Below are 57671 nucleotides of genomic sequence, written 5' to 3'. Positions count from 1 at the left end.
TGATATATTAAAGCCATGAGAATGTAGTTCAAAGGGGCTTTGAAAATGATGAGGTATCTATCTGAAAGCGAAGCTGCTAAGAGTCGCAGCACAACAGATATAGCAAAAACACTTCCTGCATCTGTGCAGGGATATTGTTATTATGCGGAAAATACTAAGGGAAAATCCATTGGTGGTATCTATATTGAGGTGTGCCAAATTAGACGTTTTTATGATGTGATTGCAGAATCACTAGCAAAATCAAGGGATGAGCTGGTGGAAGATGATCTAAATTCTGTTTCAGATGAAATGATTGAAGAGTATTTATCAATTCCATTTCAGCCCAAATTTGAAGGTGCAAAGCAACGAACAGTAAGTGAGGCGGAGCGGAGCCGTCGCATCAATGCCTTATATAATTACTGTGAGTATCTTATATTAGAAGGAATTCTTTCTCGCAATTTGATTACTAAGCCTGAATCAAAAAGAAAGAAGGGCAGAGTAATCAAGAACTCATCAGAAGTAAAGTTTACAGGTACCGCAAAAGTAAAAACCACAGTGGATGGAAAATATAGCCTCATCAAAGAAAAATATGGTAACAAGCCAAATGAATATCATTATTGTATTAGAGATGAGAAATCAGGACTTTTCTTTTTAGATGATAAAGGTGAAAAGCTTGTTATAAAGTCATATTCTGATGCCAGAAATTATGTAAAGAAACTATATTAAGACGGAGAATAATTGGACTTATAAGCTTGTTGATGAAGCAGAATCCATGAGTGAACTTATTCGTAAAAAGAAAATGTATGGATTAAAGTAAATTTTATTTAAATACATATCAAATCGCAGGAACAACCTCTATCAATGAGGTTGTTTTTTATGGATAAGACCGAAAATTATACGATACTCGGTTGAATTACGGTTATAGTCCTGGAGTTATACCGAGGATTTTTACGCTTGATGATGGTGTTATGACGACACAGGATTAACAATATTCTTTGGTACACTAACTCTATCTGTAAATAAATGCTATATGTAGAGCTATTAAAAGTATAGGTTGCATTGCTGTTATAAAAAGTTATAAAAAGGTATTATGCTGTACGATTTTTCGTACTTATAACATGATATTTTATATTCAGGATATAAAAGTAACCATTTGCAGAGAGGGGCGGGTTTATGAAACAAAGATTGATTGTTAATATCACATTTTCTTTATTAATCTCTATTTTTTCGCTTGCTTATTTTATTAAGCCAACACCTGTATTTGCTGAGTCTCTTAATATTGATGGTGTAGAGTATCAGTTTGATGAGGATACTGACTATGTGCTGAAAAATGCCCAGTCAAATAAAGCTATAAATGGTAAGACTAAATTTGGTATATTATCACTTGATGGCGATATCAAAAAGATAAATGATGTAAACAAAGTTCAAGCCTTTGAAGTAAATAGTGGCATTGTAGAAATTAAGTACAACATTGATACTGCTACAGATAAAATCTCAGAGGACAATACAAAAAAGGTCTCTACGGCTACACTTGATGAAAAAGTAAAGAAAGGTGCTATTATTGTTCAAACATCATTAGATGGAGAAAACTGGTTTATAGATAAACAGCTTACAGATGTATTGGGCGAAGAGAGCGAATTTGAAGAGAAAGTATATGAGTCAAATTATGTGCAACAAGCAAATGGATGTTTTTATAGAGTTTTAGTAGCGTATAAAACAAAAACATTAGTTGAGAAGAATAGTTTTTTGGTGTTTGATACATCAGATTACAATGTAACAAGATGGGCAGAAGTCTATAAATTTTATTTGATTGATAAGGATTTAGGTAATGTTGAATCTGTAGACACAACGCCACGTACTATATTCCAAGATAAAGAATATCGATTTAAAGTAGAAAATGATTCAGGTTATAGTGTGATAGTTGATATTCCTGATGATGATCCTCATAGAGGCTGGAATCTTGGAGATTTTACTATAAATGGATACACCGATGCTATTAAAGATGAAGACGATGTGCCGATGTTTTTAAAAAATGTTGGTGATCAAGTAACATTATGGTTCACATTGGATTCAGGAATTAAAGATATAAATAAGTTGAATGGTAATGAGGACTTATCCATCAATGATGTCAAAGATGGTTGGGATGACCAGTTTGATATAAAACATACAGCATTTAGAAAAGGAACTTTAATTATCCAACAAACTGATGCTGAGGGGAAAGCAAAAGACCCAGTTGTTTTCACCAATTATCTTGAAGCCAATGTTCGTACTGGCGCTGATACAAAAGTTAAATTGTTTGAAGAAGGCGACTATGTAGTTGCATTAGATTATGAAATAAAGGATTCATCGGGGATACTTGATGACATCTCAAGTTATTCGCTATTTTTTGAATTCAAGATTAGAAATGGCAATTGTAACATATTCCCATTTGATTTGGCGACAAATAATCAACTTGTAGATCATTCTATCTCTATGGAAGGGTTCAGATTAGACTATGCAAATTCGAAGTATTTAACAGTTTCAGTTGAACATAAAGCAATTAATTTCAATGGCACATCTTATTCTGAGGACACTAAAGGAAATAAGCCAGCAAAAGATGGCTCAGAATATAAAGATGAAGGTATTTATATTATTAGTGTAGAGCATGATTATGATAGTAACCGTAAAACAGATAAGACAATTTATGTTGGAGATTCTCCAATTATAAAAGCGTTATCGAAGAATAATCTTTCTGTTAATGATGTAAATAATCTACTAGCCCAGGGATATAAACTAAAAGATGATGGTAGTCTTGTATCGAAGTCTGGCGAGGCGGTAACTGAAGATGAGAATATAGAAGATGCAAACGATACAACTGAGGTAGTAGATAATTCTAGCAGTACTGAGATAGCCAAAAATGTAACAGAAAAAAGTGAGCCAGATAAAAGTGATGGAAGTAGTGGGTCAAGCGTTAATTCCACAAAACAGGAATCATCGCCTATAGGATATATTGGTATCGCTGTAGTAATAGTTGTTGGAGGCTTCTGGGTCTTAAAGAATAGGAAAAAGAAGCTAGTTCAAAATATAAATGAAACAAATGAAGGAACTAGAAACGAGGAACGAGGAAATGTTGATGTAAGCGAAGAGGAGGAGAAGTAATGGTAAAAAAGATAATTGCAATAACTTTATCATTGGCTTTAACTCTTTGTGGCTGTGGTCAAAGCGCATCAGTTAGTAACACGACAGAGAGTAGTGAAGATACACAAACAAAAGTAGAAGAAAGTGTAGCACAGGACGAAAGTGCCACTACAGAAGATGATGAATTAGGCGATATTGATTTATCCAATACATCAATGCAAGATGAAGAATTAATTCAGTATGTGGAGGATACAGTTTATTCTGATCTAGAGTCAACGCTTGATTCCGAAGACTATATTATTGAAAATGTTTCAGCTGTTTATGTTTCTAAAGAGTACTTGGAAGAATTAGAATATAATTCCAAATCTAATATTTTCTTTGGGTATTCTTTGGAAGAAGTCGAAAAGCAATTTGATGATGAACAGTACGTTTTTACAACAAATGATGAAGGAAAAACAGTAGTAGCAAAATTTGAGGATTATGATGATACTTATGACCAGATTATTAGAAATGTAGCTATAGGTGGAGGCGTAATTCTTGTATGTGTTACTGTTACCGTTGTATCAGCGGGGCTAGGTGCGCCAGCAGTTAGTATGATTTTTGCAACAGCTGCATCTACTGGAACAGAATTTGCTATTTCGGGAGCTGTGATTAGCGGTGCAGTATCGGCTGCAGTTACAGGATATGAAACTAAGGATTTAGAATCTACTGTAAAAGCAAGTGCTTTGGCTGCTAGCGAAGGTTTTAAGTGGGGTGCTATTTCCGGAGTTGTATTAGGTGGTGTTTCTGCAACAATAGATTTGGCAGCTGCTAATCTGTCGCCTAAAACAATCCCAACACCAAGAGAGTCTGAAGAATATGTTTTAAAGATTAAGGGCGGAAGAGAACAGGTTTCTTATATAGGTGGAAAAGAAGTTCCATTTAACACACCAGGTGCAACAAGGCCAGATGTGGTTGTACAGAATCCGAATGGTACTATAGAAGCTATAGAGGTAAAAAACTACAATTTGGCAAGTGCCAAAAGTAGACAAACTTTGTACAGTGAACTGGAAAGACAAATAACAGCTCGTGTACAAAATCTTCCAGCTGATTCAACTCAACGAATTATTCTTGATACAAGAAATAGAGAGTATACTACTGAGATAATTGAAACAGTTACTAGAAATATACATCTTAGATTAGATAGTGTTTATCCTAATATACCAATTGAAATTCTTTAGTGGAGGTTTTTCATGGAATTATTTACAGAGGATAGAAAAAGATACGTAGATGTAGGTGGAAGCTGGATTTTACATTCTGTTTATTCGACTGCACAGGTTCGATTAGGTGGAATGAAAAGAAAAATTCCTCTAGCAATGGATTTTCTTCAAACAGGGAAATGTGAACCTAATAATGCAATAGAGACTGCACGACAAATTAATCTGCTAAGAGATGAATTTTCAAAGATTAAACCAGAAAAGGCTGTATATGATTGTGATAATCCTAAAGTAAAAGCTCCGTGGGATGGAAATCTAAGCTATGTAACTACATCGTGTGCAAATTTATACACAACTGCTGATGGAAAGGATTTACTATTTGAATTAGTATCAATTCTTACCTACGCAGATATTATGAAGAAAGCAGTAGATATGTCGGAATGAATTCCCATCCAGGAGTCCTAGGCAGATAACTTGATATCATACAAACAACCTCTATCCCATGATGAATGGATGGAGGTTGTTTTTTTCTTACGGTTATAGTCGCGGAGTTATACCGAGGATTTTATGGTTATAGGAAACATTAAATAATGTAAGTCTCATTTTACCCCCCCCCCCGAATAATGAACATAAAAAAATATATCAAAAATACTATTGACAAAATGTTTTTAGCGTGGTAAATTATACTTACAAGATGAACATACAAAAACATATCATTTTTGTATGGAGATATAACTTTAAAATGAACGGCTATGAATGGCTATTTTTTTTACAAGTCAATAATGAACATAAAAAAATATATCATCGAAAGGGACAGGAAACATAAATGGAAAGAATATCAGGAATTGCACAGACAATAGGAGGACAAATAACAAGTAGAATCCAAGCAGATCAAAGAAAAAATGAACTTGTTAAAGGTAAAATAAAAGTTTTAGCTCCGAAAGCTATATCTGGTGGACAGATTAACAATGATGATTTATACGAATTGGAGTATAAAACTGAGCCTGACGAGAAGAAAACTACACAACAGGGGGATATTGTTTTAAAGCTTTCTACTCCATATGATGCAGTATATATAGATGAGAAGAACGCGGGACTATTAGTAACATCTTTTTGTGCAATTGTTAGATGTAATCAGAAACAAGTAAATCCAAAGTTTTTAACTGCATTTTTTAACTCAGAAAGCTATAGAAACCAAGTACTTAAGGAGGTAAGTGGTGCGACAGTACCAATGTTAACCATTGGTAAAATAAATGAAGTAGAGCTAAATATGTATGACCCAAAAGAGCAAGAGCAGATTGCAGAATATTATGAATGTATAGTTGAAAAGGAAGCTTTATATAAAAAGACTATTAGTCTTGAAAAGGAGAAATTGGATACTGTTTTTGGATATCATTAAATATTGGTTGGAGGATGTACTAATGGAAAAGAATAATGAGACATTAAGTGAAAAAATAATAAGCATTTGTAAGGAGAATGGGTATACATTACCTGCTTTCTTAGAACAAATATTATATGTCATGAATATTTTTAGTGATGTAAATCTTGAACATAATAGATTTTTTAAATATTTTGTTGGTCTCACAGCAATTAAACATGATGAGATTTTAACTTCTAAACTTTTTGATACAGAGGTAATAAGCAGGATTGAAAAACAATGTGGTTGTATTGAGGGATTATTAAGTAATATAAATGCTCCATATAGATCCCAAGAGGAAGGATGGATGCATACATTTGCAAATATTCTTGAAACAATCGCTACTCAGCCCTTGGACAAGGAAGGTGCTAAGAATTTAGCCTATCAATTGATGAAAACTGTATGTGATGGTTCACATGCAAAATCTATGGTTACGAATACTATTATTGCAGAGTTAGAGAGTGCAGTTGCGGATATTAAGGATGGAGAAGAAGTTTGCGATGGAACTGTAGGATTAGGTTATTCACTTGGAGTGTGTGCAGATAATAAGAAGTGTCAACTTACAATTAACGATATTGATGATAGAAATGTTAGAGATGCTGCACTTTATTTAAATCTTATAGGGGATTATGAACTTGACGCGAAGGTAGGAGATTTTACTATTCGTAAGTCAGAAAAGAAATTTGACAAAGTTGTAATGAATATACCTTTTGGTACAAAAGTCAAAGAACTCAATGGGCATCAAGTAGATATTTTAATTAAATACATGAACACTGATTATTGCAAGGACGGTGATGTTCTGTTTACAGCAGCAGGACTTGATGCGCTAAAAGATAAAGGAAGACTTGTGCTTGTTGTACCACAGAGCTTTTTATTCAAGCAAGGTCTAAATGCAGTATGTCGTGAACGTTTACGTAGTCTTAATCTACTTAGAGCTGTTATTGATCTTCCTGCAGGATTGGATAATACCAGAGTGAAAACATCAATGTTAGTCTTCGAAAAAGGAAATGATGACGTAATCTACGTGGATGCATCAAAGCTCATAAATAGAGGTCGTAGATCAGAAGCTAGCATTACATTAGAAAATAAAAGGCTTCTTACAGATATTATAAACGAAAAGAAGGAGGTAGAAGGAATTTCGCATAAGGTTTCTATAGGCGAAATTAAGGAAATAGGAGATTGGTCATATTCTCGCTATTTTAAGGAAGAGACTGAGGTGATTTATCGTTCTATTGAGGATATAAATAAGGATATAAATGAATGTATGGAACAGATATCAGCCATTGATAATAAAATTGGAAAAATGCAGCTATTCAACTAGAAATGTTACAAAGGAACGAAAGGATTAGAAGTATACAAGATGAAGAGATATTTTATAACAGATGCTAAATATTTTGAAGATGAAAATGATTGGGTGGGAGGAGAACATGCTACGGTAAGATTTATTGATGATTCAGGAAAGGAAAGATGGATTACTTTGTCCTATATTTGTGGTTTTGCAGAATTCTCTTTATCAGAGGATAATCCACAAAAAATAATGACTGAATTATCTTATGAGAATATTGGTAAAATTATCAGTTATCGTATAGATGAATTCAATGGCATTAGTCTTAAGAACCGTGTAGGTGGACCAGTTGATTTATTTTATTTCAAGGACAATGATGCATATAGCTTGTTAAATGTATTGTTTACACTGCTAGAAAATAGAGGCAATGAAGAATTTATTCATAGTGTAATTGGGAAAGATGCTAAAGACATTGACATAGAGACATCAATGTTAATGGTGGATTAACCGCAAAGCACTATAGGCATCCATGTTCTATGCAAGATGAATAAAGATTGGAGCATTAGAATGTATGACAATATTGGATGAATACATAAAGCTTGCATTATATGCTTTGAATCTTAGGGGACAGTATTGCAAAACTAAAGCCAATACTGAGATAGAAAATGAAATCAGAGCCCTGATTGGACTACTTAGGAAGTATTCTCTACGTATGATGCAGCTGAATGTACATTTTTTATATGAGTTGGATTTAAATAGTCTGCGTGAGGCGAAATCTAATTTTTTTGGCTATCAAGATATTCAAAGGAGACATCCTGAGATAGTAACTAAGGAAGTCGAAATAATGATGAATAATCTTGCTAGGAGGGTTTCATATTGGGAAGGGCAGTTGCTTTATGAAAATACTCGCACCATTATTGATTATGAGAATTTCCGTGAGTATTTGCAGAATCCCATTCAGGCAAATAGAATTGCTAAGGATTTTTTATATGAAATAGCAGAATCTTATTTATGCGATAGTGCATTGCAAGAGGGTGGCTCAAAATCAAATCAGCGAGTGGAAAGCGTGACGATTTTCATTGATGAAACTAACAAAAAGCATCCACTGCATCCAAAAGGAGGGCTCGTCAGTAATTACAGCTTCATAATAGCAAAGGGCAAAATCAAGAAAGAATCTGAACTTAATTATGCAAATATTGTTTGTGAGAAAGTAGGACAGGTTCGAAGTACTAATCATGTTGAAGATATTACCCTAGAAGCCATAGGAAATGCGTTGTTTACGCTTCTTTATGATTATAACTACACTCAAGATGTGCACATTTGGATTGATAATCTGACCGCAAAACATCATTGGAACAAGAAGAAGAAAGAACTTGCATTATATAAGTGTTTCAATTCTGTCAATGTTAGCCATGTAAGCAGGGGATATAATACTAAGGCAGATGCCTTATCTAGGCAAAATGTGGTTGTTACTTTTTCAAAAGCTGAATTTGATAAGTTGGAGCAATTTGATTTGGCAAATCAGCTGAAGAACTATTTTAAAAATGAAGCGGTATAAGAATAATTTTTATGGGAGGTAATTTTTGAAAAAATATTTGAAAAAGCATCTTATAAGGGGAAGCATATTAACATTAGCATTGTTAATATGGGCATTTAAACCATACCATCTGGATAACAGTAAGAAATATCCAATCTACATGAAATATGAGGTGACATGTGGAACAGAAAGTGGTACGTGGCATTTACAAAGAATAGACCCAAATAAGTATAGTGGTTATCAGATAGCCACCAACCCATCGATGAGTTTAGAATCTACAGTAGAAGCTCATATGGTGACGGACGGTGTAGATGTTCATTTGAACGAAGGAGAGTATTTGAAACTGGTTAATTGTTCCGGGATATTAATAGATAGCGAATAATACTTTATAGGTTGTTAAAGTGTTATTTCAAATACATGGCAAGAATATATATGCTATAATTACTATGTGTTTTTACATGCTTTTAATTCATATAGGAGATGTGTCTATGGCGGTAATACATAATGAAGATTCTAGAGTAAAGATTCCAGCACTTGTTCATTTTACAAGACTAGGATACACGTATAAGTCATTAAAAGAATCTGATGGAAAATATGATGAGGATACCAATATTTTTATTGGTTCTTTTCGTGATGGAATAAATAATATTAATGGAACTAATATTTCTGAGCAAGAAGCAAAAGATATAATAGCAGATTTAAAAGATACATTAAATCAAGAGGATTTGGGACAGGGCTTTTATACTTATCTAAAGAAAGGTTATAAGGGACTCAAGTTAATAGATTTTGATTCTATTGATGGTTTTAAAAATATATATGAGGTAGTCACTGAATTTACTTGTAAAAATGGAAGTGAAGAGTTTAGACCGGATATTACAGTTTTGGTTAATGGAATGCCGCTTGTTTTTATAGAGGTAAAGAAACCGAATAATAAAAATGGAATACAAGCTGAATATGAAAGAATTAATAAACGTTTTGCAAACAAGAAATTCCGCCGGTTTGCAAATATTACACAGTTTATGATTTTCTCAAATAATAGTGAATATGATGATACTGAGGTCATTCCGTTAGAAGGAGCATTTTATTCGACCACAGATTATAAAAAATTATTCTTTAGTCATTTTAGGGAAGAAGACAGTTCTATATTTGACAACATCTCTGAAATAGATGTTGATGTGGAAAAGAAAATTTTAAAGGATAATAATCTGTTTTCTATAAAGGGAAGTGGTGAGTATGATACTAATATGTCTTCAACTACTCCTACAAATAGAATTATTACATCTATGCTTTCGCATGAGCGATTCATGATGCTTTTAAAATATGCAATATGCTTTGTCGATAAAGTAGATCCTGATACAGGGATTAGAAGATTAGAAAAGCATATTATGAGATATCCTCAGCTATTTGCCACAAAAGCAATTGAGAAAAAATTAGATGATGGTGTAAAGAAAGGGGTAATTTGGCACACGCAAGGAAGCGGTAAGACTGAACTTGCATTTTACAATACACATTATTTGAAGGATTATTATCAAAAGCAAGGGATAATAGCGAAGTTTTATTTTATTGTAGATAGATTAGATTTACTTCGACAGGCTGCAGACGAGTTTCGTTCTCGAGGACTTGTTGTTGATGAGGTCAAAAACAAAGCTGAATTTGAAAAAGTATTTACGAAACCAGGCGAAAAAAATAATACCGGTGAACTATCTATTACTGTTATTAATATTCAAAAGCTATCTGCAAATGCTATTTCTAAATCTTTAGATTACGATTTGAATATACAGAGGATTTATTTTTTAGATGAGGCACATAGAAGCTATAATCCGACAGGGTCATTTCTTGCAAATTTAATAGCTTCAGATAGAAATGCAGTAATGATTGCGTTAACTGGAACGCCTCTGATTAGTGGAGACTATAATACAACAGATGTATTTGGGCACTATATTCATAAGTACTTTTATAACAGCTCAATTGCGGATAGGTATACTCTTAGATTAATAAGAGAAGGAATTAAGACTGAGTATAGAATGAGCCTAATGGCAGCTTTAAAAGAACTCAAAGCTATTAAAGGCTCATTGCCTACGAAAGATATATATGCGCACAAAGCTTATGTTAGACCATTGGTAAAGTATATAATTGACGATTTTACAAGGAGTAGACTCAGGCTTAATGATGATAGCATCGGAGGTATGATAGTTTGCGAATCGGAATCACAAGCTAGAGCTGTTTTCGAGGAAATAAAGTCTAAGAATTACAAAGTGGCACTGGCAGATGAGCAGGATGATAGCGAACTTTTATTAGATAAAGATTATTCTTGTGCCTTAATATTGCATGATGAAGATGATAAAGATACAAGAGCTCACGAGCAAAATGAATTTAAGCAAGGACAAATAGATTTTCTGGTGGTTTATCGCATGTTACTTACTGGATTTGATGCGAATAGACTCAAAAAGCTTTATCTTTGCAGAAAGATTACTGAACATAATTTACTTCAGGCTTTAACCAGGGTTAACAGACCATATAAAAATTATAGATATGGTTATGTTGTTGATTTTGCTGATATTAGAAAAGAATTTGATAAGACAAATAAGGCCTATTTCGAAGAACTTCAGCAAGAGTTAGGAGATGCCTTTGAGGAATATAACAACATTCTAAAAGGCGAAGATGAGATTAAAAAAGAGTTAGATTATATTTCCGAAAAGCTTTTTTTATTTGATACAGAGAATGCAGAAATATTCTCACAGCAAATTTCAGAATTAGAAAAAAGTGAATTGATAGAAGTTCGTAAAGCTATAGAACTATATAAGGAATTGGCTAATTTATCAAAGCTATATGGTTATGATGATTTAGCAAATAGATTTACCCTTGATAATATAAAGTCTCTATACAATGAAGTAACAAATCGAATCAATATAGTAAATCAAAAGGAAGCATTGGCTAATGCGGAGGACATGTCTGCCATTTTAAATATGGCTTTGGATGGAATAGACTTCAGGTTCCATAAGGTGTCAGAAAGTGAAATGGTTATTGCAGATAAATTCCGAGAATCATTAGAGCATACACGGGCAGAACTGCAGCGTAATAATGATCCCAAAGATCCAGAATATGTCTTATTAGTTGATGAATTACAAAGATTATTTGCAAAGAAAAATATTGAGGAATTAACAGCAGAAGAGATGGATTCTCATATTAAGGAACTAAATAGAATAGAAGACGCAGCGAAAAAAAAGAATCTTGCGGATGCAATGCTAGCTAGAAAATATAATGGTGATCTGAAGTATATGAGAACGCATAAAAGATTACGTGAGGGCATTAGTCCAGTTGCAACTGATATTGTGCTAAACAGAATATTACTTTCAGTAAAAAATTCTGTTGATAAGCAAGTGTATGATAATGAAAACGTTCTTGATAATGAACCGTATTTTCAAAAAAGTATGTACCGTTTAATATTAAAAGAATTTAACAATAATGATATTCGGCTAAATGCTCAGAATGTAAAAGAAATCGGAAATTGTATTTCCGAAGAATACTTTCATGAAAGGACCTGGAAATAAAAATGAATATTTCAGAAATAAAACAAGAAACATATGCCATGATTGATGATTTAAAGTCAGCATGTAATTTGGCCGGAGCAGGCAATAGTCCAGGGGAATACAAGATTATAACTCAATCATTTCTTTATAAATTTTTGAACGATAAATTTATATATGATTTAGGAAAAAATGTTCCAGAGTTTCAAGGAAAAAGTAATAAAGAAATTGAAAGCTTACTAAAGAGCAAAAGTGATGAAGAATATGAAATTATGTTACTTAGTCTAGATGCAGGAACCGCTGTTCTTGGTAAAGAGCAGCTGATATCTACAATATTTAGTCGCAAGGGCGAAGAGGATTTTCATAACATATTCGATAAGGCACTTGAAGAAATTTCAAAAAAGAACATGGAGATTTTTTCTGTGCATACTGGTGGAAAAGCTCAAATAAAACTATTTTCACCAATATCTAGAGAAATCGCAGACGATGAGAAGAAGGATTCACTATGTAGTGCAATTATACAAAAACTAGCAACAAGTAGTTTTGAGAATGTTTTTGAACAGAAATATGATTTTTTTGCGGATATTTTTGAATATTTAATAAAGGACTACAATAAAGATTCTGGACGATATGCAGAGTATTACACTCCGCACGTTATTGCAGGAATTATTGCAAAGATTATGGCTCCTGAAGGCGCAACAAATGTGACAGTATATGATCCTTCTGCTGGTACAGGAACGCTAGTGTTAGCTATGGCACATCAGATAGGAGAAGAACATTGTACTATTTATACTCAGGATATTACACAAAAGTCTAACGAATTTATGAGATTAAATTTGATTCTAAATAATCTTGTGCATTCGTTGCCCAATGTAATTCAAGACGATACGTTGCTTTATCCTAGACATTTAAATAAGAAAAAAACAGATATTGAGCATTTTGATTTTATTGTATCGAATCCGCCTTTTAATGTTGATTTTAGTGAGACTAGAGATGAATTGGCTGGTAGTAAGTATAATAAACGGTTTTGGGCAGGAGTGCCAAACGTTCCAAATAAAGATAAATCTAAGATGGCCATATATCTTATGTTTTTACAACATATTATTGATTCAATGAAAGAGGACGGTAAAGCAGCGATTGTTGTTCCAACCGGATTTTTGACTGCCGGAAGTGGTATTCAAAAGAAAATCCGCGATAGAATAATTCGTGAGAGAATGCTAAAAGGTGTTATATCAATGCCTTCTAATATTTTTGCAACTACTGGAACGAATGTATCAATTATCTTTTTAGATAAATCAAATAAAGATGGAGATGTCGTATTGATGGATGCTTCAAATCTTGGTACTAAAGAAAAGATTGATGGCAAATATCAAAAGACAGTTCTTAGTGATAGTGAAATAAGAAGAATAATTGATATCTTTATTAAGAAGGAGCCGGTTGATGATTTCAGTGTGGTTGTAAAATACGAAGATATAGAAAAGAAAAAATTGTCATTTTCAGCTGGACAGTATTTTGAGGTAAAGATAGATTATGTAGAACTAACACCTCAGGAGTTTACCGATAAAATGAATAACTATATGGTTGAGTTACAGGAATTATTTGATGAAGGGGCGAAACTGCAAAAGGAAATAATAGAACAGTTAAAAAAGGTTAATTATGAGCAAAATAATAACGTCTAAACTTGAAAATATATGTATAAAAGAGAAAGGTTCACTGATATCTGGACCATTTGGTTCAAATATTTCCAGTAAATATTTTGTTGATAAAGGCGTCCCAGTAATAAGGGGTAACAATTTAAATTTATCATATGAGAAATTTAATGATGAGGGATTTGTTTTTGTCACTAAGGAAAAAGCTGATGAGCTTAATTGCTATGCATACAGTGATGATTTGATTTTCACTGCTGCTGGAACAATAGGGCAAGTAGGATTAATTCCTAGAGATTCAAAATATAAGGAATATGTTATATCTAATAAACAAATACGTGCAAGAATAAATCAATCACTAGTTGATGTAAAGTATGCATATTATTGGTTTTGTAGCCCGTGGATGAAAAAATGTTTGATGAACAATAATAAAGGGAGTACGGTGCCTCTTCTTACATTAGGAGAGGTTAGAGATTTGCAAATATCTTATCCAGAAAGCCTAGAAGCGCAGAAGAAAATTGTTGAGTGTGTAGAATGTGTATCACAGAAGATAGAATTAAATAATAGGATATACGACAATTTATACAAGCAGGTTTGTAGCATATATGACTATTGGTTCACTCAGTATGACTATCCTAATGAGGAACGCAAACCTTATAAAGCGTCGGGGGGTAAACTTATATACAGTGAATCTTTAGGCAAAAGCATTCCTGCGACTTGGAATACAACTACAGTTGGGGAGATTACAACATGTCTTGATTCAGAAAGGATACCCTTATCTGCAAATGAAAGGTTATCTATGCAAGGGGCCTATCCTTATTATGGAGCAACTGAAATAATGGATTATGTGAACAAATATATCTTTGATGGTGATTATATCCTTCTTGCTGAAGATGGTTCGGTCATGGATAAAAACGGTCATCCTGTCCTACAAAGAATTCATGGCAAATGCTGGATTAATAATCACGCGCATGTGTTAAAACCTGCAAGCGGATATTCTTGTCTACTTCTACAAATGATTTTAAAAGACATACCAGTTGTAAAAATCAAAACAGGATCTATTCAGTATAAGATTAATCAAGAGAATATGAATAGTTTTGTCTTGCCAGAAATACCAAGTTCGCTCCGTGAAAAGTTCATTAGTATAACCGAACCTCTTGACATAAAAATGTTGGCTATTAGATCAGAAATAGATCAATTGAATAAATTAAGAGATTGGCTCTTGCCAATCTTCATGAATGGACAAGCATCAATTTCAGAGTAAGTTACGAATTCATTGTGCTTGCATCGTTAAATTACATGAGTTCTCGCTTTATTCTAAAGCCTGTATTTATCGAAAATCTTGAAAAAGTGGTAAAGCATTTTACTAACAAACATGGTTGGCTAAGCATTGCTTAAATTGAATATTCATAATTCATTAATCAAGATGAGGGATTAATGCAATCCCTCATCTGATGCAAGCTATATAGTTGGTGTATTAACATAAATAATCACTTCACTTGAAGGTTCAACCCAAGTTTTAGCATCAAATTTCTCGAGTCCATTAATGCTAATCTTAGCCACTTTATTATTTTTGTTTTTCAGATAAAGTTAGTTTAACAAAGAATGTTGTTTATCTTGTGTCGACACAACAAACTCATCAAATTATCCTTTTATATAACTAAATAAGCATATCTTGTATTATAATAAAATCCGTATAAACGATATCACGGTTGAGTATCAGCCGGATGTACGGAAGATGTGGGAGTAGAATATGATTTTTCGCAAGAAGAAAAATGAGATAGCAGTTGTTGAATTAAAAGAATTGGTTACTACCGATGAATTTAATGAACTTTCATTGGTTGAAATTAAGGATGAGAAGGTAATCAGTCGTATTGTAAGTGCTGTGCCAGGTGCAGCTCAAGTTGTTGGAAATACGGTTGTAGCTGCGGAAGCTGCTGGTTTAGCCAATAGTGGAGTTTATCAAGCAATATTGCCTAGTGGTGCAAAACTCGTTAACTCTAAAGCTACTGAAGGCGCAGTTAGAGGTATGTTTAGAGAGGGTGGTAAAATTGCAGGTAATGCAGACTTTGTGTCTGTTGATGGTGCTATGAAAAATATTGCGGCTGTAAATGTTGCCAATGCCGCTATGGGAGCAGCATCTCTTGTCGTGGGACAATATTACATGCAACAGATTAATGCTGAGCTTAATGCAATTAGTGATGGAATATCAAGACTTCAGGATTATCAAAAGAACGAATATAAGAGCAAAGTACTAACACTTGTAACACAGGTTAAACGTGCTGCTGATTTCCAAGCTGAAATACTAGAAGATGTCACCCTTAGGGCTGAAGAAATAAGTAGACTTCAATCATTAGAAACTACTTGTATGAATTTACTTAATCAGGCGAATATAGAAGTAGAGCAGATTAGTTTTAGAAAGTATGATACATTTGATAAGTATTCTCAAGCTACAAAAGATATTTCTGAATGGCAGAAGTATCAGATGATGCTTGTTAATGTATTGTTTACGATTGCAGATTTAAATTATACATTTCATATAGGTGCTTTATCACCTGAACAATGTTATTCGACTTATGACAGTAGTTTTAAGTACACTGACAAGACGATTGAAAAAACAAAGAAATGGCATTTGATGCATGAAGAAACGCTAGGTATAGATATTGATCAGGCTATTTTTGAGCGAAAGGGCTTAGATGCAATTGTACATAAGCCATTATCGTTGATTAACGATGATTTTCAGTATAGGTCTATGAAAAAACAAGAGGTTGAAAAAATCCGTATTCAAAAAGGTGCTGAAATTGTTAATCGTCGTGAAGAGAATAAGAATCTGTATATGGAAGACGCTAAAATAGTATTTAAAAATGGAAAAGTATTCTATGTGTCAGTTTAACATTTTAACAATATGATTTTGAAATACTGTCAGTTTAACTTGAAATATAGTTATTCTGACAGTATTATTTTTATATAATTAAACTATAGTTATTTTGATTCTTATACTGATAAGTAGCTATAGAAATGCATATGTCTTTCTTTGTTTATAAGTAAATTTTCTAATACCAAAGCTCTAGGGTATATATATCTCTAGGGCTATTTTTCTATCATCCAGACGTAAAAACTGATAAAATTACAATATACGATGACTTGAAAGTGAGCCACATACCTATTCTTCAATTGTCCTTATAGGACACGAGGTATTCTTATGAAAGAGTATTTAGATGAAAAAGAAGCTCAAATCAGCAGAACAGTCACTAATATTACTGACACACTACCAAGTTCAGTTGCTGCCTTTGCTCATAGCTTAGAGTATGACAATATTAAATCTATTGCTTCTATATATCAGTACATATTAGATATCCGCTTGTTCTATTCTGTATTAGCAGAACAGTGGGAAATAGATCCTAAAGATATTGATGATAAGAAACTCTATAAAGTTACCCCTGAGATTATTAAGTCATATGTAAATGCTTTATATAAACCAAATAGGATAACAGCTGGACTAACATCTCCAGATCAAAAAAGAAAAGATAAGCGCTATAAAAGCCTTTGGTATTACTTTGATTACTTGGAAAGAACAGGTTTCCTTGATGAAAATATAATGCAAAAACCTGAAGATAAAAGGAAAGGCAAACCAGCTAAACCTAAGGTAATTAAGTCTCCTGAAGATGTATCTTTTAAAATGAATGGCTGGACCAAAACCACTGTTGATGGTAAGTATAGTATCATCAAAGAAAAAGACCCTAATGGTGGCTATGGAAAGTATCGTTTTTACGTTAAAGATGAAGAAAGAAACGTACTCTTTACTGATGACAAAGGAGAAACACTCTATTTAAATGGCAATGAAGCTAGAGATTTTGTAAAAAGACTCTATGTTAACCTCAAGAAAGAGAGACATAAATGAATAAAAAAGACCAAATGACAGTAGAAAACTTTGTGAGCACAGGGATGGATCTAGAAACCCTCTATGCCTCCTTCCCAGACTTTTCAAAGGAAGAAATAGCAGAGATTTACAATAACTATAAAGACAACGAAGTACCAACAAATAATCCTACAAACATGAGCATTAACTGTTCTTAACAAATATGAAGAGGGGAAGAGTATGACTTTATTTATTAATACATGTGTAAGAGAAGAATCAAGAACTAAGATTTTATCAGATGCGTTACTTTCTAAACTTGGGGATTATGAAGAACTAAAGCTCGAAAACATAGATTTTCCAAAGACCGATGAAGCTTTCTTAAAGAAAAGAGATTCCCTTATAGCTTCACAAAGCTTTGATAATCCAATGTTTACCTTGGCTCGCCAGTTCGCTAAGGCAGATATAATAGTGATTGCTGCACCATATTGGGATTTATCTTTTCCTGCTGTACTTAAACAGTATATTGAGCATATTAATGTACTGGGCATTACATTTGAGTACACACCAGAAGGTTTTCCCAAAGGGTTATGTAAAGCCAATAAGCTTTATTATGTGATGACAGCTGGTGGCACCTACGTTCCAGAAGAATATGGATTCGGATACATAAAGTCCTTAGCAGAAAACTTCTATGGAATAAAAGATGTAGAGCTAATCAAAGCAACAGGGTTAGATATCTACGGAACTGATGAAAAAGCTGTTCTTAATGATGTAATTACAAGAATAGAAAAGATTTGATACTACAACCATTATACGAAAAGGAACTTCTTACAAACAGTTAAATATTGGCGATACTTGGCCTGAGGAGGACTAAATTGAATAGAGCAGACGTACTAAAGAAAGAATATAACCTTGAAAAACATCCTGAAGGCGGCTGGTTCGTAGAAGTCTACACAGCTCCTTTTGAAAAGGAAGGTAGACCTCTTGCAGGTAGCATTTATTTCCTTTTAGATAAAGGTGAGCTTTCTCACTTCCACCAGATAGACTGTGATGAAATCTGGTATTTCCACGAGGGCTGTGGAATGAAGGTAACAATGCTTACAGACACTGGCAAAGAAGAACTTTTATTAGGAAACGATGTAGAAAGCGGTCAGAGAGCTATGGTTCTTATCCCAAAGGGCGCTATCTTTGCTGCAGAAAATCTTGAACCAGATGGCTTCACTTTTGTATCCTGCGCTACTACACCAAACTTTACTTATGAAGGCTTTAGACTCGTTGAAAAGCAGGAGATTAAGGAGAAGTTCCCAGAGATTGCTGAGAATATTGAGTATTTAGCCTATTAGATTTCAGTTACATTTCACATTATTTCCAGTACATATTCATATTAGGAGAGTAATATACAACCATCGCAAGAGCGATAATAAAAACTTTTTCATATATCATTCTCCCAAAAAAGGCTGCCGATAAGGCAGCCCATTTTACTTCTTAGCATTTTCAAAGATTTTTGATGTAGCTTTATAAACTACACTAGTCTTATCATTGCCAAGTGATTTTTGAAGTTTATTATTGTAAGTTGATGCATTTTCGCAAGATGCAAATGCATCATACACTTTCTTATAGTCTGGAGCACTTAACTCAGCACCTTTAAGTGCAGCTCTGATTTCAGCTTTTTGCTTATCAGTAACAGTAGGTCGAGTAGTAGTTCTAGGCTTCTTTGGCTGAGGTTTTGTTACTACCTTTTGTCTTACGGTTCTTGTGGTCGTTCTTCCAGAATTACCAGCCCGTCTTGTGTAAGTTCTTCTAGGTCTAGCCTTTGGCTGCTCTTCAGATATTTCTTCAACCACTTTTTCTTTTATTACAATGGATTCCTGACGCTTTATTGAGTATCCCTTTTCAGTCCAAAAATCCACCACGGCATCAAATCCAGAATCTCTACTGATAACGAATATTGCATCATAAGAATTCTGTCCCAACTTATATCCAAGATATGTTGTTAGTTGGAAATCCAAATAATTCTTTGCAGTCTTTTCGGCTTTTACATGCTCTATATTTGCTGTGGAGCTAGTTATAGCTATAAGCGATTCATATGCAACTGTTTTCACCTTTGAACCATAAAAAATTACAACAATATCGTTGCTAGATAATTGATTAACACCAACAAGTCCGGCATCTGATACATTTTCATAGTCTACAAGATATAATCTCTTAATTACTCTTGATTCTCCTGTTGCAGCGCTTATATCTGATACTTTATTTTCGTTCTTTACATTCTTATTAAATAATCCCATATTAACCTCACATATTTCTATAGTTAACAGACCTATTGTATCACAGGTTTGTGTAAAAATTTTTTGTATAATCGCATACTCATACCAATAATATTTACAATTCCATCTGTTATAGTAAATATTTATAGGCTGGTATACTAGGTGGAACAAAATTCACTTAAGTGATAAACTAATAGCCATTAGAGATAGAAATTGGAGAGAATTATTTAAATGATAAAACAGGTCATAATCTGGAAGTTACAGGACAAGTGCTTTGGCCCAAACTTAGGAGCAATCAAGGCAAACATAAAGACAAAGCTTGAGGGATTAAATGGTAATATTCCAGGACTTGAAAACATTGTAGTGTGCACAGAATGTCTTAGCTCATCAAATGGCGATGTAACAGCAGAAGCCATCTTTGAGAGTGAAGAGGCTTTAAAACAATATCAAAAGCATGAGCTTCGTCTTGCTGCCACAAAGGATGCTATTGTGCCTTTCGTGGATACAACAACTCATGTAGAATATGAACTATAAAATCATTTTAAAAAGGGGGTTTTTGAAATGGATGTTAAGGATATTATTACTAAGGTAGCAGGTAACAAGGACCTTTTAGACAAGCTTAAGTCTGCAGATGTTAATCAGGCAAAAGAGCTATTAGACAAAGCTGGTGTAAAGGTTGATGAAGCAGACGTAAAAAAAGTAAAAGATGCTCTAGCAGATGGAAAGATTGATTTGAAAGAAATCAAGGATATCGCTGGAGGAATATTTAAGTAATAGGAACATGACAAGAGAAGAGAGGTTTGCTCAGCTGTTTACACGGCTGGGCAATTCTAAATTTAGGACAAGTTTTCATTTAAAACAAAAGGATTTAGACTATATAGAAGAAAAGGGACTAGAAACTATTAGGGAACATGCAGCTGATTTTATTGCTAAAAGAGAGGCTCTAGCTATTATTCCTAATGATGGAAAACAAACACCGACTAAGGAGGAATCGCGATCATCACATTGATTGCATGTTTTTTATAGAATATGTATAGAGTCAAGAGAATAATACCATACGCTTGTACAGTTCTGTTAGTAGCGCTGATGACACTATTTGCAGAAACTTTAAATGAGAAGGAGATTATATTTCCTGAGATAACAGCATTAGCAGTTGGATATATGGTGGCAAAAAATAGAAGCTGGAAGGTTAATGGAAAGCGTATGCTTTCACTGATAACAGGCTGTGCGATAATAGGAGTGTGCATTGTAAGATTTGTTCCGTTTGATACGTATATCGAAGTGATTTTGGCATTCACAATCGCTCAGGTAATCTTTATGTTTTCAGGAACCACGTTTGCACCATTTGTCTCAGCAATAGTGCTCCCGGTGATGATGCATACTACAAGTATAGTGTATCCTATAGCTGCATTTGTACTGACATTACTTGTAATATTGTTTCATAAACTTTTTCTATTTCAGGGAATCCGAGCAGATGAGGAATATGTTCCTGTGATGCTGAATTCCAGGGACGATATGATAGATACTTCCATTAGAATCCTTTGTGTGACAGTAATAGCCGGTGTTGCATTCAGAACGGGTTATAGATTTGTTGTGGCGCCTCCGTTACTTGTGGCATTTACTGAGTTTTCCAGGCCAAGGAACAAAACAAGAAATATGCCAGTCAAAACGGTGGCAGTGATAACTGTGTGTGCCATAATTGGTGTGATTTCAAGATATTTCTTTGCTATTTGGATAGGGCTTCCTATTACGATTTCAGCAATTGTTGCTACAAGTGGTATGCTTATCGTTATTCATTTTACTAAGATGTATATGCCACCGGTTGGCGCTATTACCATGCTGAGCATGATAATATCTGAAAGCGTACTAATCACATATCCGATTCAGATTTTTGTAGGAAGTAGCTTGATTCTTTTTCTGTCCCGGATGATTTTCATGAGACGGCAGGATAACAAGCTTTATGAAAAAGAACATGAACTTCATGCAGAATGAGTTATAGGTTGTATTTCCTCACATATTGCACGGATCTCTTCACTGAAAACAGTATCTTTGGGCCAGATGAAGGTAAAATCATGTTTTACCCTAAAGTCGTCAAGGGGGATTGTTTTCAGATATCCGGACTGCAGTCCTGATGCAACCGCTGCTTTATATAAAAAGGTGATGCCACAATCTTTTTCAACAAGGCTTATTATGGCATGCATGTTCTCCACCTGGGTAAAATTCCTAAAATCACTTGTGGAGTAATTGTTCAGGGCAAGAGCTCTTTCCAATATATTTCGCGTTCCTGAACCGGGTTCTCTTATAAGAATTCGCTCGGGAAAGAGATCTTTTATCACGCGTGGCTTCTGATTGAAAGAGTGCTTTGCCGAACAGACAGGAACGAACTCTTCTTTGCTAAAAAGCAGCGTTTCATAATCATTTTCAGGGAAATATCCTTCTACAAGTGCAAAATCTATAACACCGTCGGAGAGTTTTTTAAGAAGCTCCGATGTGTTGCCAAATGTAATCTTAAGATTAGTATCCGGGTGATTTTTTATGTAATCACTGATCGGATCAGCAATTATGTATTCTCCTATGGTCATGGTGACACCAAAAGAGATGTCTTTTAAGCCATGGTTATTCTTTGAAAGTATTTCTTTGAGACTTTCATCATCATTTTTTATCTGATTCATTTTTTTATACAGGAGTTTTCCGTTATCAGTTAGAAAAAGTTTTTTTCCATCCTGAGTAAACAGCTTTGTCCCGTATTCATTTTCAAGATGATGTATGTGCTGAGAAACAGCGGGCTGAGTAATATTCAGCTCCTTAGACGCCTTGGTGAAATTGAGGTGCCTGCAAACACATAGAAAAGTATCTATCCTGAAATCCAGCATAATCAGTCCTCCCTAACGATAAGAAATGTTTATGGATATATAATAATATATAATTTTATCTTTTTCAAAAGACAGAATAGAATAAGACCTGCGAAAGAACAGATTAAAAAGAGAGAGAGGTCTTGAGATGGATTTTTTGAAAAAGAATTACATGGGAGTAATAGTATGCTTCACTATTGCAGTTCCTTCATGGCTCCTGGGAAAGCGCTTCCCTGTCGTTGGCGGAGCGGTGATTGCAATCATTCTGGGCATGATAATAGCCCTGTTCTGGAATGACAAGGGGAAGGCGGCTGATGGAATAAAGTTTACATCAAAGATAATTCTGCAGGAGGCTGTTGTCCTCCTTGGATTTGGTATGAATCTTTCGGTCGTTCTTCAGACCGGGAAACAGTCACTTCCTATAATTATCTGCACGATTTCAACATCGCTTATCCTATCATGGATTCTTCATAAGGTTATGAATATCAAAGGAAACACAGCTACTCTTATCGGAGTTGGCTCATCAATATGCGGCGGCTCAGCAATAGCAGCTACGGCTCCTGTCATTGATGCGGATGATGATGAAGTGGCACAGGCAATTTCTGTGATATTTTTCTTTAACGTGCTGGCAGCACTTCTTTTTCCTTCGCTGGGAAAGCTTATAGGTTTTGATATCACAACAGGAGAGGCTTTCGGTATTTTTGCGGGAACTGCAGTTAATGATACTTCTTCCGTCACCGCAGCTGCATCAACCTGGGATAGTATGTGGAACCTGGGGAATCAGACTCTTGATAAGGCAGTTACGGTCAAGCTTACAAGAACACTGGCTATCATACCTATTACACTGGTACTTGCGTATCTGAGGGCAAGGGAAGCAAAAAAGGATGGAAGTTCGACAAATGGCTTTAGCTTTAGAAGAGCATTTCCGATGTTCATAGTCTTCTTTGTGATTGCTTCAATTATCACAACTATTTGCTTGAGAGCAGGTGTCCCTTCTTATGTTTTTAAGCCACTTAAGGAACTTAGCAAGTTCTTTATAATAATGGCCATGGCTGCTATTGGCTTGAACAGTAACATAATCAAACTAATTAAATCAGGTGGGAAGCCGATTTTGCTTGGCGGCTTTTGCTGGATCGGAATAACAGTTGTCAGCCTTTTGATGCAGTATGTAATGGGAATATGGTAAAAGAAAAGCACATAATAAATTTGACATATGTCAGTAATGATGATAAATTATAGCTGACATATGTCAAAAAAGTGGGAGGGTTCTATTGTGCCTAGATTACCAAAATGTAGAAAAATACGTGTATTTCCAGATTACTATAGCTTTGTTCCAGAGAATTCAGAGAATCCTCAGTTGGAGACAATCACCCTTACTCTAGATGAGTATGAGACTTTGAAACTTCTAGATGCTGAAGGTATGAATCAAGAGGATTGTGCAAATAGCATGGGTGTTGCAAGAACAACTGTTACAGCTATGTATGAGAGTGCTAGAAGAAAAATAGCAATTGCACTTGTAGAGGGAAAGCGAATTCGTATATCCGGTGGTAATGTAGAGATGGATAGAAACCAAGCTTTTTTTGATAATAACTTGAAATCAAAAGGAGTAAATACAATGAGAGTAGCAGTAACTTATGATAATGGAAATGTGTTTGGACACTTTGGAAGAACAGAGCAGTTCAAAGTATACGATATCGAAGATGGCAAGGTTGTTAACTCTGAGGTTGTAAGTACTAATGGTGAGGGCTGTGGCGCTCTTGCAGGTGTTCTTAATCTTGCTGAAGTAGATGTTCTTATCTGTGGTGGTATCGGCGGTGGCGCTGTAATGGCTCTTCAGGAGGCAGGCATTCAGTTATACGCAGGTGCAAGCGGGAACACTGATGAAGTCGTAAATGCATTCTTAGCCGGTACACTTGCAGCTTCAGGTGAAGCAAACTGTTCACATCATGATGAAGAACATGGTGACGGACATAGCTGCCATGGACACGGTCACGGAAGTTGCCACAATTAAATACATATAAAGTAGTAAAGGAGTTGGAGACATTATATATTCCAGCTCCTTTTATTTATGAGAGTGTCGGCAAAGTAAATGGGTGTCATTTGACACATAGTTTATAAAATAATAGCTATACATGAGCTCGCATTTGCGGGCTTTTTTGATGTCTTTTTATATTTTATGTGTCAATAGAATACTAATATTTGTGACACATAATGTATAAAAAGATGTCGTTTTGACACATAAAAAATAAAAAGCCGTCATTATGATATGCTCCCTGTCAAGTAGACAGGATAAATATCTAAAATGAGTGTTTAGAGAATGACCATACTTCGTATGAGGTATGGTCATTTTTCTATGCACACCATTTCTCTTTGTATTTATTGATTCGCTTGTTTTCTGGAATAGGATATTCTGTAGGATTTACAGCGGATAAAGCTTCCATTCTTACTTCAAGCGGAGTTTTACAGTTATAGCGTTCTTGTATGCGTTCTTCTGCATAAAACCTTAGATAATCTTTGATTGCAAATCTCAGAGAGGCTTCGTCTATGATTTCATATAAAGCATACATCTCAGATTTGATAATTCCCCAAAAACCTTCTGTTGGCCCGTTGTCAATGCAATGACCTACTCTCGACATTGATTGTTGCATACCTTGATTATCAAGTTTTCTTTGAAAGACTTTACTTGTATATTGAAAACCTCTATCGCTATGAAAGATAGGTTTTGCATCAGGATTTGTAATAATAGCTTTGTCAAATGTTTTAAATACCAATCTATTATCATTTCTAGAACTAATAATGTACGAAACAGGATATCTATCATATAAATCGATAATGGCACTTAAATATAGTTTTTTCTTTTCACCAGGTATTTTAAATTCGGTTACATCTGTTGCCCATTTTTGATTTGGTGCAGTTGCATAGAAATCTCTTTGAAGAATGTTTTCAGCTACAGCCTGTGGTGTTGAAGATATATATTTTTTCTTTTTCTTTCTGATAACAGAATGAACATTTAACTTCTTCATTATCCTGTGAACACGTTTTTTACTATAATTCGTGTGATTAAAATGATTGATCCAAGAGGTCATTCTTCGATAGCCTAAGATATGATTAAAACGCGCATCATACTCTTTAATAAGATTTGCTAGTTCAATATTTTCCTGTTCTTGAATAGGTATTTCTCTATGCAACCATTTATAATAAGCAGCTCTTGAAACAGATAACTGCTTACACATCCAGTTAATACTCCAGCCTTTGTTTTCATAAAAGTATTTAATTGCCATATACTTTGATTCATAGCGTTGTTTGCCGAGCCTCACATCCCTTCGAATTCTTTCACTTTTTTTAATAATTGTACCAACATGTCATTTTCTTCTAACTGACGCTTAAGTCGTTTGTTTTCTCTTCGAAGACGTTCTAATTCATCTACTTCATCATCAGTTTTATGACGACCACGTTTATCAGACAATCCTTCTTCACCAGTAGCATCATATTTTCTAACCCATGAATACACTTGACTATATGAGACATTATACAAGCTAGCCGTGTCTTTATAAGCTCTGTCATGCGATAAACAGTATTCAACGATTTCTTTGCGCTCTTCAATAGTGGTTTTTCTTCTTGCTTCTGCCATATAGACCTCCCGCATAGGATTATAATCCTTGAGTTCTCTATTAGCATTATATAATAAAATCCAATGATGTAGAGTTGAAGACGAAGGTATACCATGTTTAATGGCAATATCCTCTAGCGACCCTTGTCCTTCAAGATACTCTTCAATTATTTGTAGTTTTTCCGAGGCAGAATAGCATCTATTACCACTAGATTGAATAAATGCATTTTCGCCAAATGCAAGATATTTACGAACCCATCTTTCGAGCATTTTATAATGACTACTTTCGCCATGATTAATGCCATACTTATCATATATTTCTTGGCGTGATAAATTTCCTTCGAGATAGTCTCTACACGCGGCAATCTTTAATTCTGTAGAATATTTAGACATAAAAAACCCCCTTAAGTAGATTTGGTTATTTACCATGTCTACTTAAGGGGGAGCATATCATTAATTAGGTATCATTAATTTAGAAACTATCGTGAAAGCATCGATTCTTATAATTGATGCACCAATTGTATAGGTCCCTTTGTACCTTTTTATACGTTATGTGTCACACATTTTATATGTTATGTGTCAAATGACAAATCTTCATTTAAAGAGGGCACTGCCTCAGTTTAGATATTAATCTATGCGTATAATTTAAGTTATATTTGCAAATAAGATATAGATAATTTAAAATAGCTATAGAAAACATTATAAAGGTTATTCAGGAGAATTCATATGAATCAACATGGCAATGTTAAACCTAAATCAAATATAGATAAACTTGAAGAAATCAAGACAAAGTTACCTTCATGTATCCATGGATATTTTGATTTTGGTTCTCATGATAAAGCTATATTAACTAAGCTTAATTATGCTAGGGATTTATTGTATTTCTTTGAGTATACTGTAAATTTTTTGCCATATTTTTCCGAAAAAGAAACTTCAAATCTTACTATAGATGACCTTAAATCCATAACTCCAAACGACATCAACAAGTTTGTTACATGGATGAAGGATAAACAAGAATTGTCTGAGCGAACCTGCGCACGCCGTAGATCGTCGGTTTCCATAATTTATAATTACCTGATTAATACAGAACGAAAACTAGATTTTAATCCAGTTACTGGCTCTGAAGGTATTTCTATTGAGCGAAGTGATTATGTCACTTATTTAAATCTTGATGAACAAGCAAAACTACTAGATTGTATACAATATGGAACTGGACTAACTAGGCGAGAATTGGCTTTCCATGAAAAATATAAAAAGCGTGATTTAGCCATCATTTTCCTGTTTTTAGACACTGGACTTCGTATATCCGAATTACAGGCTCTTAATATAAATGATGTGGTTATCTATGATGATTTTATGCAGGATGAATCTAATGAGTGTTTCGTTCTTACCTTAAGAAAGGGTAAAAAAAGAAGCGGCAAAACACCTTCAAAAGTGTATTTTTCCGATGAATCAAAGGAATATATCCAAGATTACCTCAACTCTAGAGAGATTCATGGAGAGAAATTTGATAGCAACTCTCCTCTCTTCATAACCCTTGATGGAGACAGACTTTCAGTACGTCAGATTCAGCAGATGCTAAAAAAATATGTTAGAGCGTCGCTTCACCGCAGTGATATTAGTGTGCACAAGCTCCGCTCTAGCTTTGCTATGGAATTTTACAAAGCGGAGCATGACATTCTGGTCCTTCAAAATCGTATGGGGCACGCTTCCATCGCTGCTACTAATATCTATGCTAGAGCCAGCGATAAGGAGGAAGCTGTTAAAAGCTCTAGAAATTGGCGCCAGAAGTAATGGATTTTCTACAATTATATGGTGTAAATTGCAATTATAAGCGCACGCTCAAAAGACCTACATAAGACTTAGTTCATGTGCACGTGGTATGGCTGCTTGTGAGTGTCGCATATAGGTATTTTTGTAAACTAGCTAATACCATCAAGATAATCACATAAACTATTAGCTAACTTTTCATCGGGTAAACCATTTGCACCGTGTGCATTTGTAAATACAGCATTATTGTAAATAAAAATAGGATCACCATCACAGGTTGCAAACACAAACTTTCCATCTTCTAACTGGTAATCTTCTTGGTAATCACTTAACTCTTCAATTGGAATGAATCTAGTGTTTGCGCCTTTAATGTTTACCTCTACGTCAACAGGATTTCCTTCAATGTATAAAGCCGAAAGGACATCTGGCACATTCTTAACCGCTTGCCCCTTTTCAAAGACATTTCTGGAATCTTGTTCAATCGCTCTATCAATAAAATCTCTTGCTTGCATTAAATACCTCCGCCAAAACTAGGTTTACATTTATTAATCATATAACTTCGAATAGATTCAGAAGAAGTTCGTTGGTGTACTATATCACCAATTGAATAGGTAACAATAATAATTCCTATACTAGTTGATACAATAATACCCGCTGGCCCTCCACAAATTCCTTGAGCAGCAATCGATACTGCTAGTATAGACAAAGAAAATAGAGCTTGCTTTCCCACCTGAATAAGCGCATCTTTTGTTGCCACACCTAGAATTTTAAGCTTGACGAATTGGTATGCTGAAAAAATAGAAATCGTCAACACTCCAATGGTTGCCATAGTACACATTTTCGACAGATTCTCGGAAATTTGGATTCCAGCATTAGTTAACACTCCTTCAACTGCATTAGTTGCAGATTCTCCAATTGTTCTACCTATGCAGAATCCAGCAACTGATAAAATACCTGTTTCTATCCCAGACTTTGTTCCAGCAGCTAATGCACATTTCATAGAATTAGGTGTTACTCCAGATTTAGCCAATTCAACGGCAAAGCCAATAGTAAATCCAACACCAATCCCTATTTCTACAGCCATTTTTAAACCATGCCATTCGTTCTTATTTACACGTTTATTATTGGTATCTTTTAACATTTGATCTTTATCTCTCATCGGAGCATCTGTCTCATTCTGAAAATTCCCTTGATGACCTTTCATTTGATGTTCTTTATGGGATCTGTAGAACTTAATGTTATCTGGGTTAGCTTGGTGCTCTGGGTGGTCCGCAGCGTTTTTTTGGTGATGTCCTTCTGCACCGCGTACGCCGCTTCTACTATAATATTCATTATCCATATCAACATTGTTCATAATATCCTGTTGTTCTTGAAAACTCCAGTTTTCTGAGCCATTTCCTCCCATGGAGATATCAGCTTTTTCATATTGCCAAGCCCTGTATACACCTCTTTGTCTTGCAGCCTGATTTGCTTGGGTTAGATCTAAATTTGCAGCATCTGATGCCCTAACTTGCTGAAAATAGCTTAAATAGCCATTCAGTTCTGCATTAAATTGATTTGTCATAGTAGCTGTTCCATGAATAACTGTAGATATAGCATGTGCACCTAATCCTCCAGAATATGCTGATGAAAAATCAGTCTTTCTGGATATCGTTAATGGCTGATAGAATGTTAAACTCTTATTTCTTTTGATGTCAGACAACATATAATCACCCCAATTTTCTTTCACATTCAATAGAAAATCTTGTTAAAGCTAATTTACCATCATCATCAAGTTTACTAAAAATGTATGAATAAACATGGTTGTAATAAATTAATGATTCATTGAATAGCTTCCCTGCATCATATGCAAATAATGTGGTCGATACCAAGTTAAATAATTGAGATTGATTTTTATACTTTCCTTCATCGGCCTTAAATGAATGAAATGCCTTATTAAATGAATCGACAGCATCTTTGTTATATGCGATATTATTTTTCTTTTCAATTTCCCCCATTTTTTTACTAATCAATTCGGTATACTCTCTATTTAACATATCATAGTGATTTTTCTGTTCGTCAGTTAAGTATTCATGGTCTAACGCTGAATCAAGAGTACCAATTTCTATTAAGACTGCATCCAATTCATTCTGATTATTAGCTTTTTCAAGTTTTTCCTTTTCCTGGTATAATTTTTTGATTACATCAGTATTTTCAGCCTTGGTATTTTCATATTGAGCCTGCATAATTGACCTATCTTCTGCATCAATAGATTCAGCTACTATGCCTATCCTTTTTCTATATTTCATAATCAATTCAATTACTTCAGTCGATAGTTCTGCGTTTTCTTCAAAAAATGCTAAAGTAACACCAGCCTGATTAGCAAAATTTTTTCTTTCTTTAAGCGAAGGTAATTTTTCTGCAAGAGATAGTAGCAAATCTGTATATTTGCAGAATATTTCTTTATCACCGGGGTTTTTATTTAGCGAATTTCTACCTATCAACAGCGCTCCAGTCATATTATTACTTGCAATATATTCATCAAATAAAGTCATATTTTGACCTCCTAATATTATTCCCATTGAATTATAATTTTAGCCATAATTTTACAATGGGATATTTCCGAAAAAACTTTCTATATTTTTTAAAATTGTAATGTTTTCATTAATTTCATTAACATCGTAGGTATTTACCGTTTCCCGTAATGTATCTACATACTTTGACCATTCTTCATCAAGTTTTTCGGCTGCAGAACGGAATGCATCTTCAGTATTTCTCCAATACTCATTCATACTATCTCTGTAGTTATTTATTACATTATTATCCTCATATGCATTGACGATTTTTTTGGCAACGCTTTTTTCCCAACCGCCACCAAACAACTTAACTATACCAAGCACACCGGCAATTGCTAATCCTAAAAAAACACCTATCGGACCTAACGCTAATCCGCCTAATGCGAGATCTCCGCCTAAACCCGCAATAAAAGATATGCTTCCAAACCAGAAGGCAGCCTCTCCTGCTAAATAAGCGCCAAGACCGCCCACGATACCTAGCTTGGATAACGCAGATACGAATGCAAAACCTGCATCAAAGTCAGCTTTTACATTAGATTTTTCAAATGCGACAGCAATTCCCTCATTAAATTGACTAACAAACTTTTTGGTTTCTACTGATAGTAAATCCGCTTTTGCTCTAATTATTTCATTACATTTTTCACTTAATGTGTCCTGTAATTGGCTAGCAAAAATATCAATATCATCCTTTTTATTCTTTATGCCTTTCTTTTTTATCATTTCTGCAATTGCATCTGTATTTATTGTTGATGCACAATAAGAACTAAATTCATTCCTTGAATCAATACTAAGGCTGTTAATATAATCCAATATTTCCTTTTTATTAGCATTCGTTTCCTGTATTCTATTCAATTCATTTTCATCAATCTGATTCAGTAATGTGACATATTTTTCTCGTTCATTACAAATATCTTCATAATGTTTAATCTCTGCCTCCAAATTAGGTTTTCTACACGAAATATAATTTTTAACAATGTCTTTTGTTTTATTTTCAATTAATAATGGCAATGTCTCAGTTATAATCTTCAACTCTTCATCAAAATTCTTACATAAATCAGGAATGTCGGTAGTGTATGTGAAAAAACGAGTTGGTAAAAAAATATTACTATAATCTTCCTTATATCCAGATTCCTCGATTCTACTATCCCAGTATCCAATCCCTAGAGTTTTTGAGAAATTTTCACATCCTGTTTTTAAAATCATTTGTAGCTGTTCACGATTACCGTTATTTACAGTATGGGCTTGTGATGCCACCACAAAAAGGTTTGATAATGGTTTCAGCTCATTTTTTTCTTTTGACTCCCATACTGGTAGATTTCGAACATTCTCTTTTAAATAAGTGATATCCTCTATTCTCATAAAGCCATTAGCCTGAGATAGATAAATCAGAAGATCGGCACTCTGCGCAGCTTTCATTGTAATAAGATCGTCACTCTCTGTTTCTGTACCAAATCCAGGAAGATCAACAATGTCACAATTTTTAAGAATTGGTGCATCTAGGAATAAAACAGCAGCCCCAACTCGCTGAGAATAATTACATCCTTGTCTAGTTCCAAAATCTCTAAGAATATCTACGTGTCCACCTGCGATTAGCCATTTTTTACAGTAGTCTTCATCGTAAAGTTTCTTTACATCCCATAACTGTTCGTCACCAATATGATCTGTAAATACCCATGCATCATCAGTAATAAATGTTGGTCGATCATTAATATGTTTTATATAAACTGCAATTGAAGTTGTAGGAGTCCAAGACGTAGGCATTTTTTCTGTTCCCAATAAAGAGTTAATCAATGTACTCTTGCCTGTATCAGATCGTCCAACAATCGCAATGCTTGGTTTTACAAGCGTATTCTTAACACTCTGTGCTAAATCATCAATATACTTTTTCCGATACTCTTCAGATATGTCATAATTTTCGAGTGATGATTCAAAAAATTCAACTAAAGTTTTCTTAGTAAAATCTGTCTTTTTCCATGTATCTGTTGCTTCAAATGCTTTAGGTGTTGGCTTTTCATAGCCAAGTATTGTATTAAAATCAAGTGCTGTTTTACTAGCAATTGCTTGAATTGCTTCCATAGATAGTTGATTATTTTCATCCCATTCTTGTATTTGAGTTATAGACACCCCGGTGATTTGAGCCATTTCTTCTTGGCTTAAATGTAATTTATCTTCCCTTAGTGATTTAAAATTCATTTAGACCTCCTTTGTTTGTTACAACAGAACAACATCATTATCTTGAGACTTAATCCATCTATCTATTCCATCTCCATATACCTCGGTAGTAATTGTATAGATGATTCTTTCCAAGGATTCATCATATCGTTCACTCTTTATCTCTGCTGTTGGCAATCTATCAAGTACTGCTTCGACAGAATATCCTCTGTATTCAAACTTTACTTTCCTTAGCTTGCCAGGAAACATAAACTGAACACGTTTCCTAAATTCTCCCTCTTGGAACCTTTCAGAATATGGATTCTTAAAAGTCTCATCTAACACTTTGAAATCCTGCATTCTATCAATTCTATAGATTGTAGGATTTGCATCATTTATGATGTCAAAATTCTTCTTAACTTCCTCATCATCAATGAATGCTGCTAAATAGAAATAGTAATCAGAAAACATTATTGCTACAGGCTTTATCTTTCTAGTATGCCCATGTTTTCCTTGAACACCTTTATATTGAATTTCAATATAGTGATGTTGGTTTATTGCTTCACCAATCTTCCACATTCTATCTATAAAAACGGTTTTATGATGTGGTTCGATATAGTGAAATTCTTCGTTTCGTATTAAATTCCTAACTATCTCCTGATTCTCTTTAGGAACGCAGCTATCCACTAATTTTTCAAGCATTTGTTCCATCTCTTGTTTAGTAAGAGATCTGCTGGCAAGAAGAATCTTGCAAATAGCTAAAATCTCAGGATTTGTGAACTTCTGTTTATAAATTTCCTCTAGACGATATCCACCTATTTTTCTATCAAAAACAATTGTGTTAATGCAGCCATCTTCTGGACCAGATACATCTAAGTAATCACGAATGTCACTGATATCTCTTGAGATGCTCCTCTCATCCACACCATAATTTGCTGCAGCTTCAGCCTTATAAACTGTTCCGCCATTAATCAGCTTTGAATATAATCCAAGTACTCTCTCTATTTTGTCTGCTGCCATTTTCTTCATCCTTTCCATTAAGCAAAAAGCACCATAGTTAACCTACGGCGCTCTCCCAAAACCACATGCACCATAAGGCTTCTGTAGTCATAACAATATTTCCCCATTTACCACTTATACAATCTCAATTTTACTACCTAAATGACACGTTTTGTCTTTTTTCACAGTCTTTTTAGAAAGTGTTTTTACTTGGTTTGTTATATGATTTTTACCCCGTCCATAGAACATTCATTGTAATAATTGCAATTCAAGCAAAAGCATTTACACTGCTTATATTGCTTACGTTTAATGAAATGTAACCAGTACAGGACTTTTCTCACTACTAACCTCATTTTAAAAAACCTCTTAAATGAAATGGTCGACAACCAAATTATCTTTAGAAATCGACCATAACCAGTGTTAACCATACTATATTTCTACAGATTCTTTCTTATCTCTAATAACATCAACTATTGCTAGAGCAACAAGCTCTGTAGCAACGCAAAACACAACTCTACTTATGAACTTACACATATCTAACGCTCCTTATACAATATGAACCAAATGACATGCAACCTTTGCGGCCTTCCACGGTTGACGTACCGCTAAAAATACTCCTGTACCTGCAACAGCAGCTACACCAGCAACCGCAGCAACTTTCTTCCAGCCATCTTTCTTTTCATAAATATTAATAACTTCATCATCTTCTGTCTCTTCACTCTCTTTCTCATCTTCAAGGTCTAGTTCCTCTTCAAGTTGAGCCTCCTCTAGTTCCTTTATCTTTCTGTCAATCTTCTCCTGTGCAGCCTTAAGCTTTTCAATTCTTAAATTCTTATCTTCCATAAATATGTACCTCCTATGGACTAATGTGATTTAAATGCATTGATTCATCTGCCTTTATTTATCTGTAATATAACAAAGAAGAATGACACAACTTGTCATTTAGAATATATTTTTACATTTATATTCTGTTGAATGTATCCAGACAATAATCCACTTTATATACTTTTCGTGTTCGTATAACATATAGAATCTCCTTATAGCGAATCATCAGCCATCATTAACCTATCTATGTAATCTTGCATTGTGCTTTGTACAGAACGCTCGTTAACATCAACCACCTCACCGTCCTCAGATTCCTTTGCTTTCTTCTTTACCTTAGTCTTATCTTTGTCAGACTTATTTCCAATTGCATACTTCTCTGGACGGCTATATTTATCAAGATATTGTTTAATATGCATGCCATTCAAAATATTAATCGCCTCTATCTCAGTGACACCATACTTGTGTTGAAGCTCCATTCGTAACTCTCTCCTGGCTCCAGTATCTTCTATGCCACTAAGTTGACGTGCTCTTTCTAAATACTCGTTTGCCACCTGAAGCGTTAGAATTGGAGTCTCTTCCTTCTTCGGTTTATTTTCTTCCATCAAAAAACTTCCTTCAACTGTTGTTTCTCAAAGGAAGGATATCAAATGGCTATGTCACATCTTGTCAATATAAGGATTAAATCGCTAATTTTTTGACAAATCCTATCTAAAAGGTAAAGCTTCATCAATTTCTTTTAGATTATGGCGCTGGCAATATAATTTGAGCATCTCGCTATCACTCTCGTTTAGATCTCTGTTAAACCGATATCTAGCTTCAACGACAATATCGTCTTCAATCCTAATAGCAATATAAGGATATCTGTCACTGTTTCTATAAACAAAGACAATATCACATTCATGATATATATGCGGATATATATATCCAGTAAGGCAATTCTTCATATAGGCTGCAGCCTTACAAAATTCCTCAGCAGAATTAGGATATTTAAATATGAAACATTCATACTGTTCTTCTAATTCAGGGGTGCGATTAAGATTCGATTTTCCCAATCTATTATTTATGTTCTCATTCTCAGAAAAGAGATAGTAATTCAGTGAATCATATCTGTATGTGAGAGTCTCAATGTTACTTTCCGCTTCTTCCAGATATGGGACAAATACTGGATCAATATTTCCAAATCTTTCGTAGTTAGCTCTTTTTTCAATCAGCTTATTTTCATACTCTATGCGCATCTGATATTGCCCTCGTGTCCATACATTATTCAGTTTCCTAAGAGTATCTATATAGAATTTGTAGTTTTGATGGTAATTCTTCTTTTGTCTTAACCGTAGTAAATATTCGCATTGAAAATTATTCAATCCTGAATCCATAATCCAACTATTATTTTGAATAAAAGACTTGATGAATCTTCTATTCGGTTCACCAGATAATAATTCTGCACCATACTCACTATTCAAAACTCTTAGAATCCTATTATTGATACCGCCAAAAACTTTGCTAGGTGATGTTGCTAACAAATTCAAGTCTTCTATCTCACCTCTATATACTGCAAGCTCATCCATACCTGCCTTGTATAGAAGTTCCTTTACCGTGTTTCGCTTCATACAATTATAAATGTGATCTAACATCTTTACTGGATGCTTATAATATCTCTGAAGATGCCATTCATCGTGAAGCTGTGAATACTTGGCATGTATTTCATCTAAAAATGGACATATAAATATAGATGATTTATCTCTAACAAATTCATCAAATATATTTTCTAGCTTCCAATCCCAGGAATAGCCTTCATGAAACACATATCTTTTCTTATGGGCCATACAGCCATCCCGTTCAAATATGAACCAATACCCTACTATATATGGCTCATACTTCACTACCACAAAAAAAGGTACATCATAGGTTTCCATCCTATTTAGCGTTGTATGTTTAACTTCTATTAATTTGTAGTACTCATCAATCTCTGGACGCTCAGGCTCCCAGGTATTTTCTGTAAAACTAAAATCTAACATTACTTATGTAGAACACTTATTATGCTATCCCATATAGAATCAAAATTTTTATAATCGTACACTCTTTCAGTACGATACATAGCTTTATCAAAATCAGGTTGTGGCCCGATTAGAGTCTCCAAATTATCCATATCATCAATCCAACAACCGAATTCTGGGACCCACTCCTCGTTTGGTATCCATCGTTTAGCTCGTTTGTTTTCATAAAATAGCTCATCTGCGAAATCTACTTCATCACTATAATGAGATGACAAATCCTCAACTCTTCTACGATATTCAACAAAATCCACATTTGGGTCTCTGAATATTGTTATTAAATCTTTTTCTAAATACACAAGCATGTTCTCTCGATGCTTTAGTTTTCGGTACTCATTCCACTCATGATGGATTGCTGCACTAGATTGTTCGCTAGCGTCTTCAGCAATACGCGCTATTCTCCTATTTAGCAATGAACCAAATGCATTGGAAGCTGTTATTATTAATTCTTCTGTCTCATCAGAGGATTTTATTAACCACCAAAAAGCTGCCAATAAATCAAAGATACACTTTGCCTCTGGTAGCATTTCCTCCTCTTTTCTATATTTTCTCTTAGCAACCTTAATATTTTCTTCAACATATTCTATATATTCTTCTTTTAGCATTCTTCCTTTTCTCCTATCGCTTACACACAAAATCCAATCTTCTTATTCAAAGAATTCGTATCTATATGTGTAATTATCTCTTCATCAAAATCATCAGCGACTAACTCTTTCAGCTCACCGTCTGTAAACTCAGTTTGTTTCGATTTAATCAACCTTTGAGCCTGATTGAGCATTGCATCTTCAAGCAAGTTCCTCACAAATCGTCCATTCCCAAAATCATTAATCTGTACTGCTTGCTCAAATAATCTAAGGCACTTTGAATCTATTGAATTATTTGAAACATAGCTTCTATCTTCTATCATCAATTTCATTATTTGGAGAAGCTCTTCAGGTGTATAATCAGGAAAATCTATGTGAAACGCTATTCTACTACGTAGCCCTTCATTTCTTTGGATAAAATCTTTCATTTTATCTGGATATCCCGCGAAAATAACAATTACATCGCCCCTATGGTTTTCCATCTCTTGCACCAACGCATTAATTGCCTCGTCTCCATATAAACCAGATTTTCCATCAACAAGGGAATATGCCTCATCTATAAAAAGAATTCCACCCTCTGCTTCCCTAAACTTCTGTTGAACTAATGGAGCAGTCCATCCAACATATTTTCCTACTAGGTCACCACGTCCACACTCTACAAAAGCTCCCGAACTCAAAATACTTTTCTCTGCTAAAATATCTGCTAGTAGTCTTGCTACTGTTGTCTTTGCGCTACCTGGATTTCCTGTGAAAACCATATGCCGAGAAATGTCATAATTGTTAAGCCCCCTCGCATCCCTACAACTCATGATTTCATATGTAGCAATAACTTTATCCACTAGTTTCTTTACATCATTCAAACCGACCATCTTTTGGAGTCTATCATATGAATTTCCATCATATTCTTTTTTTATCTCAGCCTTGACCAGATTACACTTGCTATATGCACTATAAACTCTGTTTCTTAAAGCATTATTACTCCACTCATAGAAGGATTCTCTAACATCACAGTTACTATAAATATTCCTATCTGATGGAAGATACTTGATAAATTCGTCACTCAAAAATTCTGCATAATCAGATTCGTTTGCCAAACGGGTAAAATATTTAATGGCTTGCTCTTTATCTCCGCAACCTTCAGCAATGTCTAAAATATCAACACTCTTACTTGCTTCATTTACTAGAGATTTCGAGAAACCATATCCTTTTCCATCATCAATAAAGAAAAACAAAACCTTATTGCGATACTTAGTTACTATCTTGGCAATATACTTTATTACTCGAGAATAGCCATTTGCAAATATCCCTTTAAGATCCTCAGCAGCTTTACAATTGATTACAACTGTCAAACCCTCAGCTTGCTTTATAATCTGTTCAAAATTACGTTCCTCATAACAGAAACTAGATATATCAGTAATATATTCAACCCTGGTTCCATGGACTCTGTTTCTACTATTTAGCATTTGTACCATTAAATCGACAATCTCCATCGCTGTCGCTTCATCTCTAGCATCAATATTGTAATTAACAGGAAAGCCATAAAATTTATCTGGATGACTAGTACTATATATTCTTTCTATCTCGTCAATAAGTGATTTGTCGGCCAAAATTTCCCGCGCTCTACGAAGTGCTTCTTTTCTTGACAATAGATTTTTGGAAACAATTTTCTCATTAACTTTAAAACTTCTGTCCCCAAAATAATCAAAGTCGCTTGTCTTATCACTTATAAATGCGAAACTTCCAAGACAATGGTTTTTATCAGCTTCCTTCATTTTATTGATGTATTGTCCAGCAGTTATTTCCTCGCAATATACTAACTTCATATTTTTGAACAACAATACCTCACATAGGACCTTTTTTACCTTATCCAAATAATCATCAACACTATCCTTTGCTGGATTACACACCATAACCACACGCAACATACTAGCGTTCATATTATAAAGTGTACATTTATCTTCTCTTTCGTTTATTGAATCCAATGCTTCATTGAGCTTTTCAGCCAAATTTTCGCTAACGTCAAATATCGTCTTTTTTTCCTTTTGAGTTTCTATTTTATGAGGAAATTTGTATTCGACATCGTAACAAATCATGTATGACCTCCATTTATCCTAAAACACATTTATAATTCATCTGTTTTAGAAATATATCAAATGGAAATGACATGTTTTGTCATTACAAAAAAAGAGACACCTAAGTGTCTCAAAATATAAGATATTATTATGGCTATTTCCTTGCTCTATCATTGCACATATATATTCAGCAGGATTCTCAATTGGTGCTAGGCTCGTGTCAGCTATTCGTTGTAAATAGGCACTCATAATTTGTATCAGATATGCTCCATCAACTGAGTTTTGCTTGGCAACGTCAGAAATATTCCACAATTCTAATTCAGAAAAATCCAGCTTTGCAATTGTTCTTAGCATTTTTTACTCATTAGTCAAATCATTAGCTTTGTATTCAGAATATTTCAGATACTCCCAGTATATTGGTAACTTGTACTCTCTAATCATTATAGTGACAACTGCTTCCTTCTTGTTCGCACTCAACTCAGCCCAAGAACCAAAATCAAATTGAAACGGCATTTCATGTATTTTTTCCATATTCTCTTTTGCCGGTATCAAATAGTGCGCTTTTAGTGTTGAATAATGGATTGGATTATGATTAACATGTAAGATTTTTGCCAACTCACTTATCGTGCACTCAATAATTGGGGTATTGCAACGAATGGACCATTCAGCCTTAATTTTTCTATTAGACAAAAACCAATATAGTCTCCTGTCATATTTATTTGGAAGCTGAGCCAATATACGTTGTGTTCCATATGCACCAGGAATAATCGTTGCAGATAGTGCTAAAGCTTTCGTAAACATAGTGGGTGTAAAGGTAATATCTCCATATTTAGAAATGTTAATATCATCAAACAGTTTTATAGAATCGTAACAGGACGAACTGTTATCTCTTCCAAAATTGAAGTCAAATTTTTGGTCATTCAAACGTTCAACACCCAACCACATTATTCTCTCTATTTCATAATCCTTAATGCATAGATCGGAAAAATCAGGTAATCTGAGTTCATAACTATTACTCTCAGGATAAGAGGAAATCATACCTAAAGCTGCATCAAATACAAATTCTGCTTCATAATCCAATACCGTGGAGCAATACTCAAGCAAAAGACTGGATTTAAAAATAACCTTCGGGCCACCTTTCTTCAATGGACAATCGTCACTTTGAAGTTTCAGTAATTCTTCAACAACCTCATCCCATAGTTTCTTTCTATTGTCGTCGTCGAAATGACAAAAATAATCAGGGTTCATTTTTTCTTGGATACGAGCAATTAAAGCTGTCCTATTCTTAATAACTTCATACTGTGCGTGGGTCGCAATCTTATCCAAATCACCATTTAAATAGTCCCATGTGGTCTTAGCTAATGTCTCTTTTATCTCAAGTGGTAGTTTTTCAAAACAATCCATTTTCATTTCCTTTCATATCATATTACAATCGAAGAGTTCATTGTAAGACACACCTTATCAAACCGCTATGACAACATATGTCATTTCAAAAAAAGAGACACCTAAGTGTCTCAAAATATTAGTTATACATACCATTCGTATGATCCTTATTGGCAAACTTTGTGTACTCTGGAAGCCATGCAAGTTCTATTGTCGCAAGCTCACCACTTCTATGCTTACCAATAATAAGCTCTGTTGTATTTTTCTTTTCGCTGTCATGATTGTAATAATCATCTCTATATAAGAACATTATGATATCAGCGTCCTGTTCAATCGCGCCTGACTCACGAAGATCTGACATCATAGGGCGTTTATCAGTTCTGTCTTCTACATTTCTAGATAGCTGTGATAAAGCGATAATAGGAACATTGAGCTCTTTAGCTATCATCTTGAGACTTCTAGAAATTTGTGAAACCTCGACCTGTCTGTTATCAGCGTGTTTATCTCCATCCATCAACTGCAAATAATCAATTATGATAACTGCTAAATCACCATCCGATGCCAGCTTTCTACATTTACGTCTTAATTTTTGCGGAGTCAAACCGCCAATAGCATCATCAAGAACAATGTTTGAGCAACCTACCTTTGTTGCAGCTTGAATAAGTAACTCCCAATCAGTCTCAGTCAGATTTCCTGATTTCATCTTTTTAGAATCAACATGACCTTCCTGTGCCATCAATCTTCGAACTAATTGACCTTTTGGCATTTCAAGTGAAAATACAGCCACTTTTTTCTTTAATTTAATTCCTATATGAGCTGCTATATTAAGTACAAACGCTGTTTTCCCCATGGCAGGTCTTGCAGCAACAATAATTAAATCGCCCTTTTGGAAACCTTGAGTTACGCTATCCAAATCAATAAAGCCAGATGCTACACCTGTAAGCTCGCCTTTATTCTTAGAGGCCATTTCTATAGCAGTTAATTCCTCCAATACTACCTGCTTTATAGAGCTTTCATCAGTATCACCATGCTGTTGGTTCAAAGCAAATATCTCGGCTTCTGAATCAGCAAGAATGCTATCCACATTATCCCATTCCTCATAGCAGCGCTTTTCAAGTGTTTGCCCAACTCTGATTATGTTTCTTAGTATAGCTTTCTCCTTAACTACCTTTGCATAATCCTTTGCATTTACAGAAGTAGGAACCTCAATTATTAATTCTTTAATCAGTTCTTCTATATTAATTCCTAAATCTATTTCACCTATAGCAGCCATTATTGTTATCTCATCCACTGCCTGCTGTGAATTATGTAAATCAATTATAGTTTGGAATAGCACGCCGTATAGTTTCTGATAAAAGTCATTCTTTGTTAATATCTCTGAGCATACATTTATTGCCTCATCATCTATAATCATTGAGCCTATTACGGCTCTTTCTGCCGCTAGTGAATGTGGCACACTTCTTTTTAAAGAATCATCCATTTGTTATTACCTCTAGAAATTCATTGAAAATGAAAATAAACTACTACTATTGATAAATATTGTTACTACTTGGAATTCTTGCTACTTTTCCCCACGGCGGATCAACTACCTCATTATTAATAATCCATAATGTAGGAATTCCTTTGGTACATTCGACTTTTGGAAATGGTGCACCACCATCTGTCAAAATGACGATACTCAAAGGGGGCTCATCTTTCATTTCTTTATTAACGTAATCAAAAATGATATCAAACGCTGTTCCTCCACCTCCTTCAGGATGAATTGCTCTAAACTCATCTTCATCAATAAATGGCACAGGTGGAACAATCGCAGCATCAAAAAATCCCAGCCATCCTTCTATTTTTCCGTTAAACTGGTCGATTGCCCCTTTAATTTCTGAATAACATCTTCGAACTTCATCATCAGACATCGAGGCTGACGTATCGATCATAAATAGAATCTTCTCTACCTTATCATCTCTCTCATTAAAGTCTGGTAGGAAGAATGGACTATCGTCAAATCTCCTGTCTGGAGGACAAAAAGAATAATCGTTAATCTCGCTTTGAACAAACTCCTCAAGAACAGTTCGCCAATCTATTGTCGGTTCCTGTAATTCATCAACATGACGTTCTACAAAACCTGGTATACTTCCTGTAAGCTTTACAGTCTCCTCAAATTCCTTAGCTTGTTTTGCAGCCTGATATATTCTAAAATCCCACTCATCAGCTTCAGAGCTACTACCATCGGAACTATCAGTGTCCATATCATGCGAATCCCAGCCTTTTGATTTAGAGCCATTTCCCGAACCACTATCTTCTTGAGAATTTTCTTGTTCATTCCCAAATCCAAATTGCTCATCTTCTAAGCCACCATTATTTCCACTACTATTTGGCTGAGAAACATCTGAGTCCTCTAAGTCTTCCTGTTTACCATCATCTGATTCACAATCGGTCTCATCTTCACTAGAACCCTCAGCATTTTCTTCAGAATCTTCATCCCCATCTTGATTATCAGCAGCTTCCTGTTGCGTTAACAACATCAGATATAATTCCTCTAGAGAATGCGTCCATCCCTCTGTTCCATCTGGAGCTTGATGTATCTGCACCCCACCAAATTGTGATAGAGAAATTGATGTATCTCTAAAATTGTTCGCTCTAAGAATATTCGAGTTAACGATTATATCTGCTGCCTGATCTACTAGCTCGTTTGATTTATTAAATCTTTCCAAATGCTTCAAAACTATATGAAGCAATTCATGAGATAAAACATATTCGAGTTCACTGTCAGTAATCGAATTCAAAAAATCAGGATTTAAATATATTCTTTTACCATCGGTACTTGCAGTCTCTATATCCTCGCTAAGATTTATTTTCAAGTACATGAGTAGCAAACCATAAAAAGGATTTTTATGGAGCAATTTCATTCTGGTTTTTAAAATCCTAGCTGTATTTTTCCTAATAAGTTCATTAGAAAGTTCCATTCAATAGTGCTCCCTTTGTCTGCATCCATCTTGAAAACTCAGGTATTCTAAGTAATGTCTGAGTAAAGTTCTTTTCAATAGACATATAATCCTTCATAAGCATTACTGAAAAATCTGGTGGGAAAAGATTTGCATATAAAATCGAATTTCTCAAACCTTCTACATCATCTTTATGCTCGCTGGCATACTTTGTCATAGCTGATGTCAATGCGTAAAGCTCATCTGGTTCTTTAGGAACCTCATAAAATCTACCGCTAAATACGTCTTCCATAGATGGTAACTTTTCGTAGCACTTGCACCAGCTTATGAACTCTATTCCCGCAGACATTCCTATCAATCCATATATAAGAGAACTTATCTTCCAAGCGTCACCATTAACGTTATTAAGCAGATTACTAACCATTTCCCAAGATCTAGGAGTAGCAAAGGCAAGTTCTTCAGATGAAGAATCAAAACACATTAATGCTGTTTGTCTAAAACTCAAATAACTAACTACACTTGGATGAACACCTGCACTGATAGCCCAAGATTTCCATGAATCAAAATTAACTTGAACTTCTAAGTGAAGTAATCTGTTTGCAAGAGCCTTTGGCATTTTAAATGCTACCGACTTATCAGTGATTCTGTTTCCAGCCGCAATTACAATACAGTTATCTGGAAGCTTATGCTCTCCAACAACTCTGTCCAAAGTAATTTGGTAAGCTGCAGCCTGCACAGATTGTGGTGCTGCTGAAATCTCATCTAAAAACAACAGATTAATAACATCATCAGACTCATCCATCTGAAATATCTGAGGTTTGAGCCATACAGCCAAAGTCTTATCTGCGTTTGATGTGGGAATACCTCTTAAGTCTATTGGATTAAAAAGAAGTAATCTAACATCAGTAACGGCTGTCCTTTTGCCGGTGTTTGCTTCTATTTCCTTTGCAATCTGTCTAACGGCCTGAGATTTTCCTACACCAGGAGCGCCCCAAAGCATTACTGAAGGCATTAGCTTCATTGAACATCCATTATTAATCATAGAACAATATGCACTCGAAAGTGCCTCAACTAAACTACCAACATCCTTAACTGGAATATTTGATATTTTTACATCTGTATTACTCATAATTACTTTTCCTTATCTACTCCTAATTTAGAGTCAATTTCATCAAGCTTACGCTCTAATTCGTATAACTTAGAAGAATATGGATTCTCATTGTCTACCTGACTACAAGCATACTCATAGAATTCTCTTTTTTCCTTTACGGATTTCTCAAGGTCCATACGTCGTTTTGTCAATGTATTCAAACAACGATCTATAGCAAGCAGAGCAGAAACACGATTATCACTTATTTCCACCCTATACTTACCCGCTCTTTGAACGTAAACTACAGGGTGAATCCTTGAAACTTTAGCAGGTGCAATAATATCAAATCCCTGGTACTCCATTATTATTGAAGACTTTTCTAAAGGTTCCTCTACAAGAACTTTCTGCTGTATCAATTCTCTTATCTCCTGTCGTTCCTGCTCAGTGTACTTTCTTCCAAATCCAGCAAAATAATATTCATCTGCCATAGCTAACCTTCTAAGTCTATCAAGTCTTTCTATTTCTCCTGGGTAAGACATAGCTATACTAGAGAATTTCTCCATATCTTTGACAAACTTTAGGTTTAAGAGTCTCTGCTTCATCAGTTCATTATTTACTTCTATCCTCTTTTTTATAAGAGGATTCCCGACTGCAAGAGCTTTTACCTCAGCATAATTTAAGACCGTGTCATCAACATCCTGACCTTCTCGATCTTCGATAACACCACCTAAGATATCTGTAATAAAACGTTGCTTTGTTTCAAGTAATTGCCAAGAATAAGCATCAAAACTTCCTTCTGTTATATACCTATAGATTTCTATAGTGTCGTTTTGATTGCCTTGTCTTAAAATACGTCCCTCTCTTTGAACCATATCAGCTGGTCTCCAAGGAACATCTAAATGATGCAACGCTTCCATCCTGTTTTGAACATTAACGCCAAGACCAAGTTTAAATGTAGAACCAATAAGAACACGTATCCCCCCTGCTCTTACCTGCGAGAATATAGCTTGTCGCTTAGCCTCTGAAGTAGCATCATGAATAAACGCTATTTCATTGTCAGGTATCCCCATCCTTACTAGTAAAGACTTTAATTCATCGTATATATTGAACCCTTCCTTAGGTGTAGAGGTGTCACAAAAAATAAGCTGTGTTGTATTTCTTTGATTTCCACGTTTATATATCTGATATACGGTATCAGCACATTTAAATACTTTGGAATCAGTAGTAAAGGCTGCTTTTCCATCGACCAATCTCATATCTAAAGCTGCTTTTCTTCCATCCGTTGTTATGAGAAGCATATTATCTTCCGTTCTAGGAACCTGCCCTGTTCTCACTTGCTCAGCTCTTTCAGAAATCCTACTAAGATAGTCTCTAAACGGTGCAGTTTTTGGAATAAGCACATCCTTATAACCATTAAAATCTGGCAAATCTTCATTTCCAGCCATACTATGAAAATCAGCAAAGGCTGCAATCATATTCGTAAGCTCTGGTATGTTATGGAACTTTGCAAATCTTGTAGCCATACGATAGTTGCTGGTATCTACATCAATTTCAAATCCAGTATTCTTCTCCGCAAACATACCAACCCAGCTATCAAAATTTTGTAATCCAAGTAATTCAAGCTGAGACTCCTGTACATATCTTTGCATGATATATGCATCAGTAATTGAATTTGTAATTGGAGTGCCAGTAGCAAATATTATTCCTCGACCGTTGTTTTCCCTCTGGATTACATGAACCTTATCCATCATATCCTGACACTTCTTTGAGCCAACCTTGTTGATTCCCATTACCCTATCTATCTTTGTATCAATAGGAACGTTTTTAAAATTATGGGCTTCATCTACAAATAATGAAGTTATTCCTAAATCATTAAAATAGATTTCATCTGGGTCATCTGCTGTGAACAACAATTCCGACCGTAATTCTTTATTCTTTTTAGCTCTATTTTGAAGTTTAGATGTTGAGCCATGTTGTATTGCCTGTTCCTGTTTTTCAATCTCATCGTCAAGCATCACCATGTAATAAGCATTTGAAATAGTCAGCTTTTCAAAAGACGAGTATGTAATAATAATGGCATCATAATCTTTATCTCTAATATCAGTAAGCGTCCTTTTTCTATTGGCGGAATTCAAATCCTTCGCCTCTACGGTTTTTATGCATGCATGTGGATAAAGTTTTAAAAAGAGCTTCTTCCACTGCCCTAAGATATTATTCGGAACAACATACATATTCTTCTCTGAAACTCCAATACGTTTTAGTTCCATACCTGCAACTATCATTACATAGGTTTTTCCTGCCCCTACGTCATGCGCTAGCAACGTATTAGGTGAAAACATGATACGAGCCACAGCATCCTTTTGATATTTAAATAATTCAAACTTAGGATTTAAACCAGGTAGCTCAAGAAACGAACCATCAAAATGTCTTACCTTAGTACATGCATATCGTTCGTTGTAAATCTTTTCCAATCTTTCCTTACGCGTTGGTTGTGTCCACACCCATTTCTGAAATTCTTCTATCAATAAATTTTGTTTTTCTAATGTGATAGTTGTTTCTGTCTGATTAACTACCCTCTGTTTTCCGCTCTTACTATTTGTGGAAGAGATACTATCGTAAACTGCTATAGACTGCATATTTAAAGTCTTAATCAAAACATCATAAGGATTAAGTCTATCTGTTCCAAATCTATTAACAAAATCGTGAGAACACCATTTTTTAGGTCTTCCGCCAGACCATTGCCATGTGCCTGTAATTTCATCATGAATTAATGGATATGATTCAGTTGGAGAATCATAGTTACGTCTTGCATACTTCTTGCAAAATTTACTATATGCATCTTTATCATCGAATCTTCTAGAGAATATTGGTATATATTCCGTATAATCAATACCCTCATTTAAATACATTACAAACTCCGAAATCACATCCGTAGGAACCCAAGGTGAACCTAACGTAATATAAATTTGATCTGCTGAAACAGAATCAGGCAATACCTTTGTCAACGCCTCAACATTAGCATCAAAATAACCGTGATATTCTTCAGTAGCGCGCTTTGCAGTTTTTAGTTTTTCACCTATATTTCCAGAAAGGTATTCATCAGCAGGCATCCAGCCTTTAAAGAAACACTCTTCCCATTTGTCAGGATCTTGATATATTGAACCTTTCAAACGATTAATAATATTTTTATAATCTTCACCTGTAATAGACGCTATATACTCAATATCAACCCTTCCAAGATTGTTGAGACACTTGATATAACCATCAGAAATACTTTCAACAAATACGCCCTGTGTAGAAGGCTCAGTATCATAGATATTTGTCCAATCCAAAGGAAGATCCATGGATGTTACTTCCAAAATGTGTGCTTCTTGAGCAGCTTTCCTTGCCTGTTCTTCGGCTATACGCCTCTCTTCTTCTTGTTTTCTTAGAATATTTAATTGCTCAAGTCTCTTTTCAGCTCGCTCTTTCTGTTCAGCTACACGGATTTCTCCTTTTTTGTTTTTGGCTATATCAATAAGATTATCTATAGCTTGAATTGAGCCATTATAATCATTAGATTCTAATTGCCTTAAAACGCTCTCCAAAGCAGCCGAAAGAGATGAAACCGTAGGAATCATTATTACTACCTCTCATTCCTCTAAATACAACAATGACCTAGCAATAATACCAATTAGGTATGACACACATTGTCATTCTTTAAATATTTTTCAAAATCATAGAAATCTAGGGAAATCTAGGCATAAATATAGCACCCTCGATATACAAAAAAACGTACATCAGGGTGCTGAATAAAGTGCTGAATAAAGCTTCACTATGATTCTACTAGCAATATTTTTCTAGAAAAGACATTCCATGAGCACGTGGAAACAAATATACAACCTTCGTGCACGATTCAGTAAACCAAACAGGAACATTTGCACTATTCATTGCCTGAATCATTTCAGGTTGCCAACCCTTCTTTCTCACTATTCCTTTTCTTACGTAATCAGCGATTACATAAGCCATTTCTCTGTCCACCCCATATTGTAATAACAGTTCAAATACATCTTCTCGATAAGCTATAACATCCTTCAAAGAAACAATTCCCTTTTCAATTAGAATTTCAGCGTTATCTTCCCATACTCCAGTACTGTGAGTTAAACCGTAGCATTTTACATTGTCTTCAAATGTCTCAGGTTTAATCAGTTCAAAGGCAATGCCTTTTTTTAGAGTTACGTGCAACTTTTCTCTATCTACTGGTAAAAAACAAAAGTAAAAAACATCTGTAGGTAGATTCCCAGAACCATTTCCATAATAATCCCTAGTTTGTCCATCACCAATGTATACACCATACTGAAGACCTTCTTCAAAAAATCTTCGCGATACATTCTCTTTGCTTGAATATTCTTCAAAATATGCAACTAGCTTCTTATTTATATCTGAGGTTACATTAGCTTCAAATGACATGAGTCTTTCCTTTTTATCATCAAGCGCAAATTCAGGATAAAGTTTTGGCTGACATGTAAGAGGGTCTATTGCTGTAAAATCAAGTAAAAAAGATACAACAAGTGCTGTTAGTGTTCCCCTAAAACAATAATCTTTCTCTTCAGCTCCAACAGCCTTTAAAGCATCATATACAGTTAACCATGCTGAGGAAGCCTCATACTTTTCAATCAAAGAGAGCTCCCAGTCAAGCCTCTGTCTAGCAGTCTTTAATAGTTCCTCTTCATATTTAACTTCTAATCTATTCGCACATAAGTTGCGAAGTTTTGTATCTGCATCTTTAATATATGGATATTTCATTTATCATAACCTCGTTTAGTTTGGATTAATTTTCTTCTTAATGGCCTCAACCTGCTTCTTAAGCTCTTGATCCATATCCATCTCATCTTCAATCTTTTTGGCACCGTTTGAAATAGTCGCGTGGTCCTTGCCTCCCAGTAGCTTTCCAATTGCCGTTAATGAACAACTCGTCATCGTCTTACAAAGGTACATTGCTATATGTCTAGGTCTAACTATAGTTTGATATCTATTCTTAGAGGCTAACTGGTCGACACTTACATTAAAATGCTCTGCCACAACCTCTATAATTAACTGAGGAGTTATCTCTCGTGGCATATCTGGAGTGATTAAATTCTGTAGTTCATCAATAGCTACTTCAATAGTCACAGGTTTCTTCTGAAGCTTTGAATATGCAATAAGTTTATTTAATGCCCCTTCAATCTTCCTTACATTAGACTTGAAATTAGCAGCAATATATTCTTGAACTTCAGGTGCTAAATCATAATCGTTTTCTTCTAACTTTCTCGTAATAATAGCCTTACGAGTCTCATAATCAGGTAGTCCAATATCCGCCATAAGTCCCATTTCAAAACGAGATGTAAATCGTTCATCAAGTTTTTGAATGTCTTTTGGTGGCTTATCGGATGTAATAATAATCTGCTTACCAGCTTCATACAATGAATTGAACGTATTAAAGAATTCTTCTTGCGTTGCGTGTTTATCAACGATGAACTGTATATCATCTATCATAAATACATCAACAGACCTATACTTTTCACGAAACTGCCTCATTGCGGTAGCATTTTGCGTTGTTCTCAGATTATCAATCAGCTCGTTAGTGTAGCTTTCAGAAGTAACATATAAAATGTTTAAATCACTTCTAGTTTCATTAATATAATTTCCAATAGCCTGCATCAAATGGGTTTTTCCAAGTCCAGGTCCTCCATATATATAAAGCGGATTATATGACGTCCCCGGTCTCTCTGCTATAGCAAAGGCAGCAGTCTGAGCAAATCTATTGTTCCTACCCACTATAAAACTATCAAAAGTATACTTTGGATTAAGAGATATATTTTTCATAGTAGTAGAGGCTAAATTTCTTTGTTGTACAAATTCCCTCTTCTTGCCTGTATACGCTCTAGCTTCAACCGGTGAGAAAAAGTTTATCTCATACTCCTCATCCATTGCTTCACTTATAAAGGCAGATAACGCTTTTTTAAAGTGCTTATCGAGATATTTAATTCCTAACTCTGCACCTTCATTGTCATCGTATAGTAGTAATACTGTGTTTCCTTCAATACCAAACACAACCAAAGGTTTTAGCCATTGATTAAACGATACATTTGTGATGTTAAACTCAATTCTTATGTCATTAAGAATTCCATTCCATTTCTCTTTAAGCAAATCTTCCATGATTAAACACCCTTCATAATTCCTTGGCCAAATTATACAGAGTGACTATGTCACATTCTGTCTCCTTGAAACAAGTTTTTCTCCCTTTGTTGTGAAAGGAATTATAACAAATCATTCCTTCAAATCAAAGGTCATCAAAATTCACAAAGCCTTGAGTTTACACAGTTTTTGACCTGTGAATAGTGTGAATAAAATCCCGCATCTAGCATTTTTTCAACATTCTTTATTCACAGCTTATCACCCCTATTTTTTTGAGCTATTTTGTGAATACTGTGAATAACTACAAAAGCCCTCTTACAACTCCCGATTTTCAATACTTCTTTATCAAGAGTTATAAAAGGGCTTTGTTGAAAAATATTTTTTGTTTTTTCTGAAGAACACTAACTCAACACATCAATGTATTTCTTCTGAAATTTCAAATAATAATCTCTTAATTCGGGAACATCATCTATTATTGCCATCAGTGCCTTTACCAATTCTTCCCAATAGATGTTTCTAATATTTGGATACTTCTCCGTTATTGAATCAATATAATTCCTTCCTCGATCTATACCGCATGCATTATTCGCTTTAGGTGTAAGAAACAAAACTACATCGCCTTTGCGTGCATAACAGATATTTCTATTTATCTGATAATATTTTTTTCTAGGATTGCCATAAAATTCATCTTTACTACAATTAAGGAAAGGGCACTCATCAACCAAAGAACTATAGATTTCCTTCCATTTTCTATCATATTTGGTAGGATCATTTTTATCTGGGTTAAGTCCACCAAAATCGGGCTCTGTAAACTTTATTTCAAATGATATATGTGAACCATCTTCCATTTCCATATAGAAATCAAAATTAGTCCCTTCCTTATGACAAGGTTCAAATTCAAAGGTAGCATTTTCTATTTGATTACTCCCCATTTGAACCCCAATCTTTCTAAGTGCAGTAAGTAAATATTCTTCCCATTCAGTCTTTTCAAAGAATTTTTTGAAAAAATTCATGCACATTATTTGAGAAGAATTAACATGATTAGCTCCAACATGGTACTTTCCCTTCATATCAGAACCAGAAAGATTTCCTTTTAAATCACACTTAATGGGTTCCTTGCCGTCAATAAAATTATCTTCGATTTTTAGATAAATGTGGGAATATGCTATTCCTTTCCACTTTCCACCTGTTAAATAATTAGGGATTTGATTTCCCATTGCTTCACGGACTCGTTTATCAAATGCTTTCTTTCCCATAATTTACGCCTCCAACAATTTATAGACACAACTTGATACCGCCCTATCGTCTATATAAAAATCGCAACTTACTTTCCTACTATTACCACCGTATTTTTCAATAACATCCGGCAAATTATCATTTACTGCATCAAAATTCAGTCCTTTATTTTGACACCACTCTACAGCTAGGTCTAAATTTGCACCCTCTCTACAAGTCCAAAGAATAATCTTATCGCCAAGCTGTCGTCTTTTATTAAGAAAGTCTATTAATCCTTCATTAGCTGGACCACACTCGGGCCACTTGCCAAAACTTAATGTCCCATCAAAATCTACTGCAAAAACCATGTACTTTACCTCCACTGTCTTAATAGTAGCAAAGACTATGTACATTTTTTTGCACATTACTAATCCATATATTTATTTACCATCACTTTAACATCATCCTTCAGTTGCCTTCTTAGTGCTTGAGGCTCCAAAACTTCTACATAAGGGCCATACTGCAGTGCCCAAAATCTTATTGCCCTTTCATTTGTATAAACTCTTATTTCAAGGGTATTTTCTTCCTCTTTTAGTATCTGAAAATCTTTACCAAACCAGTCCACTAAATCAGACATCAAAAACTTCTCAACGGACATCTTCACATAAGCTGAATCACCGCTAAACATATATGTATGTTCAGCCATGTGCTTAGGAAGATTAAATCCATTCTCAAGTCCATGTACCATTTTCATAGGCTTCACTTTAGAATCAAGCATCTTCACGTCTGTAATCTTGTCTACTCTAAAGTGAATCACGTTATCATGCTTATCCACGTTGGCAACTAGATAAAACTTTCCATTATTAGCAATCATTTGATAAGGATTTACAATATAGGGCTCTTTTCGTTTAGGATGAAGCTTAAAATCTGTTCCATAAACATTATAAATAAAAGATATTTGACGCTTGGCAGATATAGCATCGTTGATTACATCGAGAGCATACACTGCCTGTTTATTGTCTGTATGCTGCAATTCAGGTAAATTACTTACATGTGTCACCTTAGCATTAAAGTATTTGCTGGACATCCCTCTAAGTTTACCTATCAGATTTTTTGCTTGCTTAGTAGAAATCGACTTAGAAAACAGAACACTATCTATAAGAATCCTTAGTTCAGCATCATCAAATTCTCGAGAGACAAGCCGATACCCGTTTTCCATAGATATGTCATATCCCATTTCTTTCAGAGATAACACATTTGCCTTAACGGAACGACGATCGCACTGAACATCATAGTTTTGCTCAAGCAACTTCAATATCTCTTGCTGCGTAAGTCCATGATTCTCATCCGTATACTGCTTTAGGATTTCTAATATAAGCATATTGAGCATTTTCTTGTTTGCTGTAGTGTACATAACCTCTACCTCTCCAATATATGTTTTAGTTTTCTGAAATAACTATCTATATCAGAACATATACCCTCAATATACTTTGTGAAATCTTCTTCATCATACAAAGAATAATATTCATCATTGTTGGTGTATCTAAAATTAACAGCGGTTTCTTCGTTTAAGTATTTCCACCAATACCAGTTACCATTTTCTTTTTCGTGAGCTCCTGCCAAACTTAAATCGTTGTCGTCAATTATTCTTTGAATAATATCTTCTTTATGAACATCCCAATTATTGCATCCAGACCAAGGCGTAAGTCCCATATATATCTTCCATTCAATTTCAATTCTGAATGAAATGTTTTTATCTATCCCCCACTTAGATAATGGAATAATGTAGTTAAGACTTGGCCAAGACCTCCGGTTATTCTCATAGAATTCATTTGTTTGGTCCTCATATAATGCCACAAGCTTAAGTCCCATATCATTATATCGTTCCATATGTTTTTCTATAGCCCGAAAAACTTCTTTCATCTTCTCTATTTTTACGTATTTTATAGCTTGTTCTATTGTCGATGCAGCATTAAATAAATCTGAAGATTTTGAAATTTCTTTAACTAAATCCTTTTGTTCTTTCTCACTCATTTTATTCCAAGTACCTTCTCGCTTAGACCAACCTTGAATCACATCCAAATACTGTCTTACTATACTTTTAACATCAGCGTTTTCTGTTAAATCTATGCATGATTTTAACCAATTTGAAATATCACTTTCAAAGGATATACAACATAATTGTTCATTAGGCCTCAGTTCGCCCTTACTACTTTCACTCGGCTCATGACCATCAATTGTTAAGTAAAAAATTCTAGTGTCTTCATCCTTATCTTTGGCATACACATAATAATCCCTACATTGATTATCTTGATCATCTGCATATATCTTTACCTCAATTGGAATAAATTTTCTTCCTACTATTATGCATAGGTCAATTCTTCTTAATCCATCGATAGGATATTCTGCAACAACACTTGCATTACTATAATCAGAATCACCAATCCCCGAATAGTTAAGTACATTTTCAACAAACAGCTTTAAAAAAGTATCCCCATGCCCATGACTTCCTTTTGGATCTAACAACTCTCGAAGAAAGCGGCACATTAGGACTTCTTTATTATCTATCCGTTCGATTCTAAAGATATTAAAATCATTTTTCCTTAGCTCGTTAACAGATTGGTACTCTGTAACATATTTACTAGCCTTTTTAAGCAAATTAGTAAATGTATCCATAGCTGCTCTCCTACCTATACCTAATTATGAATAATTCGTACATGCATCAATTCCCCATATAGTACATATTATGAACACTAGCTGTGACTATTCTATGTACATTATTTTGCATATCACACCGCAAATCCAATAATCTCACCTTGCTTCTTATCTAAGCTTTCTATTATGGTTTCATCAAAATCGTCGGCAACTAGTTTCACTATTTGCCCCCTAGTTGGAGTAGCATTCTTACGTTTCATCAAGCGTTGAGCCTGTTTCAGAACAGCTCGTTCCACAAGATTCCTTACAAACCTTCCGTTGCCATACTCTTCAATTTGATAAGCCTGTTCAAAGATTCCTAGGCATTTCTGTTCAGCTTCTTTATCAGCCTTTAAGCCTCTCTCCTTAAGCATGAGCCTCATTATATCTAGGAGTTCCTCTGGTTTATAATCAGGGAAGTCCAAATGAAATGCTATTCTGCTTCTCAAACCCTCATTTTTATCAAGAAATTGTTTCATCTTATCTGGATAGCCAGCAAATATAACAATCACATCAGCTCGATGATTCTCCATCTCTTGAACAATAGTATTAATAGCTTCGTCACCATATAATCCATCTTTTTCTACTAACGAATAAGCTTCATCAATGAATAAAACTCCACCAGCTGCTTCCTTAAACTTGTCTACAACTGCAGGCGCGGTCCAACCAACATACTGTCCAACCAAATCACTTCGTCCACATTCGACGTATGCACCAGACTTAAGAACCCCTTCTTCTGTCAAAACATCAGTCAGCAACCTTGCAACCGTAGTCTTTGCACATCCAGGATTTCCTGTAAATACCATATGTTTAGCCATATTAGTCTTTCCAAGTCCATATTTTTCTCGGTACGTCTGTACCTTATAAGCCGCTATAATACTGTCAATCAAGCTCTTCACTTCGGATAAACCTATCATATTCTGTAGTTCTTCATAGGCAGTTCCCTTCTTCTTTTCAACCACCTTAGTCATTTTACAAGTGCTGTAAGAACTATAAACTTTAGACTTCAATATCTCCTTAGCCCATTTGTTGTATGATTTTTGCACGTCAAAACACTTAAAAACCTTCTTACTACTAGAAAGATATTCTTCTATCGAATCATCAACTAATTCTGCAAACTCAGTTTTCTGTGATAGTAATTTAAAATACGAAATTGCTTCTTCGCGGGAGCCTGACCCCTCAGAGATGCTTATAATATCTATATCCTCTGACACCCTAGCTAATAATTCCCTTGAAAAACCTGGATTTTCAATGTCCTCTAAAAAGAAAAACAACGTATTCTTATGGTACTGTGCAGTCAATTCTCCTAGGAACTTCACAAGCCTCTTATAACTATTTGCAAAATTACCAACAAAAGAACCTTCTCCACGAGCATCAATAACTAGAATACCCCCACCAGATTGCCTAAACACCTTCTTCAGGTCCGTTTCGTCAAAGGCTCTATCACTTAAGTCACTAATAACATTCATTCTAACGCCTAAAGTTCTATGTCTTGTATGAAGCATTCTGACCATTAAATCGATGATAACAAGCGCCGTCTCCTGATCTCCAGCCTGAATTTTATAATGAACTGGATGACCATAGAACTTAAGCGCATTTTCATCAGAATAAATGCGTTCTATCTCATCTAATAAGGTCTTATCTGCCATTATACTTTTGGCTTCTTCTATAGCCTTCTTCTTTGAAACATTTTCTGAGTTTGCAATATATTCATTTATCTTAAAGTAGGAATTATCGAAATAATCAAGCTGCAAATCATATTCCGAACGTCTTATTCCATGATCAAAATAGCCCCTATTATCAGCCTCTTCTTGTATATGAACGAAATATTTTGCAGTAATTTCCTGTTCAGACTCTACATTGCCAAATACATATCCCCTAGTTTTATTTGGAGCTTTTTGAATTTTCTTATTAACATCCCCAAGAGAAACTTTGTCTGGCCATAAGGATATTGCTATATCAACAAACTCATCATTACTTCGATATGCGAAGCAATAGTATTCTCCGTTCAACGCAAGCCCATTTATGCATTGATTAATTTTTTTTATGATTCTATCCGACGTATTTCTACTAGACTTTCGATCATCATCCTTTTCTAACTCTTCGGGAATTGGTGTTAATCCAAATTTTACAGTGTAACAAAGCATAAAACTCATACCTCCGATTAAGAAAAACTAACTACTTAACCTACTTTGTATGAAAATTTTAGCAAAGAGCATGTGCATTATTTTGTACATAGACTATAGTACTCTTTAACCTAAAGAAACCAACAACACCAATAGATACAAGCTTATTGTTTTGAGGAAGAGATGAGTAAATGCGATTTTTGTAGTAAAGACTTTTCTATTAATACAGCACGAAATGATTTTGAATTAGAATTTATTTCAGAGTCACTTATATATAGTAATCTATCAAAATGTCTATGTGGTAGATGTGCCATAGAGGGAATAAACAGATATGAACAAGATATTTATTATGAGAAATGCGAGTCTTGCGGTAAAAAATTTGATTTAATGTTAGATACTACGAAATTTAGTAAACTACCTACTTTGCCGACCGGCTATGAGCTCAGAGATTTTTGGGATGCATCTATTCTATGTTGCGATTGCGCTATTGAAATGCTACAGGATGATTTTGAGTTTATGGTTTTCTAAGCCAAATAATCCCTGCAAAACCGCAGAGACAACATATAATTCTGACTCTCTATAAATGGCACTTAATCGGATACTATTACTATTCCAGCTTCCTGCATCTCAGGAAGCTCTTTTATATAGAAATTGTCATTAGTGGCAGCAACAGCATCTAAATATAGCCTTACCTCATATCACTTCTTCTTTGCATCCAAGACGCTTCGAGCGACACAGCATCTACCATCAACACCATCAACACCAACCATAT

Annotated in this window: 51 protein-coding genes; 25 read left to right on the top strand and 26 right to left on the bottom strand. The window is 34.7% G+C overall.

What is annotated here, in order from left to right:
- Positions 1–45 precede the first annotated feature (45 nt).
- The 17 genes from FXF36_RS00535 to FXF36_RS00455 all read left to right on the top strand — a co-directional run bounded on the left by FXF36_RS00535 (position 46) and on the right by FXF36_RS00455 (position 18903).
- Complete coding sequence (locus FXF36_RS00535) at positions 46–705, top strand: site-specific integrase (protein WP_151621934.1); 660 nt, start codon at positions 46–48, stop codon at positions 703–705.
- A 447-nt stretch (positions 706–1152) separates the two neighbouring features.
- Positions 1153–3117 (top strand): hypothetical protein, encoded by a 1965-nt coding sequence (locus FXF36_RS00530; RefSeq protein ID WP_151621933.1) that lies wholly within the window; start codon positions 1153–1155, stop codon positions 3115–3117.
- Positions 3117–4316 (top strand): hypothetical protein, encoded by a 1200-nt coding sequence (locus FXF36_RS00525; protein ID WP_151621932.1) that lies wholly within the window; start codon positions 3117–3119, stop codon positions 4314–4316. The genes FXF36_RS00530 and FXF36_RS00525 overlap by 1 nt, the downstream gene beginning before the upstream one ends.
- A 12-nt stretch (positions 4317–4328) precedes the next feature.
- Positions 4329–4736 carry an Imm70 family immunity protein gene (locus FXF36_RS00520; protein ID WP_151621931.1) on the top strand — a complete coding sequence of 136 codons (408 nt, stop codon included), beginning with the start codon at positions 4329–4331 and terminating at the stop codon, positions 4734–4736.
- Positions 4737–5118: 382 nt separating this feature from the next.
- Entirely contained in the window at positions 5119–5691 is a 573-nt protein-coding gene (locus FXF36_RS00515) for a restriction endonuclease subunit S domain-containing protein (RefSeq protein ID WP_151621930.1), read from the top strand.
- Between the two features lie 22 nt (positions 5692–5713).
- A complete protein-coding gene (locus FXF36_RS00510; RefSeq protein ID WP_151621929.1) occupies positions 5714–7030 on the top strand; it encodes an HsdM family class I SAM-dependent methyltransferase in 1317 nt (438 codons plus the stop codon).
- 39 nt (positions 7031–7069) lie between these two features.
- Positions 7070–7501, top strand: coding sequence for a hypothetical protein (locus tag FXF36_RS00505; RefSeq protein WP_151621928.1), 432 nt, complete (start codon positions 7070–7072; stop codon positions 7499–7501).
- 73 nt (positions 7502–7574) lie between these two features.
- A complete protein-coding gene (locus tag FXF36_RS00500) occupies positions 7575–8552 on the top strand; it encodes a hypothetical protein (RefSeq protein ID WP_151621927.1) in 978 nt (325 codons plus the stop codon).
- A 25-nt stretch (positions 8553–8577) separates the two neighbouring features.
- Complete coding sequence (locus FXF36_RS00495; RefSeq protein WP_151621926.1) at positions 8578–8913, top strand: hypothetical protein; 336 nt, start codon at positions 8578–8580, stop codon at positions 8911–8913.
- A gap of 106 nt (positions 8914–9019) precedes the next feature.
- Complete coding sequence (locus tag FXF36_RS00490) at positions 9020–12082, top strand: type I restriction endonuclease (RefSeq protein WP_151621925.1); 3063 nt, start codon at positions 9020–9022, stop codon at positions 12080–12082.
- Between the two features lie 2 nt (positions 12083–12084).
- Positions 12085–13737: an HsdM family class I SAM-dependent methyltransferase gene (locus FXF36_RS00485; RefSeq protein WP_151621924.1), complete on the top strand. Its 1653-nt coding sequence runs from the start codon at positions 12085–12087 to the stop codon at positions 13735–13737.
- Positions 13715–14968 (top strand): restriction endonuclease subunit S, encoded by a 1254-nt coding sequence (locus tag FXF36_RS16505; protein WP_243143540.1) that lies wholly within the window; start codon positions 13715–13717, stop codon positions 14966–14968. The genes FXF36_RS00485 and FXF36_RS16505 overlap by 23 nt, the downstream gene beginning before the upstream one ends.
- A 489-nt stretch (positions 14969–15457) precedes the next feature.
- On the top strand, positions 15458–16597 hold the full coding sequence (locus tag FXF36_RS00475) for a hypothetical protein (protein ID WP_151621923.1): 1140 nt from the start codon (positions 15458–15460) through the stop codon (positions 16595–16597).
- Between the two features lie 309 nt (positions 16598–16906).
- Positions 16907–17605 carry a site-specific integrase gene (locus FXF36_RS00470; protein WP_151621922.1) on the top strand — a complete coding sequence of 233 codons (699 nt, stop codon included), beginning with the start codon at positions 16907–16909 and terminating at the stop codon, positions 17603–17605.
- Positions 17602–17781, top strand: coding sequence for a hypothetical protein (locus FXF36_RS00465; RefSeq protein ID WP_151621921.1), 180 nt, complete (start codon positions 17602–17604; stop codon positions 17779–17781). Before FXF36_RS00470 ends, FXF36_RS00465 begins: the two co-directional genes overlap by 4 nt.
- A 22-nt stretch (positions 17782–17803) precedes the next feature.
- Positions 17804–18358 (top strand): NAD(P)H-dependent oxidoreductase, encoded by a 555-nt coding sequence (locus FXF36_RS00460; RefSeq protein WP_151621920.1) that lies wholly within the window; start codon positions 17804–17806, stop codon positions 18356–18358.
- Between the two features lie 77 nt (positions 18359–18435).
- Positions 18436–18903 (top strand): cupin domain-containing protein, encoded by a 468-nt coding sequence (locus FXF36_RS00455; protein ID WP_167511237.1) that lies wholly within the window; start codon positions 18436–18438, stop codon positions 18901–18903.
- Positions 18904–19038: 135 nt separating this feature from the next.
- Here the strand turns inward: FXF36_RS00455 and FXF36_RS00450 are convergent, their stop codons facing one another.
- A complete protein-coding gene (locus FXF36_RS00450; protein ID WP_151621918.1) occupies positions 19039–19848 on the bottom strand; it encodes a PIN domain-containing protein in 810 nt (269 codons plus the stop codon).
- Positions 19849–20058: 210 nt separating this feature from the next.
- Here FXF36_RS00450 and FXF36_RS00445 point away from each other — a divergent pair, with 210 nt between their 5' ends.
- Genes FXF36_RS00445 through FXF36_RS00430 form a run of 4 tightly spaced genes read left to right on the top strand, consistent with a single transcriptional unit; the run spans position 20059 to position 21819 of the window.
- The gene (locus FXF36_RS00445; protein WP_151621917.1) at positions 20059–20361 is read left to right on the top strand and encodes a Dabb family protein; all 303 of its coding nucleotides are present in this window, start codon (positions 20059–20061) and stop codon (positions 20359–20361) included.
- Between the two features lie 27 nt (positions 20362–20388).
- On the top strand, positions 20389–20601 hold the full coding sequence (locus tag FXF36_RS00440) for a hypothetical protein (RefSeq protein WP_151621916.1): 213 nt from the start codon (positions 20389–20391) through the stop codon (positions 20599–20601).
- A 7-nt stretch (positions 20602–20608) separates the two neighbouring features.
- Complete coding sequence (locus FXF36_RS00435; protein WP_151621915.1) at positions 20609–20836, top strand: DUF4186 family protein; 228 nt, start codon at positions 20609–20611, stop codon at positions 20834–20836.
- A 20-nt stretch (positions 20837–20856) separates the two neighbouring features.
- On the top strand, positions 20857–21819 hold the full coding sequence (locus FXF36_RS00430; protein ID WP_167511236.1) for a hypothetical protein: 963 nt from the start codon (positions 20857–20859) through the stop codon (positions 21817–21819).
- On the opposite strand, the gene FXF36_RS00425 is transcribed toward FXF36_RS00430, so the two are convergent.
- On the bottom strand, positions 21807–22700 hold the full coding sequence (locus FXF36_RS00425) for a LysR substrate-binding domain-containing protein (RefSeq protein ID WP_151621913.1): 894 nt from the start codon (positions 22698–22700) through the stop codon (positions 21807–21809). The genes FXF36_RS00430 and FXF36_RS00425 overlap by 13 nt on opposite strands.
- Before the next feature lie 127 nt (positions 22701–22827).
- Here FXF36_RS00425 and FXF36_RS00420 point away from each other — a divergent pair, with 127 nt between their 5' ends.
- Together FXF36_RS00420 and FXF36_RS00415 are read left to right on the top strand one after the other, a co-directional pair.
- Positions 22828–23865, top strand: a complete 1038-nt coding sequence (locus FXF36_RS00420) for a YeiH family protein (RefSeq protein ID WP_151621912.1) — start codon at positions 22828–22830, stop codon at positions 23863–23865.
- An 87-nt stretch (positions 23866–23952) separates the two neighbouring features.
- Positions 23953–24690: a NifB/NifX family molybdenum-iron cluster-binding protein gene (locus FXF36_RS00415; RefSeq protein WP_028236233.1), complete on the top strand. Its 738-nt coding sequence runs from the start codon at positions 23953–23955 to the stop codon at positions 24688–24690.
- A gap of 340 nt (positions 24691–25030) precedes the next feature.
- Here FXF36_RS00415 and FXF36_RS00410 read toward each other — a convergent pair whose 3' ends face one another.
- Both FXF36_RS00410 and FXF36_RS00405 read right to left on the bottom strand, forming a co-directional pair.
- Positions 25031–25996, bottom strand: a complete 966-nt coding sequence (locus FXF36_RS00410; RefSeq protein WP_167511244.1) for an IS3 family transposase — start codon at positions 25994–25996, stop codon at positions 25031–25033.
- Positions 25993–26682: a helix-turn-helix domain-containing protein gene (locus tag FXF36_RS00405; protein ID WP_151621986.1), complete on the bottom strand. Its 690-nt coding sequence runs from the start codon at positions 26680–26682 to the stop codon at positions 25993–25995. Before FXF36_RS00405 ends, FXF36_RS00410 begins: the two co-directional genes overlap by 4 nt.
- A 333-nt stretch (positions 26683–27015) precedes the next feature.
- On the opposite strand from FXF36_RS00405, the gene FXF36_RS00400 reads away from it, so the two are divergent.
- Positions 27016–28083 (top strand): tyrosine-type recombinase/integrase, encoded by a 1068-nt coding sequence (locus tag FXF36_RS00400; protein WP_151621985.1) that lies wholly within the window; start codon positions 27016–27018, stop codon positions 28081–28083.
- 128 nt (positions 28084–28211) lie between these two features.
- On the opposite strand, the gene FXF36_RS00395 is transcribed toward FXF36_RS00400, so the two are convergent.
- The 22 genes from FXF36_RS00395 to FXF36_RS00290 all read right to left on the bottom strand — a co-directional run bounded on the left by FXF36_RS00395 (position 28212) and on the right by FXF36_RS00290 (position 56920).
- Positions 28212–28571, bottom strand: a complete 360-nt coding sequence (locus FXF36_RS00395) for a hypothetical protein (RefSeq protein WP_151621984.1) — start codon at positions 28569–28571, stop codon at positions 28212–28214.
- Positions 28571–29788: a hypothetical protein gene (locus tag FXF36_RS00390; RefSeq protein ID WP_167511243.1), complete on the bottom strand. Its 1218-nt coding sequence runs from the start codon at positions 29786–29788 to the stop codon at positions 28571–28573. The genes FXF36_RS00395 and FXF36_RS00390 overlap by 1 nt, the downstream gene beginning before the upstream one ends.
- The gene (locus tag FXF36_RS00385) at positions 29769–30593 is read right to left on the bottom strand and encodes a hypothetical protein (RefSeq protein ID WP_151621982.1); all 825 of its coding nucleotides are present in this window, start codon (positions 30591–30593) and stop codon (positions 29769–29771) included. Before FXF36_RS00385 ends, FXF36_RS00390 begins: the two co-directional genes overlap by 20 nt.
- 51 nt (positions 30594–30644) lie before the next feature.
- Positions 30645–32807 carry a dynamin family protein gene (locus FXF36_RS00380; RefSeq protein ID WP_151621981.1) on the bottom strand — a complete coding sequence of 721 codons (2163 nt, stop codon included), beginning with the start codon at positions 32805–32807 and terminating at the stop codon, positions 30645–30647.
- An 18-nt stretch (positions 32808–32825) separates the two neighbouring features.
- Positions 32826–33785, bottom strand: a complete 960-nt coding sequence (locus FXF36_RS00375) for a helix-turn-helix transcriptional regulator (protein WP_317617415.1) — start codon at positions 33783–33785, stop codon at positions 32826–32828.
- Positions 33786–34310: 525 nt separating this feature from the next.
- On the bottom strand, positions 34311–34607 hold the full coding sequence (locus FXF36_RS00370; RefSeq protein WP_151621979.1) for a hypothetical protein: 297 nt from the start codon (positions 34605–34607) through the stop codon (positions 34311–34313).
- 194 nt (positions 34608–34801) lie between these two features.
- The gene (locus tag FXF36_RS00365) at positions 34802–35191 is read right to left on the bottom strand and encodes a hypothetical protein (RefSeq protein WP_151621978.1); all 390 of its coding nucleotides are present in this window, start codon (positions 35189–35191) and stop codon (positions 34802–34804) included.
- A gap of 102 nt (positions 35192–35293) precedes the next feature.
- Complete coding sequence (locus FXF36_RS00360) at positions 35294–36604, bottom strand: PcfJ domain-containing protein (RefSeq protein ID WP_151621977.1); 1311 nt, start codon at positions 36602–36604, stop codon at positions 35294–35296.
- A complete protein-coding gene (locus FXF36_RS00355; RefSeq protein WP_151621976.1) occupies positions 36604–37245 on the bottom strand; it encodes a hypothetical protein in 642 nt (213 codons plus the stop codon). Before FXF36_RS00355 ends, FXF36_RS00360 begins: the two co-directional genes overlap by 1 nt.
- Before the next feature lie 20 nt (positions 37246–37265).
- The gene (locus FXF36_RS00350; RefSeq protein ID WP_151621975.1) at positions 37266–39317 is read right to left on the bottom strand and encodes an AAA family ATPase; all 2052 of its coding nucleotides are present in this window, start codon (positions 39315–39317) and stop codon (positions 37266–37268) included.
- A 336-nt stretch (positions 39318–39653) separates the two neighbouring features.
- Positions 39654–40700, bottom strand: a complete 1047-nt coding sequence (locus tag FXF36_RS00345) for a hypothetical protein (RefSeq protein WP_151621974.1) — start codon at positions 40698–40700, stop codon at positions 39654–39656.
- Between the two features lie 118 nt (positions 40701–40818).
- A complete protein-coding gene (gene dnaB, locus FXF36_RS00340) occupies positions 40819–42159 on the bottom strand; it encodes a replicative DNA helicase (RefSeq protein ID WP_151621973.1) in 1341 nt (446 codons plus the stop codon).
- Positions 42160–42205: 46 nt separating this feature from the next.
- Complete coding sequence (locus FXF36_RS00335) at positions 42206–43639, bottom strand: vWA domain-containing protein (protein ID WP_151621972.1); 1434 nt, start codon at positions 43637–43639, stop codon at positions 42206–42208.
- On the bottom strand, positions 43626–44747 hold the full coding sequence (locus tag FXF36_RS00330; RefSeq protein WP_151621971.1) for an ATP-binding protein: 1122 nt from the start codon (positions 44745–44747) through the stop codon (positions 43626–43628). Before FXF36_RS00330 ends, FXF36_RS00335 begins: the two co-directional genes overlap by 14 nt.
- Before the next feature lie 2 nt (positions 44748–44749).
- Positions 44750–48328: a helicase-like domain-containing protein gene (locus FXF36_RS00325; RefSeq protein WP_151621970.1), complete on the bottom strand. Its 3579-nt coding sequence runs from the start codon at positions 48326–48328 to the stop codon at positions 44750–44752.
- A 205-nt stretch (positions 48329–48533) separates the two neighbouring features.
- Positions 48534–49493, bottom strand: a complete 960-nt coding sequence (locus FXF36_RS00320) for a hypothetical protein (RefSeq protein ID WP_151621969.1) — start codon at positions 49491–49493, stop codon at positions 48534–48536.
- A gap of 15 nt (positions 49494–49508) precedes the next feature.
- A complete protein-coding gene (gene dnaA / locus FXF36_RS00315; protein WP_151621968.1) occupies positions 49509–50885 on the bottom strand; it encodes a chromosomal replication initiator protein DnaA in 1377 nt (458 codons plus the stop codon).
- A 380-nt stretch (positions 50886–51265) separates the two neighbouring features.
- Positions 51266–52120, bottom strand: a complete 855-nt coding sequence (locus FXF36_RS00310) for a PGN_0703 family putative restriction endonuclease (RefSeq protein ID WP_151621967.1) — start codon at positions 52118–52120, stop codon at positions 51266–51268.
- Between the two features lie 3 nt (positions 52121–52123).
- A complete protein-coding gene (locus tag FXF36_RS00305) occupies positions 52124–52447 on the bottom strand; it encodes a hypothetical protein (protein ID WP_243143543.1) in 324 nt (107 codons plus the stop codon).
- A gap of 59 nt (positions 52448–52506) precedes the next feature.
- On the bottom strand, positions 52507–53493 hold the full coding sequence (locus FXF36_RS00300; RefSeq protein ID WP_151621965.1) for a helix-turn-helix transcriptional regulator: 987 nt from the start codon (positions 53491–53493) through the stop codon (positions 52507–52509).
- A 5-nt stretch (positions 53494–53498) separates the two neighbouring features.
- Positions 53499–54755: a PDDEXK-like family protein gene (locus tag FXF36_RS00295; protein ID WP_151621964.1), complete on the bottom strand. Its 1257-nt coding sequence runs from the start codon at positions 54753–54755 to the stop codon at positions 53499–53501.
- Positions 54756–54868: 113 nt separating this feature from the next.
- Positions 54869–56920: an AAA family ATPase gene (locus FXF36_RS00290; protein ID WP_167511242.1), complete on the bottom strand. Its 2052-nt coding sequence runs from the start codon at positions 56918–56920 to the stop codon at positions 54869–54871.
- A 162-nt stretch (positions 56921–57082) separates the two neighbouring features.
- Between FXF36_RS00290 and FXF36_RS00285 the strand changes: the two genes are divergently transcribed.
- The gene (locus tag FXF36_RS00285; protein ID WP_151621962.1) at positions 57083–57427 is read left to right on the top strand and encodes a hypothetical protein; all 345 of its coding nucleotides are present in this window, start codon (positions 57083–57085) and stop codon (positions 57425–57427) included.
- The last annotated feature ends 244 nt before the right edge of the window (positions 57428–57671 follow it).

It is taken from the genome of Pseudobutyrivibrio xylanivorans (genome assembly GCF_008935055.1).
In the GTDB taxonomy this organism is placed as follows: Bacteria; Bacillota; Clostridia; order Lachnospirales; family Lachnospiraceae; genus Pseudobutyrivibrio; species Pseudobutyrivibrio xylanivorans_A.
Note: the sequence above shows the minus strand (reverse complement) of the source record. Positions and strands in the feature narration are given on the sequence as shown.

Bases quoted from the DNA above. Each gene is read 5' to 3' on its own strand.
- FXF36_RS00425 (WP_151621913.1), bottom strand. From the start codon at position 22,700: ATGCTGGATTTCAGGATAGATACTTTTCTATGTGTTTGCAGGCACCTC.
- FXF36_RS00350 (WP_151621975.1), bottom strand. From the start codon at position 39,317: ATGATTTGTTACGATGTCGAATACAAATTTCCTCATAAAATAGAAACT.
- FXF36_RS00535 (WP_151621934.1), top strand. From the start codon at position 46: ATGATGAGGTATCTATCTGAAAGCGAAGCTGCTAAGAGTCGCAGCACA.
- FXF36_RS00490 (WP_151621925.1), top strand. From the start codon at position 9,020: ATGGCGGTAATACATAATGAAGATTCTAGAGTAAAGATTCCAGCACTT.
- FXF36_RS00310 (WP_151621967.1), bottom strand. From the start codon at position 52,120: ATGGGAAAGAAAGCATTTGATAAACGAGTCCGTGAAGCAATGGGAAAT.
- dnaB (WP_151621973.1), bottom strand. From the start codon at position 42,159: ATGGATGATTCTTTAAAAAGAAGTGTGCCACATTCACTAGCGGCAGAA.
- FXF36_RS16505 (WP_243143540.1), top strand. From the start codon at position 13,715: ATGAGCAAAATAATAACGTCTAAACTTGAAAATATATGTATAAAAGAG.
- FXF36_RS00360 (WP_151621977.1), bottom strand. From the start codon at position 36,604: ATGTTAGATTTTAGTTTTACAGAAAATACCTGGGAGCCTGAGCGTCCA.
- dnaA (WP_151621968.1), bottom strand. From the start codon at position 50,885: ATGGAAGATTTGCTTAAAGAGAAATGGAATGGAATTCTTAATGACATA.
- FXF36_RS00385 (WP_151621982.1), bottom strand. From the start codon at position 30,593: ATGACTTTATTTGATGAATATATTGCAAGTAATAATATGACTGGAGCG.
- FXF36_RS00345 (WP_151621974.1), bottom strand. From the start codon at position 40,700: ATGGATTGTTTTGAAAAACTACCACTTGAGATAAAAGAGACATTAGCT.
- FXF36_RS00320 (WP_151621969.1), bottom strand. From the start codon at position 49,493: ATGAAATATCCATATATTAAAGATGCAGATACAAAACTTCGCAACTTA.
- FXF36_RS00305 (WP_243143543.1), bottom strand. From the start codon at position 52,447: ATGGTTTTTGCAGTAGATTTTGATGGGACATTAAGTTTTGGCAAGTGG.
- FXF36_RS00370 (WP_151621979.1), bottom strand. From the start codon at position 34,607: ATGGAAGATAAGAATTTAAGAATTGAAAAGCTTAAGGCTGCACAGGAG.
- FXF36_RS00450 (WP_151621918.1), bottom strand. From the start codon at position 19,848: ATGGGATTATTTAATAAGAATGTAAAGAACGAAAATAAAGTATCAGAT.
- FXF36_RS00475 (WP_151621923.1), top strand. From the start codon at position 15,458: ATGATTTTTCGCAAGAAGAAAAATGAGATAGCAGTTGTTGAATTAAAA.
- FXF36_RS00325 (WP_151621970.1), bottom strand. From the start codon at position 48,328: ATGATTCCTACGGTTTCATCTCTTTCGGCTGCTTTGGAGAGCGTTTTA.
- FXF36_RS00510 (WP_151621929.1), top strand. From the start codon at position 5,714: ATGGAAAAGAATAATGAGACATTAAGTGAAAAAATAATAAGCATTTGT.
- FXF36_RS00300 (WP_151621965.1), bottom strand. From the start codon at position 53,493: ATGTACACTACAGCAAACAAGAAAATGCTCAATATGCTTATATTAGAA.
- FXF36_RS00515 (WP_151621930.1), top strand. From the start codon at position 5,119: ATGGAAAGAATATCAGGAATTGCACAGACAATAGGAGGACAAATAACA.
- FXF36_RS00405 (WP_151621986.1), bottom strand. From the start codon at position 26,682: ATGTCTAAATATTCTACAGAATTAAAGATTGCCGCGTGTAGAGACTAT.
- FXF36_RS00430 (WP_167511236.1), top strand. From the start codon at position 20,857: ATGTATAGAGTCAAGAGAATAATACCATACGCTTGTACAGTTCTGTTA.
- FXF36_RS00445 (WP_151621917.1), top strand. From the start codon at position 20,059: ATGATAAAACAGGTCATAATCTGGAAGTTACAGGACAAGTGCTTTGGC.
- FXF36_RS00440 (WP_151621916.1), top strand. From the start codon at position 20,389: ATGGATGTTAAGGATATTATTACTAAGGTAGCAGGTAACAAGGACCTT.
- FXF36_RS00380 (WP_151621981.1), bottom strand. From the start codon at position 32,807: ATGAATTTTAAATCACTAAGGGAAGATAAATTACATTTAAGCCAAGAA.
- FXF36_RS00465 (WP_151621921.1), top strand. From the start codon at position 17,602: ATGAATAAAAAAGACCAAATGACAGTAGAAAACTTTGTGAGCACAGGG.
- FXF36_RS00375 (WP_317617415.1), bottom strand. From the start codon at position 33,785: ATGGCAGCAGACAAAATAGAGAGAGTACTTGGATTATATTCAAAGCTG.
- FXF36_RS00435 (WP_151621915.1), top strand. From the start codon at position 20,609: ATGACAAGAGAAGAGAGGTTTGCTCAGCTGTTTACACGGCTGGGCAAT.
- FXF36_RS00485 (WP_151621924.1), top strand. From the start codon at position 12,085: ATGAATATTTCAGAAATAAAACAAGAAACATATGCCATGATTGATGAT.
- FXF36_RS00285 (WP_151621962.1), top strand. From the start codon at position 57,083: ATGAGTAAATGCGATTTTTGTAGTAAAGACTTTTCTATTAATACAGCA.
- FXF36_RS00505 (WP_151621928.1), top strand. From the start codon at position 7,070: ATGAAGAGATATTTTATAACAGATGCTAAATATTTTGAAGATGAAAAT.
- FXF36_RS00395 (WP_151621984.1), bottom strand. From the start codon at position 28,571: ATGCAAGCAAGAGATTTTATTGATAGAGCGATTGAACAAGATTCCAGA.
- FXF36_RS00330 (WP_151621971.1), bottom strand. From the start codon at position 44,747: ATGAGTAATACAGATGTAAAAATATCAAATATTCCAGTTAAGGATGTT.
- FXF36_RS00460 (WP_151621920.1), top strand. From the start codon at position 17,804: ATGACTTTATTTATTAATACATGTGTAAGAGAAGAATCAAGAACTAAG.
- FXF36_RS00355 (WP_151621976.1), bottom strand. From the start codon at position 37,245: ATGCTAAAAGAAGAATATATAGAATATGTTGAAGAAAATATTAAGGTT.
- FXF36_RS00530 (WP_151621933.1), top strand. From the start codon at position 1,153: ATGAAACAAAGATTGATTGTTAATATCACATTTTCTTTATTAATCTCT.
- FXF36_RS00525 (WP_151621932.1), top strand. From the start codon at position 3,117: ATGGTAAAAAAGATAATTGCAATAACTTTATCATTGGCTTTAACTCTT.
- FXF36_RS00470 (WP_151621922.1), top strand. From the start codon at position 16,907: ATGAAAGAGTATTTAGATGAAAAAGAAGCTCAAATCAGCAGAACAGTC.
- FXF36_RS00335 (WP_151621972.1), bottom strand. From the start codon at position 43,639: ATGGAACTTTCTAATGAACTTATTAGGAAAAATACAGCTAGGATTTTA.
- FXF36_RS00520 (WP_151621931.1), top strand. From the start codon at position 4,329: ATGGAATTATTTACAGAGGATAGAAAAAGATACGTAGATGTAGGTGGA.
- FXF36_RS00365 (WP_151621978.1), bottom strand. From the start codon at position 35,191: ATGGAAGAAAATAAACCGAAGAAGGAAGAGACTCCAATTCTAACGCTT.
- FXF36_RS00290 (WP_167511242.1), bottom strand. From the start codon at position 56,920: ATGCTTTGTTACACTGTAAAATTTGGATTAACACCAATTCCCGAAGAG.
- FXF36_RS00295 (WP_151621964.1), bottom strand. From the start codon at position 54,755: ATGGATACATTTACTAATTTGCTTAAAAAGGCTAGTAAATATGTTACA.
- FXF36_RS00400 (WP_151621985.1), top strand. From the start codon at position 27,016: ATGAATCAACATGGCAATGTTAAACCTAAATCAAATATAGATAAACTT.
- FXF36_RS00420 (WP_151621912.1), top strand. From the start codon at position 22,828: ATGGATTTTTTGAAAAAGAATTACATGGGAGTAATAGTATGCTTCACT.